At 58.7% G+C, this 57,498-nt stretch carries 54 protein-coding genes and 1 pseudogene (2 of these 55 running past the window's edge); 37 read left to right on the top strand and 18 right to left on the bottom strand.

The features are described from left to right. The 5 genes from GDA65_15725 to GDA65_15705 all read left to right on the top strand — a co-directional run. Nucleotides 1-826, top strand: the 3' portion of a protein-coding gene (locus tag GDA65_15725) for a hypothetical protein (GenBank protein MBA5864144.1). Its footprint begins 449 nt before the window's first position; 826 of the gene's 1,275 nt are visible here — the last part of the coding sequence; its start codon lies off the left edge, out of view; the stop codon is at nt 824-826. Then, nucleotides 720-1,748: a hypothetical protein gene (locus tag GDA65_15720; protein MBA5864143.1), complete on the top strand. Its 1,029-nt coding sequence runs from the start codon at nt 720-722 to the stop codon at nt 1,746-1,748. Before GDA65_15725 ends, GDA65_15720 begins: the two co-directional genes overlap by 107 nt. 81 nt (nt 1,749-1,829) lie before the next feature. Then, the gene (locus tag GDA65_15715) at nt 1,830-2,186 is read left to right on the top strand and encodes a metal-binding protein SmbP (GenBank protein ID MBA5864142.1); all 357 of its coding nucleotides are present in this window, start codon (nt 1,830-1,832) and stop codon (nt 2,184-2,186) included. Nucleotides 2,187-2,268: 82 nt separating this feature from the next. Then, the gene (locus tag GDA65_15710) at nt 2,269-3,060 is read left to right on the top strand and encodes an acyltransferase (GenBank protein MBA5864141.1); all 792 of its coding nucleotides are present in this window, start codon (nt 2,269-2,271) and stop codon (nt 3,058-3,060) included. 63 nt (nt 3,061-3,123) lie between these two features. Next, nucleotides 3,124-3,684: a YqgE/AlgH family protein gene (locus tag GDA65_15705; GenBank protein MBA5864140.1), complete on the top strand. Its 561-nt coding sequence runs from the start codon at nt 3,124-3,126 to the stop codon at nt 3,682-3,684. 130 nt (nt 3,685-3,814) lie between these two features. On the opposite strand, the gene GDA65_15700 is transcribed toward GDA65_15705, so the two are convergent. Both GDA65_15700 and uvrA read right to left on the bottom strand, forming a co-directional pair. Continuing rightward, nucleotides 3,815-4,306, bottom strand: coding sequence for a hypothetical protein (locus GDA65_15700; GenBank protein MBA5864139.1), 492 nt, complete (start codon nt 4,304-4,306; stop codon nt 3,815-3,817). Between the two features lie 122 nt (nt 4,307-4,428). Beyond that, nucleotides 4,429-7,224 (bottom strand): excinuclease ABC subunit A, encoded by a 2,796-nt coding sequence (gene uvrA / locus GDA65_15695; GenBank protein MBA5864138.1) that lies wholly within the window; start codon nt 7,222-7,224, stop codon nt 4,429-4,431. A gap of 142 nt (nt 7,225-7,366) precedes the next feature. On the opposite strand from uvrA, the gene GDA65_15690 reads away from it, so the two are divergent. Continuing rightward, nucleotides 7,367-8,140, top strand: a complete 774-nt coding sequence (locus tag GDA65_15690) for an arylamine N-acetyltransferase (protein ID MBA5864137.1) — start codon at nt 7,367-7,369, stop codon at nt 8,138-8,140. Between the two features lie 477 nt (nt 8,141-8,617). On the opposite strand, the gene GDA65_15685 is transcribed toward GDA65_15690, so the two are convergent. The 6 genes from GDA65_15685 to GDA65_15660 form a co-directional block, all read right to left on the bottom strand. Further along, the gene (locus tag GDA65_15685; protein ID MBA5864136.1) at nt 8,618-9,031 is read right to left on the bottom strand and encodes a DUF86 domain-containing protein; all 414 of its coding nucleotides are present in this window, start codon (nt 9,029-9,031) and stop codon (nt 8,618-8,620) included. Continuing rightward, nucleotides 9,024-9,419 (bottom strand): nucleotidyltransferase domain-containing protein, encoded by a 396-nt coding sequence (locus GDA65_15680; GenBank protein MBA5864135.1) that lies wholly within the window; start codon nt 9,417-9,419, stop codon nt 9,024-9,026. The genes GDA65_15685 and GDA65_15680 overlap by 8 nt, the downstream gene beginning before the upstream one ends. A gap of 350 nt (nt 9,420-9,769) precedes the next feature. Beyond that, complete coding sequence (locus GDA65_15675) at nt 9,770-10,042, bottom strand: type II toxin-antitoxin system prevent-host-death family antitoxin (GenBank protein MBA5864134.1); 273 nt, start codon at nt 10,040-10,042, stop codon at nt 9,770-9,772. Nucleotides 10,043-10,097: 55 nt separating this feature from the next. Further along, complete coding sequence (locus GDA65_15670) at nt 10,098-10,436, bottom strand: DUF3147 domain-containing protein (GenBank protein MBA5864133.1); 339 nt, start codon at nt 10,434-10,436, stop codon at nt 10,098-10,100. 12 nt (nt 10,437-10,448) lie between these two features. After that, the gene (locus GDA65_15665) at nt 10,449-11,780 is read right to left on the bottom strand and encodes a ribonuclease Z (protein MBA5864132.1); all 1,332 of its coding nucleotides are present in this window, start codon (nt 11,778-11,780) and stop codon (nt 10,449-10,451) included. A gap of 395 nt (nt 11,781-12,175) precedes the next feature. Beyond that, the gene (locus GDA65_15660) at nt 12,176-13,762 is read right to left on the bottom strand and encodes a hypothetical protein (GenBank protein MBA5864131.1); all 1,587 of its coding nucleotides are present in this window, start codon (nt 13,760-13,762) and stop codon (nt 12,176-12,178) included. 12 nt (nt 13,763-13,774) lie between these two features. Between GDA65_15660 and GDA65_15655 the strand changes: the two genes are divergently transcribed. The 6 genes from GDA65_15655 (at nt 13,775) to GDA65_15630 (ending at nt 22,108) form a co-directional block, all read left to right on the top strand. Then, the gene (locus GDA65_15655; GenBank protein ID MBA5864130.1) at nt 13,775-14,233 is read left to right on the top strand and encodes a hypothetical protein; all 459 of its coding nucleotides are present in this window, start codon (nt 13,775-13,777) and stop codon (nt 14,231-14,233) included. A gap of 547 nt (nt 14,234-14,780) precedes the next feature. Continuing rightward, the gene (locus GDA65_15650) at nt 14,781-15,854 is read left to right on the top strand and encodes a glycosyltransferase (GenBank protein MBA5864129.1); all 1,074 of its coding nucleotides are present in this window, start codon (nt 14,781-14,783) and stop codon (nt 15,852-15,854) included. A 33-nt stretch (nt 15,855-15,887) separates the two neighbouring features. Then, nucleotides 15,888-17,168 (top strand): MFS transporter, encoded by a 1,281-nt coding sequence (locus GDA65_15645; protein ID MBA5864128.1) that lies wholly within the window; start codon nt 15,888-15,890, stop codon nt 17,166-17,168. A gap of 121 nt (nt 17,169-17,289) precedes the next feature. Continuing rightward, entirely contained in the window at nt 17,290-18,402 is a 1,113-nt protein-coding gene (locus GDA65_15640) for a BON domain-containing protein (protein ID MBA5864127.1), read from the top strand. A gap of 55 nt (nt 18,403-18,457) precedes the next feature. Then, a complete protein-coding gene (locus tag GDA65_15635; GenBank protein MBA5864126.1) occupies nt 18,458-19,798 on the top strand; it encodes an MFS transporter in 1,341 nt (446 codons plus the stop codon). Between the two features lie 198 nt (nt 19,799-19,996). Then, the gene (locus tag GDA65_15630) at nt 19,997-22,108 is read left to right on the top strand and encodes an amylo-alpha-1,6-glucosidase (protein ID MBA5864125.1); all 2,112 of its coding nucleotides are present in this window, start codon (nt 19,997-19,999) and stop codon (nt 22,106-22,108) included. A 37-nt stretch (nt 22,109-22,145) separates the two neighbouring features. Here the strand turns inward: GDA65_15630 and GDA65_15625 are convergent, their stop codons facing one another. Both GDA65_15625 and GDA65_15620 read right to left on the bottom strand, forming a co-directional pair. Beyond that, nucleotides 22,146-23,729, bottom strand: a complete 1,584-nt coding sequence (locus tag GDA65_15625; GenBank protein ID MBA5864124.1) for a M28 family peptidase — start codon at nt 23,727-23,729, stop codon at nt 22,146-22,148. Further along, complete coding sequence (locus GDA65_15620) at nt 23,729-24,166, bottom strand: DUF5069 domain-containing protein (GenBank protein ID MBA5864123.1); 438 nt, start codon at nt 24,164-24,166, stop codon at nt 23,729-23,731. Before GDA65_15620 ends, GDA65_15625 begins: the two co-directional genes overlap by 1 nt. Nucleotides 24,167-24,368: 202 nt before the next feature. Between GDA65_15620 and GDA65_15615 the strand changes: the two genes are divergently transcribed. From GDA65_15615 to GDA65_15595, 5 genes are all read left to right on the top strand, one after another. Beyond that, nucleotides 24,369-24,614 (top strand): hypothetical protein, encoded by a 246-nt coding sequence (locus tag GDA65_15615; protein MBA5864122.1) that lies wholly within the window; start codon nt 24,369-24,371, stop codon nt 24,612-24,614. A gap of 25 nt (nt 24,615-24,639) precedes the next feature. Beyond that, entirely contained in the window at nt 24,640-25,470 is an 831-nt protein-coding gene (locus GDA65_15610) for a hypothetical protein (GenBank protein MBA5864121.1), read from the top strand. Between the two features lie 292 nt (nt 25,471-25,762). Next, nucleotides 25,763-26,059, top strand: coding sequence for an RNA-binding protein (locus tag GDA65_15605; protein MBA5864120.1), 297 nt, complete (start codon nt 25,763-25,765; stop codon nt 26,057-26,059). A 148-nt stretch (nt 26,060-26,207) separates the two neighbouring features. Beyond that, complete coding sequence (locus GDA65_15600) at nt 26,208-27,557, top strand: DEAD/DEAH box helicase (GenBank protein ID MBA5864119.1); 1,350 nt, start codon at nt 26,208-26,210, stop codon at nt 27,555-27,557. Further along, complete coding sequence (locus GDA65_15595) at nt 27,493-28,146, top strand: hypothetical protein (GenBank protein MBA5864118.1); 654 nt, start codon at nt 27,493-27,495, stop codon at nt 28,144-28,146. The genes GDA65_15600 and GDA65_15595 overlap by 65 nt, the downstream gene beginning before the upstream one ends. Nucleotides 28,147-28,157: 11 nt before the next feature. On the opposite strand, the gene dnaE is transcribed toward GDA65_15595, so the two are convergent. From dnaE to lexA, 3 genes are read right to left on the bottom strand one after another with little or no spacing between them, the layout of a single operon-like run. Continuing rightward, on the bottom strand, nt 28,158-31,196 hold the full coding sequence (dnaE, locus tag GDA65_15590; protein ID MBA5864117.1) for a DNA polymerase III subunit alpha: 3,039 nt from the start codon (nt 31,194-31,196) through the stop codon (nt 28,158-28,160). Nucleotides 31,197-31,209: 13 nt separating this feature from the next. After that, nucleotides 31,210-32,391 (bottom strand): hypothetical protein, encoded by a 1,182-nt coding sequence (locus GDA65_15585; GenBank protein MBA5864116.1) that lies wholly within the window; start codon nt 32,389-32,391, stop codon nt 31,210-31,212. A 23-nt stretch (nt 32,392-32,414) separates the two neighbouring features. Continuing rightward, nucleotides 32,415-32,960, bottom strand: a complete 546-nt coding sequence (gene lexA, locus GDA65_15580) for a repressor LexA (protein ID MBA5864115.1) — start codon at nt 32,958-32,960, stop codon at nt 32,415-32,417. Between the two features lie 78 nt (nt 32,961-33,038). Here lexA and uvrB point away from each other — a divergent pair, with 78 nt between their 5' ends. Continuing rightward, entirely contained in the window at nt 33,039-35,036 is a 1,998-nt protein-coding gene (gene uvrB / locus GDA65_15575) for an excinuclease ABC subunit UvrB (GenBank protein MBA5864114.1), read from the top strand. A gap of 39 nt (nt 35,037-35,075) precedes the next feature. On the opposite strand, the gene GDA65_15570 is transcribed toward uvrB, so the two are convergent. After that, nucleotides 35,076-35,336 (bottom strand): DUF4321 domain-containing protein, encoded by a 261-nt coding sequence (locus tag GDA65_15570; protein MBA5864113.1) that lies wholly within the window; start codon nt 35,334-35,336, stop codon nt 35,076-35,078. Between the two features lie 399 nt (nt 35,337-35,735). Here GDA65_15570 and GDA65_15565 point away from each other — a divergent pair, with 399 nt between their 5' ends. The 11 genes from GDA65_15565 to GDA65_15515 all read left to right on the top strand — a co-directional run bounded on the left by GDA65_15565 (nt 35,736) and on the right by GDA65_15515 (nt 44,588). Then, complete coding sequence (locus GDA65_15565) at nt 35,736-37,088, top strand: signal recognition particle protein (protein ID MBA5864112.1); 1,353 nt, start codon at nt 35,736-35,738, stop codon at nt 37,086-37,088. Nucleotides 37,089-37,192: 104 nt separating this feature from the next. Beyond that, a complete protein-coding gene (rpsP, locus tag GDA65_15560; protein ID MBA5864111.1) occupies nt 37,193-37,501 on the top strand; it encodes a 30S ribosomal protein S16 in 309 nt (102 codons plus the stop codon). Nucleotides 37,502-37,510: 9 nt separating this feature from the next. Beyond that, nucleotides 37,511-38,038, top strand: a complete 528-nt coding sequence (gene rimM / locus GDA65_15555; protein MBA5864110.1) for a 16S rRNA processing protein RimM — start codon at nt 37,511-37,513, stop codon at nt 38,036-38,038. Between the two features lies 1 nt (nt 38,039). Next, complete coding sequence (trmD, locus tag GDA65_15550; GenBank protein MBA5864109.1) at nt 38,040-38,813, top strand: tRNA (guanosine(37)-N1)-methyltransferase TrmD; 774 nt, start codon at nt 38,040-38,042, stop codon at nt 38,811-38,813. Nucleotides 38,814-38,829: 16 nt separating this feature from the next. After that, on the top strand, nt 38,830-39,234 hold the full coding sequence (gene rplS, locus GDA65_15545) for a 50S ribosomal protein L19 (protein MBA5864108.1): 405 nt from the start codon (nt 38,830-38,832) through the stop codon (nt 39,232-39,234). A 38-nt stretch (nt 39,235-39,272) separates the two neighbouring features. After that, nucleotides 39,273-39,962: a ribonuclease HII gene (locus tag GDA65_15540; GenBank protein MBA5864107.1), complete on the top strand. Its 690-nt coding sequence runs from the start codon at nt 39,273-39,275 to the stop codon at nt 39,960-39,962. Further along, entirely contained in the window at nt 39,962-40,348 is a 387-nt protein-coding gene (locus GDA65_15535) for a YraN family protein (protein MBA5864106.1), read from the top strand. The genes GDA65_15540 and GDA65_15535 overlap by 1 nt, the downstream gene beginning before the upstream one ends. Before the next feature lie 109 nt (nt 40,349-40,457). Beyond that, a complete protein-coding gene (gene ftsE, locus GDA65_15530) occupies nt 40,458-41,126 on the top strand; it encodes a cell division ATP-binding protein FtsE (protein ID MBA5864105.1) in 669 nt (222 codons plus the stop codon). Beyond that, nucleotides 41,123-42,022 (top strand): FtsX-like permease family protein, encoded by a 900-nt coding sequence (locus GDA65_15525; protein ID MBA5864104.1) that lies wholly within the window; start codon nt 41,123-41,125, stop codon nt 42,020-42,022. Before ftsE ends, GDA65_15525 begins: the two co-directional genes overlap by 4 nt. Further along, on the top strand, nt 42,019-43,215 hold the full coding sequence (locus GDA65_15520) for a peptidoglycan DD-metalloendopeptidase family protein (protein MBA5864103.1): 1,197 nt from the start codon (nt 42,019-42,021) through the stop codon (nt 43,213-43,215). Before GDA65_15525 ends, GDA65_15520 begins: the two co-directional genes overlap by 4 nt. 26 nt (nt 43,216-43,241) lie before the next feature. After that, complete coding sequence (locus tag GDA65_15515) at nt 43,242-44,588, top strand: PDZ domain-containing protein (protein ID MBA5864102.1); 1,347 nt, start codon at nt 43,242-43,244, stop codon at nt 44,586-44,588. Here GDA65_15515 and GDA65_15510 read toward each other — a convergent pair. Beyond that, complete coding sequence (locus GDA65_15510; GenBank protein MBA5864101.1) at nt 44,563-45,054, bottom strand: histidinol-phosphatase; 492 nt, start codon at nt 45,052-45,054, stop codon at nt 44,563-44,565. The genes GDA65_15515 and GDA65_15510 overlap by 26 nt on opposite strands. A 126-nt stretch (nt 45,055-45,180) precedes the next feature. Here GDA65_15510 and thiS point away from each other — a divergent pair. The 8 genes and pseudogenes from thiS (at nt 45,181) to GDA65_15470 (ending at nt 54,416) form a co-directional block, all read left to right on the top strand. After that, nucleotides 45,181-46,170: pseudogene (gene thiS, locus GDA65_15505) on the top strand (sulfur carrier protein ThiS). 103 nt (nt 46,171-46,273) lie between these two features. After that, the gene (thiE, locus tag GDA65_15500) at nt 46,274-46,897 is read left to right on the top strand and encodes a thiamine phosphate synthase (GenBank protein MBA5864100.1); all 624 of its coding nucleotides are present in this window, start codon (nt 46,274-46,276) and stop codon (nt 46,895-46,897) included. A gap of 159 nt (nt 46,898-47,056) precedes the next feature. Beyond that, entirely contained in the window at nt 47,057-48,826 is a 1,770-nt protein-coding gene (gene arc, locus GDA65_15495) for a proteasome ATPase (GenBank protein ID MBA5864099.1), read from the top strand. 13 nt (nt 48,827-48,839) lie between these two features. Then, nucleotides 48,840-50,339, top strand: a complete 1,500-nt coding sequence (locus GDA65_15490; protein MBA5864098.1) for a proteasome accessory factor PafA2 — start codon at nt 48,840-48,842, stop codon at nt 50,337-50,339. Between the two features lie 13 nt (nt 50,340-50,352). Continuing rightward, on the top strand, nt 50,353-51,177 hold the full coding sequence (gene prcB / locus GDA65_15485; protein MBA5864097.1) for a proteasome subunit beta: 825 nt from the start codon (nt 50,353-50,355) through the stop codon (nt 51,175-51,177). 3 nt (nt 51,178-51,180) lie between these two features. Next, the gene (gene prcA / locus GDA65_15480; GenBank protein ID MBA5864096.1) at nt 51,181-51,864 is read left to right on the top strand and encodes a proteasome subunit alpha; all 684 of its coding nucleotides are present in this window, start codon (nt 51,181-51,183) and stop codon (nt 51,862-51,864) included. Between the two features lie 156 nt (nt 51,865-52,020). Then, on the top strand, nt 52,021-53,397 hold the full coding sequence (gene pafA / locus GDA65_15475) for a Pup--protein ligase (protein ID MBA5864095.1): 1,377 nt from the start codon (nt 52,021-52,023) through the stop codon (nt 53,395-53,397). A gap of 32 nt (nt 53,398-53,429) precedes the next feature. Beyond that, on the top strand, nt 53,430-54,416 hold the full coding sequence (locus GDA65_15470; GenBank protein MBA5864094.1) for a peptidoglycan DD-metalloendopeptidase family protein: 987 nt from the start codon (nt 53,430-53,432) through the stop codon (nt 54,414-54,416). 51 nt (nt 54,417-54,467) lie between these two features. On the opposite strand, the gene GDA65_15465 is transcribed toward GDA65_15470, so the two are convergent. The 3 genes in view from GDA65_15465 to GDA65_15455 are tightly spaced (at most 3 nt apart) and all read right to left on the bottom strand, a layout consistent with a single transcriptional unit that may run on beyond the window. After that, entirely contained in the window at nt 54,468-56,921 is a 2,454-nt protein-coding gene (locus tag GDA65_15465; GenBank protein MBA5864093.1) for a response regulator, read from the bottom strand. Between the two features lie 3 nt (nt 56,922-56,924). Then, nucleotides 56,925-57,365 (bottom strand): response regulator, encoded by a 441-nt coding sequence (locus GDA65_15460; GenBank protein ID MBA5864092.1) that lies wholly within the window; start codon nt 57,363-57,365, stop codon nt 56,925-56,927. After that, nucleotides 57,331-57,498, bottom strand: partial view of a PAS domain S-box protein gene (locus GDA65_15455; GenBank protein ID MBA5864091.1) — the 3' portion only. The gene runs 2,616 nt beyond the window's last position; 168 of the gene's 2,784 nt are visible here — the last part of the coding sequence; the start codon falls outside the window, past its right edge — the gene reads right to left on this strand; it ends in the stop codon at nt 57,331-57,333. Before GDA65_15455 ends, GDA65_15460 begins: the two co-directional genes overlap by 35 nt.

The raw sequence follows: 57,498 nt of genomic DNA, 5'->3' as shown, positions 1-57,498 counted from the left end.
GATTCTCGGGCCCTTTGATGATTCGGCCGCGCCACACCCGACACAATTCGATCCGTCATTCCGCACCGCGCAGTTTTGTTCGCGTTGCCACAATGTCGTCTCAGGGCCCGCGCAGTTCTACAATGTGGGGCCCTGCGGCACCTACGCCGAGTATGAAGGCAAGTATTTCATGCAGGAGCGGGGTTTTATCTGCCAAAGCTGTCATATGCCGGAGGTGGACCGCCCGGTGGCCGAGAATGGGCCGATCAGGCGGGGGCGCCGGCATCTTTGGCGCGGCGGTCATGATCCCGACATGGTGAAGCGGGCGGCGGCGATTCAGGTGAAAGTCGATCCCCCCAGGCCCAAGCCCGGCGAGCAGGTGACGGTGGCCCTAACCCTCATGAACGCTGGAGCGGGACATAAGCTTCCCACTGGCGATCCCGACCGGCACTTTACCGTCGAGTTTACGGTGAAAGACGGCAATCAGCGCATTCTCGCTGAAAAAAGTCATACGATGGGCCGCTGGATTATGTGGCAACCGGCCATTGTGGAGTTGTACGATAACCGCCTGCTTCCTCTGGCGAGCCGGGACTATCAATTTGCGTACCGGATGCCGGAGGCGTCGAAGGGGTTGACGTTGAAGGCTCGTGTTCGGTACCACATTCTGACCGACGGTCAGCATGACATGTTGAAGACAAAATACGGCCTCATGGCGGACGATCCATACGCCTTCACGGTCTATGAGCGCGAGGTGCCGCTCAACGAAGACCTGGCGGCCGCATTCGTCGATCCGTTGCCTGAACCGCCGCCGATGGCGTGTGCACATCCACCAGTCCCACGAGGGTAAGTATTCACCGACCGAGATCGAGGAACCCATGCAACATCCATTACTCATAGACTGTGAGACGCTTCAGAAACGTTTAGGACAACCAGGCCTAGTGATCATCGATGTGCGGGGACGGTCCACCTACGAGTTCGGCGGCCATATTCCCGGCGCCGTCCATTCCACCTGGCACGAATATAGTGATCCGGAGGCCATCGCCAAAGGCCTGCTGGATCCGGACCTAAAACGGATCGAGAAACGGGTGCAGTCGCTCGGGGTCAACCGGGACAGCGAGGTCGTTATCTATTCCAATCCGTTCGACAACTGGGGCGATGAAGGCCGCATGTTCTGGATGTTGGAATACCTGGGCCATGCAAATATCAAGGTGCTGGATGGCGGATGGGTCAAGTGGATCCACGAGCGCCGCCCGTTCGAACATGGCGCAGTCCGGCCCACGCCCGGCAATTTCACGGTTTCGCCTGTGGCCTCGGCGATCATCATGAAGGATGAGTTGAAAGGGATTGTGCGAAACCCCCATTCGACGACGACGCTTGTGGATGCGCGGAGTCTGGAAGAATACCTCGGGAAGGAAGTGTCCGGCATTCCGAGACCCGGCCATATACCCGGTGCGGTGCATGTCGCATGGAGCGGATTTCTCAATGCGGATGCCACGGTGAAGGATCTGGCGGCCATTCACGAGCAGCTGGCACTCAAGGGGCTGAATCCGAAACATGAAACGGTGTGTTACTGCACGGGCGGGGTGCGTTCGGGGTGGCTGTATTTTGTGCTGCGCCTCGCGGGGTATGAGCGGCTGCGTAATTATCCGGGTTCCTGGTGGGAGTGGAGCCGGGATTTCGCCTGCCCGGTGGAGAAGGATCTGCTCGCGTTGCAGAAATTGCTTGGCCTGTCGGAGTCGCAGGTGCCGACCGGCATGCGTCCGTCTTGACAGGATAGGGGGCCGTCTTTATGCTGAATTACAGCGGATCTGGATTCATGCAGTGCACATACTTACAAGAGGAGGCGTTTCATGCAGACTGCTATGTGGCGGGGAGTCGTAATGGCTGGAGTCATGGTGGCGCTCGTTGGAGCGCCGATGGTGTCCAGCGTGGTCTTCGCGGCGGGAAATAAACATCAAGCGGAAGCCGTGGAACATGCCAAGGAAGCGGTGGCGCATGGAAAGCAGGGCCATGCGGATGCCTTGGTGAAGCATGCCGAAGCGGCGCTCAAGCATGCCGAGGGTGCAATGGCGGAGACCAAGAATCCTCATGTGGGCGAAGCTATCAAGGGCCTGAAGGACGGGATCGAGCACGGCAAGGCCGGTCATGCGGATGTGGCGACCAAAGCGGTCGAGAATGCCCTTCCCCATCTGTCCGAAGGTATGTAACCAGTTCTTGCGCATCGACGACGCGTACGATAAAACGGGCAGGGGTATCCCTGCCCGTTTTTCTTTGGAGAAAGGCAGCATGATGCGGGTCGGATATGTTCAATATGATCCGGTGTTCGGCGCGGTCGCGCACAACCTCGATGTCGTGACGGCTCATCTTGAGCAGGCGGAGACCGATCTCATGGTGTTGCCAGAACTGTTTGCCACCGGCTATCAATTCACGTCGCAGGAGGACGTGTCGGGATTGGCGGAACCGGTGCCGGATGGGCCGACGACTCAACGACTGCTGGCGATTGCCGCCCGCCGCAAGATGACCATCGTCGCTGGGTTGGCGGAACGGGCGGGCACAAGGTATTTTAATTCGGCGGTGGTGGTCGGGGAAAAAGGATTCATCGGCTGTTACCGGAAGACGCATCTTTTTTTCGAGGAAACCCTGTTCTTCAGCCCGGGGGATAGCGGCTTTCAGGTGTGGGATATCGGTGTCGCCAAACTCGGCGTGATGATCTGCTTCGACTGGTACTATCCCGAGGCGGCTCGCACCCTGGCTCTGCTGGGGGCGGAGATCATTGCCCATCCGTCCAATCTGGTTCTGCCGAACTGTCCGGACTCCATGGTAACACGGTGTCTGGAGAACCGCGTGTTCAGCGTCACGGCAAATCGGGTCGGCAGCGAGGCCCGCGGCGGAAAAGATCGGCTGACGTTTATAGGTCTGAGTGAAATCGTCAGCCCCAGGGGAAAAATTTTGCACCGGGCACCGCATGACCGCGAAGACGTGACGATTGTCGAAATCGATCCTGCGGAGGCGAGACAGAAGGCGCTCAATACCTACAACGATCTCCTGCGAGATCGCCGCCCATCCATGTATGGCGGCTGAGAAAGATCGCTTGCGTTTCATGACTCAACTTGCGCCACTCACGGCCTCACGGTAGGATGAACCATGATAACTCCCCTCAGTAAAGGCGTCTTGCTTGTGGCGGCGCCGGCGTTGAATGATCCCAATTTCAGGCAGGCGGTCGTTCTGCTGTGTGAGCATGGGCCTGAAGGTGCACTCGGGGTGATCGTCAATCGTCCGACGGCCATGTCCATCTCCGAAGCGCTGCCGCAGGTTCCCATCCTGGAAGGCCAGCCGCACGTGCTGTACTCAGGCGGCCCCGTGCAAACCAACCAGGTGATGATGCTCTATCGCATCAGCGACACGCCAGAGAATTCGCACCAGGTGTTGGAGGGCGTTTGCCTGGGCGGGGATTTAGAAATCATGGAACGGATTCTCATGGAGCAACCGGGAAAAGAATCATTCCGGGCCTACCTGGGGTATTCAGGCTGGGGACCGGGGCAGCTGGAGTCGGAGATGCAAACCGGTTCGTGGATTACGCTGCCGGCTGATCCCTCGATTGTGTTTGAGAAAGAATCGACACGCATTTGGTCGGATATCGTGCTGTCGCTCGATGAGACCTCCCGCCACTACGCGGATATGCCCTTCGATCCCTCCTCGAATTAGATACGACGCTAAAGAAGTCTGCCGTTCGCTTCCAGACAGACTCTAAACACTAGTCAACAGCGCTCTGGGAGCATAACTTACGGGCCTGCTGTATGCTTTTCCGATGCAATCCTCGGCGGCATCTATGCAATTATTTACGGAACCGCGCAATGGCTTTCGTTTCAGGCTCATGAGACTGAAGGTGAAGTCGTCGCCAGCGTTCAAATTCCGCAAGATGCAGATCAGGTGGCTCAGTCCAATCGCTCTGCCTGAAATAGATCCAGACATACTCTCGCAGAAGGCCTGATTGCTGAACGGTTGTGAGATCGTCAAGATACCGGTCCTGCCGTCCATCTTTGTCTCTAATTTCTTGCCAAATCTTTGCACATCCTCCTCGTGCGGCAACCTCTTCGAGGAAGGTGTGTTGATAAGATATTGCGTCAGGGTGTTGTTCGAAGAACTTTTTCTCCATCCAGAATGCACGTGTGCTGGCATACCAGAGCCATGCAGGAAGCGTGTGCTTCGAAGTGGAAGGGTCAATGATGATCTGGACATTCGAAGCGGGCAGGGGGGGCGTGGAGGGAGTGCAACCCAAAATCGCTGCGAGCATACAGATATAGATGAGTTGAAGCCGGTGGTTCATCGGTTGCTGCTGTTCCCAATGATCAACCTTGGCAGGGTGAAGGCAGTTGCCTGAAAGCAGCGTATCTTATAGCCTCATTCACACCTGACGCCTAGTTTGTTCGTCACGGATGATCACGCGTTCTACGACGTTTTTCCCTCCAGCACCTTCGCCAGGAAACGGCCAGTATGCGACTGGGCCACCTTGGCAACTTGTTCCGGTCGTCCTTCGGCCACAATCTGGCCGCCGGCCTCACCGCCTTCCGGGCCGAGATCAATAATCCAGTCGGCCGTTTTGATGACATCGAGATTGTGTTCCACGACGATGAGCGTGTTGCCGGCATCCACCAGTTTATGGAGCACGGTCAGCAGCTTCTTAATGTCGTCGAGATGCAGGCCCGTCGTCGGCTCATCCAGGATATAGAGTTGGTTGTGCGCCGACGGATCTTTGAGTTCCGCGGCGATCTTCAGCCGCTGCGCTTCTCCTCCCGACAACGTGTTTGCCGCCTGTCCAAGGCGCAGGTAGCCCAATCCGATCGACGAGAGCAGGTACAGTTTTTCTGTCAGCTTCGGGGATCCTGAAAAAAAAGCCTGGGCTTCGGCAACCGTCAGGTTCAAGACGTCGTGGATAGTTTTACCGCGATACTTGATGGCAAGAATTTCTGGTTTGAACCGCCGGCCGTTGCACTGTTCGCAGGTGGCATAAATGTCTTCGAAGAAATACATCTCCAGCTTTTCATAGCCGTTTCCTTCGCAGCGCTCGCAGCGCCCGCCGGCGGCGTTGAAGGAAAAATGACCCGGCGTGAGGCCTTGTCGCAGAGCCTGCCGTTCGGAGGCGAAGAGCTGGCGAATCTCGTCGAACGCCTTGAGATAGGTAATCGGGTTCGAACGAGGGGTTCGGCCGATCGGCTGCTGGTCGATGAGGCGTACGCCCTTGAGATGTTCGAGCCCCTTGATGGCTTGAAACCGTCCCATCGGGAGCGATTCAATTCGAAAGGCGCGCGCGGCGGCGCGATAGACCGTGTCATCAATGAGGGTGCTTTTCCCTGAGCCGGAGACACCGGTGATGCAGACCAGCATGTGAAGCGGGATTCGCACCAACAGATGTTTGAGATTGTGTTCGGCGGCCCCGGCGATGCTCAGCACCTTACCATTGCCGGACCGGCGGGCTTTCGGAAGAGGGATACGTTCCTCGCCTCGCAGGTAACGGGCGGTCAGGGATGTCTGATCCCGGATGAATTGCGCGCGCGGCGCCGCGCAGACGACCTGGCCGCCCTGTTCTCCCGAGGCAGGACCCATTTCAACGATATGGTCGGCGGCCTGGATCATGAGCGGATCGTGCTCGACGACAACGACGGTATTGCCTTCGTCGGCCAGGTCGCGGAGGATGCCGGCCAGCGTATCGGTGTCTCGCGCATGGAGCCCGATCGTCGGTTCGTCGAGTACATACAACGTTCCCACCAGACGGGAACCGAGTTGATTGGCCAAGGCGATTCGCTGCGCCTCCCCACCGGACAGGGTCTTGGTCTGCCGGGAGAGCGTCAGGTAGCTCAATCCCACACGCAGCAGAAAATTCAGTTTGGCCTGTAATTGCCGCAGAATGTCCTTGGCGATTTCCGCATCAAATGCCGGGAGGGCCAGTCGATGAAACCATTCCGTGGCGGCCTGAATGGTGAGCTCGTTCAATTGAATGAAATCGTACCCAGCCAATTTGACGAAACGGGCGGCCGGTTTCAGTCGACTGCCCTGGCAAGTCGGGCAAGTGGCAGGGCTGCGGTAGCGGCTGAGCAGGACCCGCACGTGTAACTTGTAGCGCTTGGTTTCCAGGTATTCGAAGTATTGCCGAACTCCTTCTACGTGCTCGCTCCCTTCCCAAATGAGCTGCTGCACCTCGGTCGGCAGGTCCTGAAATGGAGCGGTCAAATCGACATCCAGCTTCTTCATGGCGAGCAAGAGCTGTTTCTGCCACCAGTCCGACCCCGGTTTGCTCCACGGCTCAACTACGCCGCCGGCCAGCGACTTGCTGCGATCGGGGATGACTAGGTCTCTGTCGTAGCGCAGGATGTTCCCGAATCCTTTACACTCGGGGCAGGCGCCGAGGGGATGGTTGAACGAGAACAGCAGCGGGCGTAACGGTTCGAACGTTCGCCCGCAGCCCTGGCAGCGAAAGTGGGTGCTGTAGGTCCTAAGCCCCTGTCCGATCACCATGATCTGGCAGATGCCGTCGGCTTCCTGAAAGGCCACTTCAATGGCTTCGATGAGACGATGGCGATTGTCGGCTCTGAGAACCAGACGATCCAGGACGACTTGAATGCCGGATTCGCGTGTTTCCGGAAGCGTGACCTGGTCGTGAAGATCTAGCAGCTCGTCGCCGCAGCGTAGTCTGGTGAAGCCTCGTTTCGTCAGCGAGTCGAGCAGCGACCGGTCGTGCCCAGGACCCAGATCTTTCACGGGGAATAAGATCATCGCCCGGGCGTCGGGAAATTGCGCGAGCAGTTCTTCCGCCAATGAGCCGGGATGGTATCCTCGAGCTTCCTGGTTACAGTCCGGGCAGACCGGTTTGCCGATTTTGGCGAAGAGCAACCGCAAGAGATCGGCGACCTCGGTGGCCGTCCCGACGGTCGAGCGGGCCGTGCGAATCGGATTTTTTTGTTCGATGGCGATCGCAGGACGAATGTTGAGCAGGCGGTCGACGTCGGGACGATTCACCTTATCGAGAAACATGCGCGCGTAGGTCGAAAGGGATTCGACGTAACGCCATTGTCCCTCCGCGAACAACGTGTCGAAGGCCAGGGAGGATTTGCCCGATCCCGACAGCCCCGTGATGGCCGTGACCCTGTTGTGCGGGATGCGTAGCGAAATGTTTTTAAGATTGTTCTGCCGCGCTCCTTCGATGATCAGTTCGTCGGCTGGTCGCGTCGGGGGCGTACGGGGTGCCACGGCGGAGTGCTCCTCGTGAAGGATGACCGGCCATCGTAGCAACTGTGTGGGGTGACCGCAATGAGCGCATTCGTCGTGGGTGACGCCGCCTGTGATCCTCAAGCTCGTTTCCGTATAATGGCCGCCTCACCGGGGAGGGAGCATGCTTGATCGTTCTGCCTATCTTGCGCGCATCGGGTATCAAGGGCCGTTGACGTCTTCAGTGGAGACCTTACGGGGCTTGCATCGAGCCCATGTGATGACCGTGCCGTTCGAAAATCTGGATATCCATCTTGGGCGGCCGATCTCGCTGGATCCGTCGGACCTCTTTCGCAAGGTTGTGCTTCAACGTCGGGGCGGATATTGTTTCGAGTTGAACGGACTATTTGCGCTGCTTTTGGAAGATGTGGGGTTTGCGGTGACCAGGCTGGCCGCCCGGGTGTTGTATGGTGCGGAAGGGGAGAGGCCGAGAAGTCATCAGCTGTTGATGGTCAAGACGGGCGCGAACGCATGGATCGTGGATGTTGGGTTCGGAGGTCATGGATTACTTGAACCTTTGAGGCTGGCGATTGGAGAAGAAGGGCGGCAGGGGCAAGAGTGCTTCAGGCTCGTTGTCGGCGAACGAGGTGAGTATCTGCTGCAAGGCGAGCGTGATCGTCTCTGGATGGACATCTATTCCTTCGGACTCGAATCCTGCCTGCCGGTGGACTATCTGTTCGCGAGCTACTACCACTCGCACTCACCGGACTCCCTCTTTACTCAGCAGCGTATCTGCACGATGCCGACTCCCGAGGGGAGGGCGTCACTCATCGACAATGTGCTGAAGGTGCGCGGGCATGAAGGTACGCAGGAACTTCATGTGAAAAGTGAAGAGCAGTGCAAAACGCTACTCCAGGAGCACTTTGGATTAACCATTAACGATCACTTGATGTTTTGAGCCATGGCCTCTTGGCACCTTACCGGCCGTATGCCGACCCTTGAGTTGGGCCGCCGTCATCGCAGATCGTTTCGTACACCCTCTCCGACTTCGCCTGGTAGGTCGAGCATCGCCGACCGTTTTCATCCGAGGAATGTCCGATCGGAGTCCGCATCGGCTGTAAAAGAAAAGAGCATCCACTGACCGAGCCGAGGAGTACAAGCAGTGTGAGTATTCGGATCATCGGGTCGTATCTACATATGCTCGGCTGATATGGTCTTCTGTCATGATGTCGGTCATCCTGCCTGTGGCGACACAATCCCAAGCACGGCCAGTCTATGCTGTCTTGATTGCGTGGATCGATTATTCAAGAATCCGCCGCATCGAGGCAAGTCCGTGCCTGCTGGGCAGTCCGTCAGCGATTTTCGGAAGCGGGAGGTCTAAAGGTGAGTTGGTTGGAATGTAGTTTTTGGTAGAGCTGGTGCAGCCCCGCCCAGCCTATCCACAGGCCTTCACGATCGCAGCCGAGAATTGTCGGAAGTCGCCGAGGTGTTTCGTAATGATTGTCTGGATAATATCGAGATTGAGGCGGGTGTAATCATATACGGCCACGTTGCGGAAGCCGACCATTCGCCGCATGCGTTTCGCGAGCTTTGATGAAAGTATGTCGGCAGCCTGCAGGACAGGAATGGCATCTCGGCTTTCCTGTGGCAAGCCGAACCTGCGTTGGCTGATGACATACATGGCGAGATCGATCGCGGTTTCGCATGCGCGTTGAAGATTGAGAACGATGGCATCTTGCTTCGTTTGATTCTCATAGAGATGTTCACGTTTGCCGGCATACTCTTCGCTGATGCGGGCGAGGCATCGTTCGATACTTGCCGCCTTGTTCAGCACTACGTCGTCAGCCATAGATCAGCCCGCGCTCTTTGATGTCTTTCAGTAGATCCCGTCGTTCTTCGTTGAGCCTCGCATAGTCGGAGTACGCATACATTTCGAATTCGGCTCGGGCCTGGTCGTCACAACTTTCGAGGCATCGACCGGTACTAATAATTTGCGCGCGCATGACCGTCGTCGTACTCCTCAGGTCCAATAGGTCCACATCGCGGCCAAGACGTACGGCAAGCTCCTGTGCCAATTGAAAGAACAACTCACCGGAGATCGGATTGCGCGTCAGCACAGCGAGATCGATGTCACTGTCCGGCCGCGCGGTGCCCTGGGCCTGTGAGCCGAATTGGTAGGTAGCCAGCAGATCGGGGATCTGCTCGGACAGAAATTGTGGGAGAGCTTGAAGGTTCATTGTGCGTGCCCTGCGATTGGCAGTCGAAGTATACGGGAGCTGGGATGAAATGTCGAAAGAGTCGTTTCGTGTAGGGAAGGATTATGCGCAGGAACTTGCCTACCGATAGACGTCCTTGCGGTGTTCAATCGACAGAATATCCAACCACTCGGCGCCGGTCTTTCGGTAGAGGATTCGATAGGGCTAGACTCGGTAAGACAGAATCTTGTCTTTTTGAAATTTCCCCTTCAGCGGGTTGCCGTCCAGAGGATGCTCGGCCAGGTGACGGATGGCGTCTTTGATTTTGTCGCGGGTTCCGGCGTCGAAGGATGTCAGGTCCTTGATGGCTTGTGGGGTCAGTCGCGCTTGTCTCACTGCTTTTCGCCGAACACGTCCTTGAACGACCGGAGTTTCCCTGCCTTCGCTTCCTTCAGTCCTTGCTCAAGAGACTTCACCGCTTTTGGATGTGAGAGCAGTTCCAACGTCTCAACCCAGCTTTCAAATTCTTCCGCGCCCATGACGACCGCCTTAGGCGCCCCATTTTTTGTGACGATGACTCGCTCTGACAAGCGATCGGCCTTGTCCACCAAAGAGGAGAAGCGGGAGCGGGCTTGTTTGAGCGACATGGTTTTTGTCATTGGCATACCTGATCGGTAGGGAGTGTACAGAATTGTGACTTCTCCTGCAAGCTTGTTGGCTCTATCGCGCCAGGAATTTCACCAGCGCGACGCAAACCATGTAGAGGGCAAGTGAGCCGGCCATTGAGAGCCAAAACCCGATCCGTTCGACGCCGTAGATCATGCACCCGACATACACCAGCCAGGGGGGTACGAACCAGAGCAGGTTTTTGGCATAGGTGACGAGGTGTTCACTGCCGCCGTTGAGATAGATGAGGATAAACGTCGCGCCGGTCATTGCGGGGAAGGTGCTCGCGAAGGCGGCGAGAAACGACCGCCCCTGCGAACCGAGGTATGTGGAGATGCTGACGATGGTGCCGCCCAACAGGAAGTAGAGTGCGTACTTCGCCCACTCACCCATCCGCCGCCTCCTTCACTCTCCGCGGAAGGCTTTTCGCGCCTCCGCTTCGATCTCGTGCCCCAGCCCCGTATACCGCGGCGAAAAGTGAAACACGACTAATTCGCGCACGGCAGCCTTTCTTGCCATCACGCCGGCCTGCCTGGCCGTGAGGTGATACCGGTCCCGCGCCTTGTCCGCATCCCGGTCCAGATAGGGGGCCTCACAGTAAAAGATGTCGGCGCCTCGCGCAAGATCCACAATCTTGTTTTCGTTCTCCGGATCGTAGCGAGCATCCACAACATAGGCGATTTTCTGGCCGCGCGTGAGAGTGATGAAGCGGTCGCGGATCTCACCCAGGACAAACTCGCGTTCTTCCCGATGATGTTCATGGTAGAGCGTGGCGACAAACCGAAAGTCGTCGGGCTGGCCTTGCCACAGATACTGTTTCACTTCTTTCAGCCAGTAACCCACCGGAAGCCCCGCTGCGTGCAATCGTTCTTTGTTGAAGTTGACATGGAACTGCTCCTGCAAGGCATAGGCGAATGAAGGGATGCGGTGGTTGAGTGCCGACGCGTGCACGGTGAACATGGGATCTTGGAGCACCGTGAGGGACCCATCGGTGAGGCCGTCGGCCAATGTTACATTCGGTCCGTCCTGACGTTGAAAACCATTCGTGGCTTGAAAGGTCGCTGTTCTGATCCCATCAGCATGAAACTCTTGCACGGAGATCGTGAGCGGGTAACCGTCCACGAGGTTCCAGGTATAGCCCTGAAGTTTTCCTTGAACATTTGAGGTCAGGCCCGGTGGCCCGTGGAGTCGCAACGTTTTGCCGCGGCCGAGGGCGACGCGCAGCAGAGCGTCAAACCCGATGAAGTGGTCCATGTGGGTGTGGGAGATAAAGATATCGCTCGCGCGCAACAGGCGCGTCGGCCCAAGGGCATCGTTGTGACCGAGGTCGAACAAGAGGGCGCGTTTCGACCACCGCACTTCGACAAACAGACCGGGGTCGCCGAACGCATCATTGACGAGAAAGCTGGAGAAGGAGGGATTCATGCTGCACCGTTTCGAGGCTACCCCAGCACCACTCGCATGACACCATACAGCAGGATGACTTCGACGGCATGGGCTACGATGGTGACAGACAAGTTTCTGGAGGCGACCCACAAGCTGCCCCAGACCAGGCCATCCCAGACGGCAATCCAGTGGAGCTGTTGAAAGGTTGCCACCAGGAACGGATCGAAGGCAAACAGCAGAGCGCTCAATGGCACGGCGATGGCAGCGGGAAGTCCCAGCGCCAGCAACCGGCCTACCAGAAAGCCGCGAAAGTTTAGCTCGACGATGGTGGCAATGAACAGAATGAACCATGGCACCATGAGCAGCAGCGGAATTTTGGCATGGGGAGTCTCGGCGAGAAACCGATAGTCTCCTCCAAGCAGAGGAACCAGATAGAGAATCACCAGGAGATTGACCGTGCCGAGTGCCAGCCCGGTCGTTGTGCCCCAGCGAAGCCCCTGCGAAATGAGGGTGCTTGTCAGGCCGAGCTTTCGGCCTGGTGCGTCATTGATGCGGCTCCATGTTACCAGGGCGGCATAGGCGCAGAGCTGGGGAAGGAATTGATAGAGGCGCAGCTGCCGAAGGTCGAGCGGAGAGGCGTAATACAGGAGTGTGGCGGCGAGAGGGAGCAGCGCAAGCGCTGCCCCCCGTTCGTGGCTCTGAGTCGCATGAGCAGCCGACGCATCCTCAGGCCTGATCATGGGCCGTTATTCGAGCCGCAAGCTATACCGTTCGAGCGTGGTGGCCTTATTCCTGGCCAGGTTCGACAACGATTTGTTGTAGTCCACCGTGGCGCGGAGTTCATTGCCTTGCGCCGTGGCCAGGTCGCGCTGGAAGTCGAGCACAAAGCGTGTGGTGCTGAGGCCGACCTTCAACCGCTCTTGTTCGGCCTGCAACTGCTTTTCGGCCATGATACGGGCCGACCGAGTGGTTTCGATTCGTTTGAAATCGGTGTGCACGCGGCGGACGGCTTCGCGGACACCGACGATCACTTGTTGGCGAACGCTTTGCAGCGACGCCTGCGCGTTCCGGGACTCCAATTGTCGTTTATTGTAGGTGCTATAGGCCGAGCGGTTGCCGATTGGATAACTCAGGACCAATCCGGCGCCATAATTGTAAAAGTCTCCGCCGAAATTCCGTCTCGTGGCGTCCCCGTAGTCGGCTCCCAGGCCGGAGAGTCCCATGGTCCCTTGCACCGACAGGGTCGGGAGCAATTGATTCTTGGCGAACTTCACATTGAGGTCGCTACTCTCCACGTTCTTGCCGGCTTGTAAGACTTCCGGGCGGCGTTCCATGGCGATATCAATGGCTTCCTGAAGGCTGATGGCTTCCAGCGAGGTGGTCGGGGGATCAGTCGGCATCAGGCGCAAGTCCTGCCGAAGTTCTTCCTCAGCAGGATTCAAGAGCCGGCGCAGTTGGTCTTCCTGATCCCGAATGGATTTTTCAGCCACGAGGATCTGTTCGACGCGAGAGGCGACCGCCGCTTCCGCCTGCAGGACGTCGACGATCGACATGACGCCGGCCTTGGCCTTGGCGCGGTTACTGGCCAGGAGTTCTTCCGCTGCCTTGAGTGCCGCCTGGGCGACTTTCAGATTTTCATTCGCAAAGACCATTTCCCAGAATGTCTGCTCGACGGTGGCGATCACGGTCAAGACACGATCGAGAAACACATGTTGTTCGACGGTGGCGTTGTTTTGCGCGATCGAAATGAACGTCCGGTTGACATCCGTGCCGAAGTTTCTCAACAACGGTTGCGTGACCGTCAGCGCGAGTCCCCCTGTCCAGGCCGGGTTGAAGAGAAAGGTGTTGGGGCCGCTGACGTAGCTGCGTTGCGGGCTGTAGTTCAGGTCATAGTTGGCGCCGGTCGGGAGATTCTGGGTGATGTCGGCGGTCACGGTGGAGGTGTTCTGGTCGAATTTGGTGATGTCCTGCAGGTTTGCGCCGGTGAATCCAAGGATCGGTCGATTCAGCGGCGCGACCTGCCTGTTGTATTGGCCGTTCAAGCTGATCGTCGGGTCGAATTTCGCTTGCTCAATAATAATGTCCGCGAGGCGGCTCTCTTTGGTTTGCCGACCGATATGAATGTCGAGGTTGTTCTGCAAGGCTCTCAGAACCGCATCGGCCAGCGACATGGCTTCGCGTCGTTCGGTTGGAACGGGTTTGGTCACTTCCAGGCCGAAGGAAGAGGACGCCGTCCAGAGAAAGAGCACGGTCGCGCTTCCGATGGACAGGCATCCCCGGAGGATTGAAGGTGTCATAACAAACTCCTTGCTGCGAGGTCCGGGTTGAGCCATACTGAATTCATCATGATGGAGGCGTGGTATCACAAACGGAGATCGGTGTCCATGTTGACGCGCATGGGCCGGGCGATAAGGCTCTCGACTTGTATGGGGCTGATTGCGGTGACGGTCGGGCTGCTGTGGGTGTCGTCTTTGTTGGCGCAGTCCGTCTCAGGTGTGCGGGGATTCAATGGAGGCGTGGCGCCGCTGTTTGGCCTCGTAGGTCCCGGTAATCTGTACATCGATAACCAGGGAACACAGGGGCTTATCTATAACTTTGGAAATAACTTCGAGTCGTACAGGTTCCGGAATCCCACCACCGGTCAGGCGTGGAGTGGCGCCGTGATGACGCTTGGTCCCCAATTGTCGGTCGGTCTCATTCAGGGCGCGAATCAGTCAGGTTCCCCCGTGGTCTTTCCTCCCGTGCCGCGTGACGCCGGACCCCTGCCTCCGGTTCAATCGGGGCTGCTCGACGATATTCCCTAAGCAGCCAATCGACTTGCGGAGCGCGTTCCGTACGTTTCAACCGGGAGAGGCGCTCCGAACGCTCCGTCCGCTCAAGTTCTTTCTTCCGATCTAGTTTCTGAGCTTCCGGCGGCAAGTCTTTTCGCGCCTGGAAAGACCTGGCTCTGTGGCGGTTTGGTGTATCGCGGCAAGGCTGTCACAGCGAAGAGCCCGGGGAAATGTTGATTGTCCACAGAATCCACAGCCTGCAAGTCGAATATGTCTCCTGTAATTTTTAGGGCAATCAATCATAACTAGTTTATTTTATTGAAAGTTTTTAATTTTTCTGATTTCGGATTGGCTGGAATAATTTCGGCGGTATGGCGATTGCTTTGCCCACGGTCGCTACCTGTGATTGTCTGTTTCGCAACGAGACGACAAAAACATTGCGCTCATGTCAAAGATGTCAATTGAATCGCATATGGAGAACGGAAAGAATGCCGACAGACGGTGGTAGGCGCGGTGTGGTACGGGCCGCTGAGTTCACGCTCCTGTCATCGACCGTTCAAGATCAAAGGAGATTGTTTGTATGAGGATTGCCCAGGTCTCGCCGCTTTGGGAAAGTGTCCCTCCGAAGTTGTATGGAGGCACAGAACGCATCGTTTCCTACCTGACGGAAGAACTTGTCCGCCAAGGCCACGAAGTGACGCTGTTTGCCAGCGGTGATTCAGTGACAAAGGCAAAGTTGGAATCCCCGTGCCAGCAGGCATTGCGTTTGAATACGGGAATTTTCAACCGCGAAGCCCCGCTCATTCAGATGATGGAGCAGGTGTTCGCTGCCGCCGACCAATTCGACCTCATCCACTCCCATCTCGATTTTTTAGCATTTTCGCTGTCCCGCCGCTGTCGCGTGCCGGTCGTCACGACGCTGCACGGCCGGTTGGATTTGCCCGAGCTCGTCCCGGTTTTCCGTGACTTTGCGGAGTTGCCGCTCGTCTCCATCTCGGACTCGCAGCGCCGGCCGTTGCCCTGGTGTAACTGGGCCAACACTATCTATCACGGGTTGCCGAAGGATCTGTACAAGTTCAATGCAGAACCGGGCAAGTACCTTGCGTTTCTCGGCCGTGTCTCCCCGGAAAAGTGTCCGGATCAAGCGATCGAATTGGCAAAACGTGTCGGCTTGCCTCTGAAAATGGCGGCGAAGGTCGACCCGGCCGATCGTGCCTACTTTGAACGGGTGGTGGAACCGCTCCTCGACCATCCCTTGATCGAGTTTGTCGGGGAAATCACCGACGCGGAGAAGAGCGACTTCATCGGAAACGCAATCGGGCTGATCTGCCCGTATGACTGGCCCGAACCGTTCGGCCTCGTATTGATTGAAAGTCTTGCTTGTGGTACACCCGTCCTCGCCTACCGCCGGGGATCTATTCCGGAAATCATTGGTCATGGTATGACGGGCTTCATCAGTGAAAACCTCGATGAAATGGTGAGCCAGGTCGCGAAGCTTGGCACGATCGACCGCCATCGATGCCGTCAGGTATTCGACGAGCGATTTACCGCCCAGCGTATGGCCAACGACTACCTAAAAATGTATCAACAACTCATTGCGGATGCCGCTGCGCTCCCGGGGAAGACCGGACAGCAGCACGCTTCGAATCTCTAGTCAGCGCGATCTCAACCTCGCGGAAGGACCAGTATGGCAGACGAGTCGCAGTCCAGTCCTGAATCCAATGTCACCGGATGGCGGTTATTGGGGACTAGAGATTTCGGATGTCTCTGGGCCGGCCAGGTTATTTCCCAAATCGGTGACGGCCTGAATAAGGTTGCGCTGCTGTGGTTCGTGTATGAAATGACCGGGTCGGCGCTCAAGATGACCGCCATTGGGTTGTTGCAGACGATTCCCCCTCTGGTCTTCGGCCCCCTCATCGGCGTCTATCTCGACCATCTCCCCAAGAAAACGGTCATGATCGTCGTGGATCTATTACGAACGTTGATGGTGCTGTTGATACCGCTCTTCTACTCGCTGGATATGCTGACGCTGGAACGCCTGTATGTATTGGTCTTTCTTATCTCCATCGTGTCCACTGTGTTCGGCCCGGCGCTGGGCTCTGCTGTGCCTCTGATCGTCCAGCGGTCGCAGCTCACGACGGCGAATGCGTTTCTCCAGAGCACCACCAACATCGGTGTATTGCTCGGGCCGGCCATGAGTGGCCTGGGTATTGCCCTCATCGGCGCGCAAAATGTCCTGTATGTGGATGCCGCGACCTTCCTCGCGTCCGCCCTCTTCCTGTTCCCGATCCGTGTGAGAGAGAATAAATCGGTGAAAGGGCTGGATGTGTTGGGGACTCCCGTCATGCAGGATATGATGGTGGGATTCCGTTTCGTATTCTTGCAGCACCGGGTGGTGTTTGCATTGATGATTACGGCCGTTCTCTACAATCTTGCGATCAGCGCGTTTGTCTTTCTCCTTCCTGTGGTGGCCAAGGAATTGTTGCAGGTCGGACCCATGGAACTCGGATGGTTATGGTCTGCCCTGGGAATCGGGATGCTCGCGGCGTCGATTTGGCTGGCGCGGATGCCGCAGGGTACGTTCCAGGAGCGTATCGGGAAGATCGGCCGCTCGTTGACGGTCGGCGGCCTCGCGGTCTGCGCGTTGGGATTGATTCAAACACCAGTGTTGTTCAGCACGTTCTTATTGATCGTCATCATCGGCGGCAGCACGTCGCTGTTCTATCCGGTCGTCTGGGCCATGCTCCAGGAGGTGACTCCGGAACATCTGCTCGGACGTGTGTTCACCACGTTTAGTGTCGGTGGGATGGCCTCGGCCATGGTCGGCATGGCGGGATTCGGATGGGCCGCTGACGCCCTGGGTCCTGCCGTCAGTCTCATCGGTATCGGACTGCTCCTCTTGCTCACTGCGATGGTCACGATGCAGGTTAGCCGCCGTGGCCTCGTGGTGAGCCCAGCTGTCGCATAACCTCCTTTCCATTACGTGCTTTCCGACCGTTGCGTCGGCTCGCCGGGATGCTGTCCCGCGAGCTGACGCCGCACGATGACTCCGGTGATGGGCGGAGTTGCTTTCTGTCCCTCCGTCGCGTATGTCTTTTCTCTCGGGCGCTGTTCGAGGTCGAAATCCGGGCCGCGCTTCGCCAGCCCGGTTTACTTCTATATATGAGGGGCATATGCCTTTGCGGACTATTCGGACCGTGTGCGCGGCAGGGATCTTCTCGTTCGTGGTGGCGTCGGGAATTGGAAGCGTCAGCTCGATGGCCTCGGAACAGCAGCCGTCGGATGCCAAACAGGACGTCCCACCGGTTTCGGGATCGAAGGATTCCGAGGGAAAGGTAAAAGAACCGGACACGAAACCCAAAGAGCCGGATTCCAAACCGAAGGAGCCGGACTCCAAGCCGGCTGAACAAAAATTAAAGGAAAGCGACGCGAAGGCCAAGGAGATCGAGCCGAAAGGGAAGGACGCGGAAAGCAAACCCAAAGGCCCGGAACCTAAAGCGAAAGAATCGACGACCAAGCCCAAAGAGCCGGAACATAAGGCGAAGGAAGGGGAGTCCAAACCCAAGGAACTGGACCAAAAATCCAAGGAGCCCGAGTCGAAATCAAAAGAGGCTGATCTCGCCGCGGAGCATCCCTGTCCCTCAATTCCGCAAATGACGGAAGCCAAGCCGGCGGTGGACACGCCAGTTCCTGCCGGCGAGACGGGCGCGGGAGAGCGTCAGAAATCGCCTGAACCGGAAGCCAAGAAACCGGTGCGCTCGTCGATGGTGACGGCCAAGCTGGCGCTCATGGCGGATCCACATCTGTTTCCTTACGACATCGAAGTCGATACCAAGGACAAAGACCTCGTGTTGCTTGGCAAAGTCGGGCACGAGGCGGATAAGCGCGTAGCCACCGATATCATACGGTGTCTCGAAGGTGTTCATGCCGTAGAAAACCGGCTGAAAGTCGAAGCGGACGCGGCTCATGGGCTGTTCGCGGAGCGCGACAAGATCATTACCCAATTGGTGAAGGAGCGGTTCGAGAAAAGCAAAACCTTGCAATCAGTGAAGTTCGATGTGAAAACAGAGGACGGCGTCGTCACCCTGAACGGGGCGACGCGGTTTCAGATTATCGTCCTGGAAGCGGCTCAAGCGGCACGGCAGGTGCCGGGCGTGCGCGCGGTGAATACCGAGGCGGTGCGATTAGTGGCCGGAGACTGAACATGTTTCATGAGGCCGATGCCACAGGAGGTTCGACACGCAGCCTGCTGATGCTATAGAACCGGGGCACACAAGCGGCGCCGGGCCGGGACGCCCGAATGTGAAATGGTCGCCGCATCTGTTGACGCGCGATTTCACGCTGGTCTGGTGGGGCCAGATGGTCTCGCAGATCGGCGATGGAGTGTCGAAACTCGCGTTGCTCTGGTTTGTCTACTCCATCACCGGTTCTCCCCTGAAGACTACCATGATCGGGCTGTTGCAGACGCTGCCGCCCATTCTGTTCGGTCCCTTCATTGGCGTGATCGTCGATCGTGTTCCTAAAAAACTCTTGCTGATCAGCAGCGATCTGATTCGTGCGGTGGTGCTGGGCGTGTTGCCCTGTTTGCTGCCGGTGGACTCGTTCAGCATGGAGCGGCTGTATCTCATGGTCTTTGTCCATGCGGTGGCGTCCGCGGTGTTCGGTCCGGCCTTGACCGCCGCGATCCCTTCGTTGGTTTCCCGCCACGAATTCACGGCGGCCAACGCCTTACTCCAAACCACGACCAGCATCGGCATCATTGTCGGCCCGGCGCTGAGCGGGGTCGGCATTGCGACGATGAGTTCGCAAGAGGTGCTGTGTGTGAATGCCGTCAGCTATGTGATTTCGGCGCTCTGTTTTTTATTGATCCGGTTTCCGCGCACGGAAGCGGCGCCGGCGGGCGAGGCCTCCCTGGCCGGAACGTTCCGGGATGTGGCGGAGGGTTTTCAGTATGTGCTGCATCAACAGCGGATCATCCTCATGTTGATCGGCGCGGCATCCATGTATACGTTCGCCACCAGTGCGTTCAGCACGCTCTTTCCGGTGTTCGGGAAGAAGTTGCTTGATCTGGGACCGATCGAAGTCGGGTATTTGTGGTCGGCCTTCGGTGTCGGTTTGCTGTTGGTCTCGCTGGGGCTCGTGTCCCTGTCATCCTGGTCGCTGCCCAAACGGATTCAGTTGATGGCGGTGTCCAGTTTCATCAGCGGCCTGACGCTGCTGGGTTTGCTTGTCACATCCAACCGGTTGGTCGCTGCCGTGCTGATGGTGATCATCGGCATGGGCGCCGGCACCTTGACGCCGGTGGCCTGGGGGGTTCTGCAGGAGATCGCGCCGACGACGTTGTTGGGGCGAGTGTTGGCTATTTACAACCTTGGTGCGATGACCTCGGCCATCGCCGGCATGACAATCTTCGGCTGGGTGACCCAAGACTTCGGCGAGCATCCCAGCGTATTCGGTATCGGGATCGGTCTCTTTTTGTCAGCGCTGGTGTCCATGCGGGTCGCCCGTTGGGTACACGTTCATTGGGCAGAGACGAGCCTACCTGCCGAAGAGGCGGACCGGCCCGTCGTCATGGTGACGCAGCCGACAAGTCATTGAGTCCGCCTCCGGACTAAGCGCGCCGCGAGGTTCGAGAAACGGTTCCATAAGAGACGAAGCGAGCGGAGTGCAGGACGCTCATGGCGCGCCATGGCGAGGGTCGCGCGCATCGCATCGATAGCTCGGGGATCACGGGAGGAAAACGTGGAAGAAATCATTAGCGTCAATGATCAGTTTTATATCCTGGCCAGCTCATCGATGGCCGATGACCGGACGCGTGTACTCAAGCATGGAGAGACCTTCGGGGTGTTTGACCGGTATGGTGACATTCAGCCGGTGGGACGGGGAACGCAGGGAGTCTTCCATCAAGGGACTCGGTTTCTCTCCCGGCAGGAAGTATTTCTGAACAACGATCGACCGATGCTGCTGAGCTCCACGGTGAAAGAAGACAATGCTCTGCTGGCCGTGGACCTCACGAATCCGGATCTGTACCGGGACGGACGCATCGCAATCCCGCGCGGAAGCGTGCATGTCTTTCGCTCGCGTTTTCTCTGGAACGGTGTCAGTTATGAGCGGTTTCGTCTGTCGAACTACAGCCTGGCTCCGGTAAAAATGACCTTATCGATCAGGTTCGAAGCCGACTTCGCGGACATCTTTGAGGTCCGCGGAAAAAAACGCGAACGTAAAGGACGGATGTTGCCGAACATCTTGCAGAAAGATCTCCTGGTGCTGCGGTACGAAGGTTTGGACGAAGTGACGCGCGAGGCGCGGATTCAGTTCGTTCCAGAGCCGTTGGAGATCAGCGCATCCCAAGCCACATTCGGCATCGAACTGGAGCCGAAAGGAGAGATTGCCGTGGCCGTGATGGTGGCCTGCGCTGAGCAGGATAGTCAGCGGACACCCTTATCGTATGACGCGGCGATGGCGGAAGCGGGCCTGGCATTTGAGGCGGAGCAAACGGAGGACTGCACCATTCAGACTTCCAACGCCCAGTTCAATGAGTGGTGGAATCGTTCCGTGCTGGATGTCCGCATGATGGTGACCGATACGAGCGAAGGTCCGTATCCGTATGCCGGCGTGCCCTGGTTCAGCACTCCCTTCGGGCGGGATGGGGTGATCACCGCGTTGGAGTGTTTGTGGATCAGGCCGGAATTGGCGCGTGGTGTCTTGGCGTATTTGGCTTCGACCCAGGCCAAGGACGTGAACCCCGCTCAGGATGCCGAGCCGGGAAAGATCCTCCACGAAACCCGCAAGGGAGAGATGGCGGCGCTGCACGAAATTCCCTTTGGGCTCTATTATGGCAGCGTGGATTCCACCCCGTTGTTCGTAATGCTGGCCGGCGCCTATTACGAGCGCACGGCAGACCTGGCGTTTATCCAAACCATTTGGCCGAATCTGGAAGCGGCGTTGACCTGGATGGATACCTACGGGGATCTCGATCGCGATGGATTCGTGGAGTATGTGCGGAAATCGCCCACGGGGTTGGATAATCAGGGATGGAAAGATTCCCATGATTCCATCTCGCATGCGGACGGATCGCTGGCCGAGGGCCCGATCGCGTTGTGCGAAGTGCAAGGGTATGTGTACGACGCCAAGGTGCAGGCATCAAAACTCGCGGAGGCGCTGGGATACAGTGATCGCGCCAGCCAGCTTCGACGGCAGGCACGGTCACTCAAGGAACGGTTCGAGGAGGCGTTCTGGTGTGAAGAATCGGCGACCTATGCCCTTGCGCTGGATGGTCAGAAGCGACCCTGTGAGGTGAAGACGTCGAATGCCGGTCACTGTCTCTACACGGGTATTGCCAGCGAGGAGCATGCCCGGCAGGTCGCGGAAACGCTGATGTCCGATGAGTTATTCAGCGGGTGGGGGGTGCGCACCCTGGCCGATTCCGAACGTCGGTATAACCCCATGTCCTACCACAACGGATCGATCTGGCCACATGACAATGCGATGATCGCCGTCGGCCTCGCGCGTTACGGTTTCAAGTCCGGAGTCGAAAAAATCATGACCGGGATGTTCGAAGTGAGTTTGGTCCTCGACTTTCACCGGTTGCCGGAACTGTTCTGCGGCTTTGTGCGCCGGCCAGGCCAGGGCCTCACACGATATCCCGTGGCGTGTAACCCGCAGGCCTGGGCTGCCGGTTCGGCCTTCATGGTCCTCCAGGCCTGTCTTGGTTTGTCGATTATGGCATCGGAACAGAAGGTGATCTTTAATCATCCCATCCTTCCGGAGTTTATCGACAAGATGCAGATCAAGAATTTGACGGTTGGAACCGCATCGGTGGACCTGCTGCTTCGGCGGCACGACCTGGATGTCGGGATCACGGTCATTCGACGTGTCGGTCAAGTCGAAGTGGTCTCGGTGAAGTAGAGTGGGGATATGTGGGACCGGTACGCAAACCTGATAACTACGGTGCGTCGGCCAGCTGCCACAGCACAGCCAGAACGTACCGCGCGGTGGCTGCGAGAATGTCCGGATTGACCGTGTCGGCGGTGTCCGTGGGTTGATGGAAATGGGGATGAACTCCGCCGCTCACGACCGTGACCGTGGGAATTCCCGCCTCCTTGAACGGCACATGGTCCCCGCCGGGGAAAAAGCCGAAGACATCAAGACGGTCTGCCAATCCTGCTGCCTGCCCGGCCTGCTGCGCGGCAGGTTGTTCCATCCCGGTGACCCCGACCGTCAAGCGTCCGTTTCCGACCGCGGCGTGGTCGACATTGATCATGGCCAGGGTTGAGCGTAAGGGGACGGCCGGCTGGCTGATATACAACCTCGATCCCAGCAATCCCTGTTCTTCCCCGCTGAACGAGAGCAGGACAATCGACCGTTTCGGTTTCACCGGCATCGCATGGAGGACGCGGGCGACCTCCAGCAGCACCGCTGTTCCGGACGCGTTGTCGTCGGCTCCGGCGAAGAGGAGTCCGCCTTGCTTCCCGAAATGATCGCGGTGCGCTCCGATGACGATCGCGTCTTCTGCCTTCGCCGCGTCATTCCCCGGCAGGGTGAAGACCACGTTGTGAAGCATGCCGTCATGCTCTGCGCTGTGCCAGCGCATCGTCACGACCGTATCCGTCACGGTCGATTGGGGGGAATGGCCTTCATTGAGCGTCTGTTGCAATGCGCGCAGTTGATTCTCGTCGGCTGATGGATTGGCGCGGAGAATGTCTCTCGCGCGGTCAGTGCTGATCCAGGCGCCGGGAATCGTGCGGCGAGGATCTGTTAATCCGTAAAAGGCGCCGGGTCGGCCCGTGACCCCGCGACGCGCTTCATAGGCATTCAGGATTGGCCCGGTGGCGGTGAGATATCCCAGCGCGCCATGGGCATGGGCGGCGTGGGCTTTGTCCGCATGGGAGACCTGTTTGGAATACCGTTCCGGTTTGCCGCGGAGAAAGAGCACCACCTTCCCGCGAACGTCGAGCCCCGCATACTCGTCGAAACCGCCATCTGGGTCGGAGATACCGTATCCGACAAAGACGACCGGCGCGTGCACATCGGCCGAGGGAGAATCGAGGATGGGGAGGTAGTCGGGGCCGATCCGGTCCGGTGGCGAGTCGGGGGTGGATGCCACGCGTAGGAGCGCATGCTCGCCGAGAATCGTGGCGCGAAAGGGTGTCGACTGTAGGTGAATTTGTTCATCAGCGTTTGCGGATTCAGTGTGTGGCTCCGGTAACGATGATCGATGTGTGTGCAGGTCCACAAAACGTTGCCGTACGAATTCGGCGGAGGCGAGGTCGTCGAGGGTGCCGGTCTGACGGCCATTAAAGGCTGGTCCGCTCAGCGTTTGGACATCTTCCAGCATGCGTTGGCTGGAGATGAGGTTCAATGATTGATCGAGCGATGCGGAGAGTTCCGGCTGGTTCTCCGCGAAGATCGGACACGGCGTCAGCGCAATCCAAAGGCTGATGATCAGGCGCCGGACTAAATCGAGGCTCCGGCTTTTGCGGGAGAATGAGGCTCTCTTGCTGGGATGGGCTGCGTCAGCGAATGACATCAGATCGAGGTGGCGTTTGCCTTCCGGGCCGACCAACGTTGATACCAGCGCCAGAGCGGTCGTTGCAGAAATTGTGGGAGCGGATAGCCCAGGCCGCGGGCATAGCCGTCATCTCGATCCAGAACCGCAAATGCCCACCGATACTTCGCCTGAAATGCGGCACAGCGCGTCTGAATTTCCCCGTCGCTGAGCGGACTGCGCTGTCGCAAGGCCTCGCCAATCGCCTCATCCGAGGTCATCTCGCGAACAAGGGCCTCGATGTGGGCTGGCGTGAGCCGGAGGTGTCTCATGAAGGACTGGTCTAACGCAGAGGGGTAGGCATAGGTGCCGAGTGTGCCGGCCTGAAACGCCCGCACCTTGTCGATCAGGCGAGGCAGCCATATCAATCCGGCCGCGGTGTCGCTCCATCGGCGGGGCGGATGCTGTCGAAGATCCATGGGTGATCCAGGCTACGGCTCGACGAAGTAGGCTTCTGAATGAGGCACTATAGCATAAGCATACGGGAAGAGCCCCGTTGCAGAGAGCGAAGGGCTCAAGGTACTATCGGTTCGGGGGCCGGCTACAGAGTATTATTCCTGGAACTGATTAGGGCCTCGGATCGCGAGCGCGGTTCGACCGACAACGTAAAGGGAATTCGCTATGGCAGAGCAGGGCAAAGGTCTGTACGACTATCAGTATGCACGGTTCCGGGACAATCAGGGGACGCATCAGGGCTATGAATTTCAGCACGGACCGGTGGGCAGTGTCCCTCCGCCCGTGGTTACGTTCATGGATAAAATAAAATGGTGGACGTTGCGCGGATGGCGACGGAAGAAAATCCTGGCTGAACGTGACCGGTATCAGCAGGACATCATCCAGATCAAGACGGCGCATCCGGAATCGTGAGGTCCGCTCGAGGAGGAGTACTTCTGTGCAATATGGACATGAGCGCGTCAGGCAGATACAGGTAGCTCGTGACAGTCAGGGGTCCGGTGTCACATTGTTCGTCAAGGCCATGAATTATGTCGGCGTTGTGGCCGTCGCGGGTGTATTGGCGGGTGGGACGGGGACGGCATGGGCAGTGCCGAAGGAAACATCCAAGGAAAAGGCGGAGCATTTGCGGCAACAGGCCAATCCCCAGCTGTTCAACGATTGGACGTTCGACAAGGACGAAGTGGGATCTGTTCCGAAGGGGTTCGCTGCCGTCGCGTCAGGAGAGCAACGGCGAGGTTCGTGGAAGGTGGAGGCGCAATCAGCCGTGCCTTCCGCTCCCAATGTGTTGCTCGGGACATCCGGGTGCGGAGGGTGTCACGAAATTCTTGTCGCGGAGGGGTTTCAGTATGAATACCCGGACCTGGTCGTTCGCATTCAGCAGGGAGCTGGTCAATCGGCCGGGCAGGTCGGTGTGGTATTCGGGGTAAGAGATGCCCTCAATTATTATGCGACGGTGGTGGATGTGTCTCAGAAAACCATTCAAGTTGTGCGTGTCATCGAGGGGAAGGAATCAGTCCTCGGTCGGGCGGCGATCAAGCCGAAGCCGGTTGACTGGCACACCCTCCGAGTGCAGCGTAACACGATCATCAGCAAGGATTTCGTCGAAACGTTCTTCGACGGGAGCCTGGCATTATCCGTGGAAGATCAGGCGCTTGGAGTGGGACAGATCGGGTTGTTACTGCGGGGCGATGCGTCGGCACGCTTCGATAATTTTAATGCGGCGCCCCTATATTCCAGTCGCCCCTTGTCTGCTCCGGCGGCCTATTAAAGGTGCGCGGAAGAACAGTAGAGAGGTGCTCGGCAGGTCGTTTTGCGAGACGATTTCGCGCTTGCCTTTCCCATTTCGGTAGGATACAGTGAAGGTGCTTCATTGCGAAGAGCCTTGGCGATGAAGTAGACAAAGTATTACAGGGCTCGATTCGATGTTGTTTTGGGTTCTTCCCGGGAATTTCGGAAGCCAGAGCTAAGATTGCCGCTGTGTTTGCATCTTCGGCCCATTCCTTCCTCGTTTCTTTCTCGAGTCCCAGACAACACCATTCTATTCTCAAAGGAGGAACCCAATGGGTTCGAAGATCTACGTTGGCGGCTTGCCATATTCAACCACCGAGCAACAGCTGAGTGACCTGTTCGCGGTGCATGGCGCGGTGACTTCTGCGCGCATCATCACGGACAAGTTCACCGGGCAATCACGGGGCTTTGGCTTCGTGGAAATGTCGGGAGATTCCGAGGCGCAGGCGGCTATTAACGCATTGAACGGGACACAATTCGGGGGCCGCACGTTGACGGTCAACGAAGCCCGCCCGCAGGAGCCTCGCTCCGGCGGCGGTGGACGTGGCATGGGCGGGGGCCGGCACTAAGCTGCGCCCGTTTCTCTATATCTATTCAGGGGCTGCCGCCAGGGTAGCCCCTGCGTTTTTCTTACCGTGTTGTCCTCTCTCTGGTTTGCAGGGCCATCAGGTTGCCTGCCCCTGTTTTCCCAAGATAGAGATTTAGGAGTGTCGTTGCATGGTGTCGTTTGCCGAATTGTCTCTTACATCGTTTCTCGCTGACCGTTTACAGCAGGCCGGGTTTACCGCGCCGACTCCCATTCAGAGCGCCGCGATTCCGTTGGCGCTCCAGGGGCGTGATCTCCTGGCCCAGGCTAAGACGGGGAGCGGGAAAACGCTGGCGTTTCTCATTCCGTTGATTGAACGGGCCGTCAAGGAAGGGTGGAAGCCCGCCGGCCACGCGTCCGCGCAGACCGGATCGTCACGGTCTCCGCGCGCTCTTGTACTGGCGCCGACCCGGGAGTTGGCTCTTCAGATTGAAATGGAACTGCGCAAGTATGCGCCACCGGCGGTGACGTCGCTGGCCGTGTACGGCGGTGTTCCCATCGAGCGGCATTATCGCGCCCTCCGCCAGCCCCCGATGATCGTGATCGGGACCCCGGGGCGGCTGCTGGATGTGGCCGGCACGCGTCATTTGGACCTCCGCGGCATTGAATATGTCGTGATGGATGAAGCCGACCAAATGCTCGATCGCGGATTCTTGCGTGACATTCAACGTATTCTACAACTGCTTCCCTCGCAGCGGCAGACGATGCTGTTTTCGGCCACGTTCTCGCCGGAAATTCTCACGCTGGCGGAATCGATGCTGAACAATCCTGCTCGCACGGCCGTGGATCCGGGCGTGAATACGCCGACCACCATCACGCATGCCTATTACGTGGTGCCCAGTGAAGCCTCGCGGGTGCAACTGATTCACACGCTGCTGCAATCATCGGAAGCCGGTGAGCAGTCGATGGTGTTTTGCGACCAGAAGTATAAAGTGAAGCGGCTGGCTGCCCGTTTAGGCGGGGAACCGGCCTCCGTCGGAGCCATTACCGGCAACCACTCCCAAGCTCAGCGTGAGCGAACGCTGACGGCGTTCCGTTCCGGGCGGTTACGCTCATTGGTGGCGACCGATGTGGCGGCGCGCGGATTGGACGTCCCGACGGTCTCGCAGGTGATCCATTACGAGTTGCCCGGCAACCCGACCTCGTACGTCCACCGGACCGGCCGGACGGGCCGGGCTGAACGATCCGGGGCAACCCTCTTGATTCTCTCTCCGCAAGAAGAGCATGAGTATCTCGCCATGGTGCGCCGGTTGCGAATCCAAACGAAGCGCCTGACATTGCCGACCTTGGCAACGTTGCCGCCTCCTGCGCGTGAGCCTGAGTCGAACGGGCAATCCCGGCATGATGGGCGCGGGCGCGATGCCCGGCCGCGTCGTACCGGCGAGCGCCCCAATTCTATGACCCAGGACTCCAGAGGTGGACAGGGGCGCCGGGGATGGCGTGCCGGTCGTCCTGCCGCTCCGCGCCGCGGCAATAGTTGATGCACTGTGTGGCCGGACAGAGCAGCTGTCCGGCATGATTGAGGAGGATGCCGCGATGAAATCTGGACGGAATCTGTTGCTGCGCATGATAGTCGCGGCCGGTTGCCTGACATTCGGCGAGGGCGCTTTCGCGCAAAGCGATCTTGCCATTGCCGACGGGATGAAGGTGTCGTTGGAATATACGTTGACGCTTCCCGACAAAAGCGTGGCCGATTCGAACGTCGGTCAGGAACCGATTACGTTTGTGCAAGGGGCGCATGAAATCGTTCCCGGCCTTGAAAAGGCCCTCGACGGCATGAAGGCCGGACAGAAGCGGCGTATCGAGGTGACGGCGCAGGATGCTTATGGCCCCTATAACAACAAGCTGCGGCAAAGTATCGATAAGGATAAGCTTCCCAAAGATGTAAAGGTCGGGGACATATTGCAGGCTGCGGATAACCGGCTGGTCAAGGTCTTGGAAGTCAATGAGAAGAAGGTCCTTATCGATCTCAATCATCCGCTGGCTGGGAAAACGCTCACCTTCGATGTGAATATCCTCAAGGTGGAAAAGGGCGACGCCACGGACGCTCCGGAAAAGAAAACCCCCTAAGTGATCTCTATTCATCCTATCGGCAGGCCCGCCGGCAAATCGGCCGGTTGTGGTCCACGCCGGTAGGATGCCTTCCGAATCGCCGTGACGGTCAGCGTCACGGCGGCAAAGTGTGCGTCGACTCGGCCCTCAACGACATAGGCGCGATTCGTTTTCAGCAGATGGCAGGTCTTCCGGTAGATGTCCGGAAAGATGGTGGCGTCATATAGCCCGCTCAAGTCTTCGAAGCTGACGAACTCCATCGGGTCGCCCTGTTTCGTATGGACGACCTTTCCCGTAATCAGCACGCCCATCATGGTGACCACGCGGCCGATATGGTGCGTCATGTCACAGGCGGGAACGACCGTTGCGGGAACGTGGTTGGCGGGAACCAGGTCGAGCGGGTGACAACGCAGAGGAAAGCCGAGGATCTCGATCTCCTCTGTGATCAGCCGCAGTAGCGGATATTCCGGCGGGATGGGGAGATATCTGGGCGGCGAGTGCTCCCGCCAGGCCAGCAGACGCCAGAGCAGGGCCGGTCTGGTGAGCTCACCCGCGAGGCGATCGAAACAGCCTGCTTTGATGAGCAGCCGGACCTGTGAGGCATCTGGGCTGACGCGTTCCAGAAAATCCTGTAGCGAGCGAAACGGCCCCTGCGCGGCTCGTTTCGCCATCAACTCAGCGACAACATCCTGCCGGAGTCCTTTGATCTGCATCAACCCGACGCGGAGATTCTTTTCCCGCCCCTGATAGACCCAATCGCTTTCATTGAGATCCGGCGGCTGGATGGTCAGGCCCATCCGCCGCGCTTCGGACACATAGGCAAACGTCGAATAGAACCCGCCTTGATTGCTGATGACCGCGGCGATGAATTCGGCCGGGTAATGGGCGCGGAGGTAAGCCGATTTGAAGGACACCTGCGCGTAACTGGCCGAATGAGGTTTGCAGAAACTATACCCGGCGAAACTCATGATCATGGCCCAGATCTGTTCGATGGCGCGCAGATCCGCTCCCCGCGCTAGCGCTCCGGCGCAAAACTGCCGCTGGTAATCGCGAAGCTGCCGTTGCTTGTGTTTCTTGCTGAGGATCTTCCGTAACTGGTCTCCGTCTTCGGTTGAAAATCCGCCGAGCGCCACCGCGACTTTCATGACATCCTCCTGATAGACCATGATGCCGAAAGTCTCCGACAGCGCTTCGTGCAGTGTTGGATGAAGTGCGCAGTAGGGCTGCCCGTGGGCCCGACGGATGAAGTCGTCCGCAAACCGGTGCGCAGCCGGTCGGATGATGGAGGAGACGATCGTCAGATACTCGAAATCGTCCGCCTGTGCCTGCTGTGCGGCCGGCATGGTGGTCCAGAGTTTTTTGAGCAGGAGCCGCGTGGCGGGTGATTCCACATAAAAACATCCCATCGTGTCGCCATGCCGAATCAGCGCGCTGGTCTGCGCATCGGCGAGCGGATCCCAGGCTGCATCGTCGATCTGTCGGCCGGTATGCCGGGCGATGGCGGCCAGCGCATCACGAATGACTGCCAGTGAGCGATTGCCGAGCAGATCGATTTTCACGAGCCCGGCGTCCTCCGCTTGATCTTTTTCCCACTGAATAACCGGAACTCCCTTGGCCGAGCGTTCGACCGGCACGTACCGGCGGATCTCGTCCGGCACGAGGACGATGCCGCCGCAGTGCAGGCTTAGATTGCGAAAATGTCCTTCGAGTTGAAGCGCCCAGTGGATGATATCCGGCCAAGGGGAGGAGAGCCGCGCCTGTCGGAAGAGGCGCGCCGTCCATGCGCGTGATGCCATGTCAACGGCCGCCGCAAAGTGGTCTGTCTGTCTCAGGATCAAGGGCAATACCCGGCCGATTTCTGCCGTCGGTAAGCCATACACTTTTGCCGTTTCGCGAATTGCCGCGCGGATCGCCAGCGTATTCTGATTGGCGACCATCGCGGCCGATCGCTCGCCATATTGAGCGAACACCCGGTCGAGAACGATGTCTCGTTCATCCCAGGGAAAGTCGATGTCGATGTCGGGTGGATCGTGCCGTCCGGGATTGAGAAAACGTTCAAAGACGAGGCGGTGACGGATCGGATCGACGTGCGTGATATTCAAACAGTAGGACACGATTGATGCGGCAGCGGAGCCCCGGCCACAGGTGCGGGGGGCTTGCCGTACGATTTCCTCGACGATCAAAAAATAATCCGCATAACCCTTGTCGCGAATCACGGCGAGTTCATGTTCGATGCGTGTCACAACTGCAGGAGAGAGTGTTCCGTATCGTCGGGACGCGCCTTCGTACGTTTGTTCGCGAAGGCGTTCGAAGGCTTGAGTGGCGGTGAGGTGTCGAAACGACGGAAAAATGATGTGTTTAAAGTCCCAGTCGGTGGCGCATTGATCAGCGATAGGCCGGCTGTTGGTGAGAGCGTCCGGTGCATGGGGAAACTGTCGTTCGAGCTCCGTCGCCGGCATCATCCAGTGGCTGGGTTGGCAGCAGGCGTCATCAGGCAATCGGGACAGGGTGGTGTTGAGCGCAATCGCGCGCAAGAGACGATGGAGTTGATACCCGGACGGCGTTACGAACTGAGCGCGTGTCGTGGCTACAGGCGGTAATCCGGACCGGCGGCTGAATGCCAGGGCTTCGGCCATGTCCGGCCCAGGCGTCAACTCGACGAAGAGATCCTCTGCTGCCTGTTGATGCCATTCGGCAAGAGCCGCCTGATCATCGGAAAGGATAATCAGGCCAGCCCGGTGTTGAGCCACCATCGCGGTGAAGTCGAAGACGGCGTCATGGCGCGCCGAAAGAAGGCGACAGAGATTGCCGTAACCGGCGGGGGTTTTTGCGAGAAGGACTGCGCGATGCGTTTGGTAAGTCAGTTCGGCGCCGAGGATGGGTTTGATGCCGGATGCGCGAGCCACCTCGAGGAACCGGATGGCGCCGTACAGGCCGTTGGTATCGGTGAGCGCGAGGGTATCAGCGCCTTGCGCGCGCGCCGTCTGACAGAGGGTTTCGAGCGATGGAACACCTTGCATCGGCGAATAGGAGGAATGGACGTGTAAGTGAACGAAGGAGGAGGGCATAGTCGTATCTGCCTCAGTGTGTTCTGCCGTAACGAATGATGCCGGTTCCAAAGCGTGCTCTCAGCCGATCAAGGGCGAGCGTCACCTGCCGCGCGCGGATTCGGTGGGGGGGTACGGCGTCGATGGCATCGAACAGCTCACATTGTTCGGCAGGGACGGTCAGTGCAGTGGCGCTCAACGTCAGCGTGCGCATGCGAATGCGCCGCCGGGCGCCTTGCCGGAACAAGGCCCGGAGCGGCGGCGTCAAATCGATTTCCCAATAACTGGGCGGAGCGATCGGGTGATGAACTGCTGCGCGGATGTGATCGCTCGCGTGAATCGTCAGCGCGAGTTGTCCGCAGACCCGTTGTTGGGTACGCAACAGGTGGCAGAGCTGTTCGAGCAGATCAGCCAGGCAATGCCATATGGCCACGTCATCGATATCGTCCGGTTCCAGTGAATGAGAGACTTCCACGCTGGGTTGGATCGGTGGCGGCATGACCGGTGTGGAGTCGATGCCTTGGGCCCAGCGCAGCAACGGCGCGGCCCACTTGCCGATGGCAAGATTCAGGGCGGGCAAGGGCGTGTCAGCCACGTCGCCGAATGTGCGGAGATTCAGATCGTTCAGGCATTGACGAAAGGGTCGCATCCGGGGCTGGTGGAGTAGCGGCAAGGTCTCAATCGACAGGGGCGCCATGAAGGCTCGTTCCGAGCCGTGACGGACTTCATAGATCTGGGCCGGTTGCACGAGGCCGGCGGCAGTTTGTGCGACAAGTTTGTTGCTGCCGATTCCCGACACGCCGTCGAATCGGATTTCCATGGCAATATCCCGTTGCAGGCGCGCGGCCGTGTCGCGGGCCGGCCCAAAGAGTCGCGTCGTGCCGGTGAGGTCGAGCAGGAAGGCGCCGGATGTTATCGGTTCCCAGACCGGGGCATAGCGGGTGATGATGCGGGACAGCATGGTATGCGCCTGAGCGGAGCGGATGGCATCGGGCGTCAGAATGTGCAGGGCGGGGCAACGCTGCAGCGCGTGTTGAACCGTCATGCCTGGATAGAGGCCGTCGAGGGCCGCCTCGGAAGATACGTCCTGCAGCACGCTGCGTGGTTGTACGACTGGGGCGACACCGATGGGTCTGTTGCGGAGGCGGGGTTCGATCAGCCGCGCAAGCGCCAGTTCGAACGAGGGCACTGCAAGGCACACAATCTGGCGATCCATCAAGTCACCGGGCCGGCACGATCTCAAGAGTTGCAGTAGCGGATGACTCCGATGACGAGGCCTTCGATGCGCAGAGAATCCGTGGAGGTGATCGTAATTGGCTTCATCGTGTCATTGGCCGGACGCAGCTCGATCGTGGAACCTTTTCGATAATAGGTTTTGATCGTAGCTTCATTGTTGACGAGGGCAATCACCGTTTGGCCGTTCCGGGCCGTGTGTTGTTTCCGGACGATGACAAGATCGCCGGGAAGAATGCCTTCGTCTCGCATCGACTCGCCCTTGACCCGTAAGGCAAACGTTTCGCCGCGCCCCTTCATGCCGGAAGGGACTTCAACGAGTTCGGTTTGGGGAATCGGCTCGATGGGATCGCCCGCCGCCACCAGGCCGGCGAGGGGAATGTGCGCCGCGGCCGTGAGGTGATCGATGGCGAGTCGAACGGTGAAGGGAATCTTGTGGGTGCCGATTTCATAGCGCGCGATGGTCTGGCGGGTGGTTTTGAGCCGGTCGGCCAGCTGTTCCTGGGTGAGTCCCAGAGCCTGGCGGGCTATTTTGAGATCTGCCGAGCGCATGTAACGAATCGTTACATAGCTGGAAGGGCCTGTCAAGTGGAGGCGATCCGGTCGACGGGCATGGTAAGATGACGCGATATGCCCCCGTTTAAGCTCGACGCTCCATTCAAACCCTGCGGCGACCAAGGCCAAGCGATTGAAAAGCTGACCTCCGGAATTCTAGCCGGCAAGCAGCATCAAGCCCTGCTTGGAGTCACTGGTTCAGGCAAGACCTTCACGATGGCGAATGTCGTCGAGCGGGTACAGAAGCCGACGCTCGTGCTCGTGCACAATAAGACCCTGGCCGGTCAGCTCTATCAGGAATTTAAACAGTTTTTTCCACAGAACGCCGTCGAGTACTTCATCAGTTATTACGATTATTACCAACCGGAAGCCTACATCCCGCAGAGCGACACCTATATTGCCAAGGATGCTTCGATCAACGATGCCATCGATCAGATGCGCCACGCAGCGACGACGTCGCTGTTGCAGCGCAATGATGTCGTGATTGTGTCGTCGGTCTCCTGTATCTACGGCCTCGGGTCGCCGGAGGTGTACCATGACATGTTGGTGTATCTCGAAGAGGGGATGGAGACGCGGCGCGAGAAGATTCTGGCAAAGTTGGTCGACATTCAATATGCGCGCAATGACGTAGATTTCCACCGCGGGACCTTTCGCGCCCGCGGCGATGTCATTGAGATTTTCCCGGCCTCGTCGGAGGCCAAGTCGGTGCGCATCGAACTGTTTGGCGATACGGTCGATGCCATCCATGAGATCGATCCGCTGACCGGTAAATCGCTGGGCAGGTTGCCCAAGATCGCCATCTATCCGAACACGCACTATCTCATTGCGCCGGATCGTTACGAACGGGCGATCACAGGCATTGAGGAAGAATTAGACGCGCGCGTGGTGGCGTTCAGGAAGAACGGTCAATTGCTCGAGGCCCAACGGATCGAGCAACGGACGAAGTTCGATCTCGAAATGATCCGCGCCATGGGCTATTGCCACGGGATCGAAAACTATTCGCGCCATTTGAGCGGACGCGCGCCGGGCGATCCTCCACCGACGTTGCTGGATTATTTCCCCAAAGACTTTTTGTTGATCATCGATGAATCGCACGCGACGGTGCCCCAGATCGGCGGCATGTATGAAGGCGACTTTTCCAGGAAACGAACGCTTGTGGACTATGGATTCCGGCTGCCTTCCGCCGTCGATAATCGCCCCCTGAAGTTCGCCGAGTTCGAGCGGATGTTGAAGCAGGTGATCTATGTGTCGGCGACGCCCGGCCCGTATGAGTTGGAACATGCCAAGGGTGAGGTCATCGAGCAGATCATTCGGCCGACTGGCTTAATGGATCCCCTCATCGACGTGCGGTCGGCGAAGGGGCAGGTAGACAATCTTCTCGCGGAAGTACGGGCGGAGTCGGCCAAGGGCAATCGCGTCCTGGTGACCACCTTGACCAAACGAATGGCCGAAGACCTCACGGAGTATTATCACGACCTCGGTGTAAAGGTCCGGTATCTGCATTCGGATATCAAGACGCTGGAGCGCGCGGAGATTATTCGCGACCTTCGTCGAGGCGTCTTTGATGTGCTGGTCGGCATCAACCTGTTGCGGGAGGGCCTTGACCTTCCAGAGGTCGGGTTGGTGGCTATTCTGGATGCGGATAAAGAAGGCTTTCTCCGGTCGCATCGATCCCTCATCCAAACGGCAGGGCGTGCGGCGAGAAATCTGGATGGGCGGGTCATTTTTTACGGGGACACGGTAACCGATTCGATGCGGAGCGCGATGGATGAGACGGCGCGCCGGCGCCATATCCAGGAGGCCTACAATAGGGCCAATGGCATTACCCCGGAAAGCATCAAGAAATTGATCCCGGTGCTCGATTATGCGTCAGGAGGAACGAAGGGTGATCAGCTGGAATTAGCGGCGGAGTCGCCGGAAGTCTATGCCACGACGGGGGATGCGGAGCAGCTGATTCGCCGGCTGGAAGTGGAGATGAAGGCGGCGGCAAAGCAGTTGGAATTCGAGCGGGCCGCGGAATTGCGCAATCGGATCAGAGCGTTGAAGCTGAAGGCGCTGGAATTAGCCCAGTAGCGGAGTGGCGAGAGGCCGGGGCGACGGAGCGAATCGCGGTCACATTTGTTTATAAAGATAGGCCCCCAGAAACATCCCCAACACGCTGAGCAGGCTGACCTTGATGCTGAAGCCGAAGGTTAACTTGAGGAGTACTAGATCAAGTGTCAGTGGCGGGTTGATGCCTGGAGAGAAATTGCTAGCGAAGATATTTTGAATCGCGCCGTTCGGGGCCATCACGCGAAGAATTTCTCCGAAAATCCCGCCCAGCATTCCGCCGATCAGGATAAAGATCAGCAGCATGCCGATCGATTTTCTCATCCAATGCGTCTCCTGGTTCACCCTATCGGCGGTCTGTGCCGACTTGAGGCACCATATCGGAAGCATAAAATGATGTCAACAAAATGCATGCCAGATGATGCGATGGCGCGCATGCGCAACGACTGTCCTGAACGGCTTCCATGGAATTCCTGTCGGTATTCGAGGATGAAGAGCGGAACCTTTGCTCGCCTCGCAGCTCCGAACGAGTCCTGACGCACCCCCTCTTCTCGCACGTGATGCAGGGAAAGTCTCCCTGGGACAGCGCATCCCGGAGGGCTCGAATATCTTGACTTCACGCGCCCCCCTTCTATAGACTGCCCGATGCTATTTTTTTGATGTTTTTCCAGGCGATCGGAGCTCTGGCTCGAACCCGGCTTCGATGGCCTTTTTCTTTGGTGACTGGTGCTTGACGCGCTGAGCGAAAAGTTTGAACGGATTCTCAAGAAGCTTCGTGGGCAGGGTGTGCTCACGGAGGACAATATTGCGGAAGCGCTGAAGGAAGTCCGCCTCGCATTGCTTGAGGCGGACGTGAACTTCAAAGTCGTCAAGGATTTCCTGGATCGCGTTCGTGAAAAGGCGATCGGTCAGGAAGTGCTGAAAAGTCTGACGCCTGGTCATCAGGTCGTCAAAGTCGTGTGGGACGAACTCCGCGGCATGATGGGCGGGGAGCGGTCCGGTATCAGTCTCGCCTCCAGGCCGCCGACGATTCTCATGATGGTCGGACTGCAGGGAGCCGGGAAAACCACGACCTCCGGCAAACTGGCCCGCTTGTTCAAGAGCCAGGGGAAGCGCGTGTTACTTGTCGCGGCCGACCCGCGTCGCCCTGCCGCAGGCGATCAGTTGGCCAGCCTCGGACAGGACCTTGGTATCGATGTTCACCGGTTCGATCAAGTGGATGCTTCTCGTGCCGACGTGGTGCGCATCTGTCAGCGCGGAGTGGAGCGCGCCCAGGAACAGGGCTACGACTTGGTTGTCCTCGATACCGGCGGCCGGTTGCATGTCGACGACGAATTGATGGCCGAACTTGTGGCGGTCAAGCAGGCCGTCACTCCCCACGAGGTATTGCTCGTGGCCGACGCGATGACCGGTCAGGATGCGGTCAACATGGCGGGGCAGTTTGATCGGCAGGTCGGCCTTACCGGGGTGATCCTGACGAAAGTTGAAGGCGACGCGCGAGGCGGCGCCGTCTTGTCGATCCGTGCCGTGACCGGCAAGCCCATCAAGTTTCTCGGCATGGGTGAAAAGCTCGATGCCCTGGAGCCGTTCCATCCGGATCGAATGGCCTCGCGGATCCTTGGAATGGGTGACGTCCTTTCGTTGATCGAAAAGGCACAAGAAACATTCTCGCGGGAAGAGGCCGAAGCCGCTCAAAAAAAACTGACGAGCAGCACCTTTACGTTGGAAGATTTCCGGTCACAACTCGGGCAGATGAATCGGCTGGGCTCGTTCGAGCAGATTCTAGGCATGCTGCCGGGCGGACAAAAGTTGAAGGACCTCGCGAACAGCGGACTGCCCGAAAAAGAAATGAAGCGGGTTGCGGCCATGATCGACTCCATGACCACGCGTGAGCGGCGCGACCATACGCTGATCAACGGCAGTAGGAAAAAAAGAATCGCGCGCGGCAGCGGGACGAGCGTGCAAGAGGTCAACCGTTTGATCAAGCAGTTTTTGCAGGCTCGAAAAATTGCAAAAGTCATGTCGGGCGGCGCCGGCGGGCGGCGCCAGTTGGCCCAAATGCTTCGGGGAATGTGAGCGGGCAAACGCACGAGTGCGCAAGGAGTCACTGATAGAGAAGCGAGTCTTAACCGAGCAGATCCAGCCGATGGCTGAGCGCTCATTATTGTGAGGAGGTTCTAGTGGCGGTTCATTTACGATTGGCACGGACAGGGCGACACAAGCGGCCGATGTATCGGGTGATCGCGGCGGATTCACGGAAGCCGCGAGACGGCCGGTTTTTGGAAATTCTCGGCATTTTTGATCCGCTGAAGGATCCGGCAGTCCCGGTGCTGAAGTCGGAACGAGTGCTGTCGTGGTTGCGGCATGGCGCTCAGCCCACGACAACCGTGCGGACGCTCTTGAAGCGGCATGGGGTCTGGAAAGAGTTCGAGACCGAGAAGAGTGCGAAGGCTGAGAAGCCGGGAAAAGACGAGAAGAACAAAAAGTAACCGGATCTCATGACGCCGCTCGATCAGGCAGAGCTTGTGACCATTGGAAGGATCGAGCGATCCTTCGGCGTGCGAGGCGAAGCGCGCGTGCGGTCGCTGAGCGACGTGCCCGGTCGATTTGAGGCGCTTCGTGAGGTGACGATTGTCGCGTCGAGCGGCAAGAGTCTCGTGACTCGGGTTACTCATGTGCGGTCCGGTGGGCCGACATTGATCATGGGGTTTGACGCGTTCACGACGCCGGAGCAGGTCGCCGAGTTTCGCGGTGGACTCTTGCAGGTTCCGCGTGGAGACTCGCCGGCGCTGCCAACCGATCAGTACTATCAATGCGACTTGATCGGGATGGTTGTCCAGGACGAAGGCGGAACGGTATTAGGCCGGCTGGAAGAAGTCTTGGCCATGTCGGATAGCCAGGCGTTCGTGGTGCGACAGGACGGGAAAGAGTTGCTGATCCCTGCGGCAAAACAACTCGTGCTGTCGGTCGATGTTGCGAAACGGGTGATGACGGTTCGGCTGCCAGAAGGGTTCGGAGACCTGTAAGATGCGGTGCGCTGTTCTGACATTGTTCCCCGATATGGTGGCCCCGGTGCTTGGCCAGAGTATTCTCAAGCGCGCCCAGGAAAAGGGGTTGCTGGACGTTGCTGTCCAGAATTTGCGTGAGTATACCTTCGACCGGCATAAAACGGCGGACGATGTGCCGTATGGCGGGGGCGCGGGCATGGTCATGAAAGCTGAACCGGTCCTGCAAGCCGTCGATGCGTTGCGCGCCCGGTATCAGGCCTCTCATCCCGGGACGACCTTGCGGGTGATCATGCCGTCTCCCCAGGGGCGGCCCTTTACGCAAGCACTCGCGCAGTCTCTGGCGCAGGAGGACCGCGTCGTGGTGTTTGTGTGCGGGCATTATGAGGGCATGGATGAGCGTGTGAACGTGGCCCTTTGTCCGGAACAGATCTCTGTCGGCGACTATGTGTTGACCGGAGGGGAATTGGCGGCGCTGGTGATGATCGACGCCGCGGCCCGCTTGGTCCCCGGCGTGCTCGGTGATGCGGCGTCGGCGGCCGAGGAATCGTTTACTGACGGGATGTTGGAGTATCCGCATTACACCAGACCTGCGGAGGTGCGCGGGATGGCGGTTCCTGAGGTGTTGGTATCGGGACACCACGAGGCAATTCGCCTGTGGCGTCGTAAGGAAGCGTTGCGGAACACCTATCTCAAGCGGCCGGATCTCTTGCGGGATCGCGAGCTTGGATTGGAAGATCGACGGTTGTTGAGCGAAGTGATGCAAGAGAGTCTTGTCCAGGTACCTGTTCGTTGAGAGGAGGAGAGAGATTATGAATCGGCTAGAGCGGATCCAACGATCCTTAACCAAAAAAACGGCGCCCAAGTTCGAGATCGGGGATACCGTTCGTGTGCATGTGAAGGTCGTTGAGGGTGAGAAGGAACGTATCCAGGTCTATGAAGGGACGGTCATCGCCAGAAAAGGGACGCTGAACAGCGAGACCTTCACCGTGCGAAAGTTGTCGTATAACGTCGGTGTCGAACGGACCTTTCCGATCCATTCCCCCAACGTGGCGAAAGTCGATGTCGTCCGCCAGGGGCGTGTCCGTCGCGCCAAGTTGTATTATTTGCGGACGAAAAAGGGCAAGTTCGCCAAGGTGGAAGACCGCGAGTTCAAAGCCGAAAGTAAGGCGCAGACTGCAGCGAAGATCGAAGCGGCGGCGGCCGCGAAGGCCTAGCACGGTCTTTCCCATCAGCTCAGGACAGAGGCGCACGTTTGGTTGGTAGCCTGAACCCGACGACAGGGGGACCCACCGATGAATTTGAGGTGGAGGCCTGGTCGCGCGGGTACCGGCATATTGCCGGTCTGGATGAGGCTGGACGTGGGCCTCTCGCCGGTCCTGTCGTCGCGGCGGCCGTGTTGTTGCCGCGGCGATTCCGTTTACCGGGACTCAACGATTCCAAACAGATCGTCGAATCGGACCGTGAGCGGCTCTTCGCTGAAATTGTTCGCCGCGCGACCGGGGTCGGCATTGGCGCCGCGACGGAGGCGGAGATCGATCGCCTGAACATTCTTCAGGCGTCTCTGTTGGCGATGCGGCGTGCGCTGCTGGCGCTTCCGGTCCCGCCGGACTTCCTGCTCCTGGATGCGGTCACTCTTTCCGGACTCTCAATTCCCCAGCGTGCCATCATCAAAGGCGATGGACTGTCTTGTTCCATTGCAGCGGCATCGATTGTTGCCAAGGTCACGCGAGACCGTCTGATGGTCGAATACCATCGCTGGTATCCTCAATACAATTTCGCCGCACATAAAGGCTATGGCACGCCGGAGCATCTGCGTGTGCTTCGGGAGCATGGGCCCTGTGCAATTCATCGGCGCAGTTTCGCGCCCGTTCAACATTGCGTTGCGGAAGGCGAGACGGGAGGTCTTTCGCTGTGCGATCACCGTGAGAGCCGGCTCGACTGATGCGGGATCGACGTCAACTGTTGGGAGATGAGGGCGAAGGGCAGGCCGAAGCCTACCTTCGCGGTCAGGGGTTGAGAATTGTGGGCCGGAATGTGCGCTCCCCGTTGGGCGAGCTCGACCTGATCGCGGATGACGGCGGGATTCTGGTGTTTGTCGAAGTCAAGCGGCGACGCACGGGAGCCTATGGTGGGGCACTGGAAGCGGTGGGCGCGCGCAAACGCGCCAAGTTAATTCAACTGGCTTCGCAATATTTGGCACAACATCGCTTGCACGACCGCATGTGCCGGTTCGACGTCGTGTTGATTCAGGACGATGCCGGGGCTGGTGCAGTCGTGCAACATATTGCGAATGCATTCGACGTCGCAGGTGATGATCTGCGATGGTAGGATGATGCCCGTGAGTGTCTGAGTTGTGTGTCGGGTTTGTGCCGCGCCATGTCATGCGGGAAGGCCCCGACCTGTTGCTGTGCGCTGACCGCTCCCGTTGTCGCCATTCATGATTCAACTTTTTCACGTCTCAAAATATTACGATCGCCGCCCGGCCCTTTCCGATGTGACACTGGAAATCGAGAAAGGCGAATTTGTTCTGTTGATGGGCCCCAGCGGGGCGGGGAAATCGACTCTGCTCAAGCTCTTGATCGGGGCGGAGCGTCCGGAGGAAGGCCAGATTCTCGTGCAGGGTCGCAGCCTGTCGAAGCTGCGACCCTCGGAGATTCCCGTGCTGCGTCGCAAGGTGGGGGTCGTGTTGCAGGACTTCCGTCTCCTGCCGAAGAAAACGGTGTTCGAAAATGTCTCGTTGCCCTTGCTGGTACAGGGCGCATCGACAACGGAAATCCGGCGCAAAGTCGCGGAAGCACTGCGCTCCGTCGGCCTGGATCATAAAAAAGATCTCTTTCCGCCCGGCCTGTCCACGGGAGAACAGCAACGCATTTGTATTGCCCGCGCGATCGTCAACGGGCCGATTATGCTGCTGGCCGATGAACCGACCGGGAATTTGGACCCTGATTTGACGAGCGAAATTATCGAGCTGTTTAAGTCGATCAATGCGCGGGGAACGACCATCATCGTCGCGACGCATGATCCCAATGTGCTGGCCCAGGTCAATCGACGGGTGATCACCCTGGAGCACGGCAAAGTGGTGTCCAGGGAACAGGTGGCCCCGTGAGGCGTCTCCTGTACCTCTTGCGAGAGGCCGTCGCCAATGTCCTGACGAATAGAACCACCACCCTGGTCGCGGTGGCGACGACTGCCTTTACCTTTGCCTGCGTCGGCGTCTTTTTGTTGCTCTACGTGAATTTGAAAACCATGGCGACCTCGCTCGAACAGGATATTCAGGTCATGGTGTATCTGCAGGACGACGTGACTGAGCAGGCACGCAACGATATTGAGCAGCAACTGAAAGCTGATCGAGCGATCGGATCATTGACGTTTGTGTCCAAGGAACGGGCGTTGGCTGATTTTCAGGCCCAATTTCCCTCCGAGTCTCGGCTGCTGCAGGGACTCGGGCAAAACCCGCTCCCGGCCTCATTCGTCGTGACGTTGACCGCGGAGTCTCGCTCCTCCGACGCCATGCGGCGCTGGGCCAATCGCACACAACTGATTCCCGGCGTCGGTCAGGTTCAGTATAACCAGGAATGGGTGGAGGCCTTAGCGGGTATTGTGCGATACATTGAGGTGGCTGCCATTATTGTCGGTATGATTTTGTCGGCCGCCTCGGTGACGATCATCGCCAACACGATTCGCCTGGCCCTCTATTCCCGTCGTGAGGAAATCGAAATTCTGGGGTTGATCGGGGCAAGCGCCACGTTCATCCGGGTGCCCTATTTGCTGGAAGGCGCCGCATTGGGCCTTTGTGGAAGCGCCCTGTCACTGGTGATCCTCAAAGGCGGGTTCGAATTGTTCCGCCATCAAATTCATTCCGCCACGCGGTTCCTGGGTGTTGATGCGCTGCTGACATTTTTCCCTTTCGACATGTGCGTCGTGCTCATGCTGGTGGGGCTCTTTCTCGGCTGCGCCGGTAGTTTCCTCTCGCTGTTACGTTTTGGCGAGGGACGGGCATGACACGGATGCAGTGGGGATGGATCGTGTTGAGCGTCCAGGCGGTTTTGGTCATGAGCCCGATGCCGGCAGATGCCGAGCGTAAGGATTCCTATGCCGATAAGATCGAGCGGGAAAAGAAAACGCTGGAAAAATTGCGCGGGACCATCGTCGAGAAGCGAAAAAAGGCGGATGAAGCCGAGAAAAAACGCGAGTCGGTGCTGCAGGGACTGCAGTCGTTGGACGAGCGTCTGGTGCGCTACCGGCAGGAACATCAGGAGACCGTCAGAAAGCTGAAAAAAAAGGATGCGGAAATCGAGCAGATGGGCGTGCAGCTGAGCCGTCTGTCCGAACGCATCGACGAACGGCAGGAGGCCATTGCCGCCCGGCTGCGGGTCCAGTACGTCGAGGGACGGTTTTGGCAACTCAAGACCCTCCTCGCCGCCAGCTCGGCCGGCGACTTTCAGCGCCGGTTCCGGTATCTCTCCGCCGTGACGCAGCGGGAATATGAGATCATGGAAGGCTATCGGAAGGATGCCGAGCGGATCGCCGAGGTGGAACGGAGCCGGGAGGAAGCGCGGCAGGGGATTTTTGCCTATAAGCTCAGCACAGAGGAAAAACTGGCCCAAATTCGCGGGCTCAAGAAGCAGAAGCGCGTCTATCTCGCGAAAATTACGCGGGAAAAGGAGTCGCATGACCGGGCGGTGGAGGAGCTGGAGCGTTCCGCGAATCGAGTCGACAGTTTATTAAAAGAACTTGAAACGAGGCGGCGGGCCGCCCTGGCGAACCGCCCTCCAATCGCCGGGGGAGGGCTCCGGGCATTACGGGGAACGCTGTTGTGGCCGACAGACGGGCAGGTGGTGTCGTATTTCGGCCGGCAGAAGCACCCGACCTTCAACACCTACATTCAGCGAAAAGGGATTGAGATTCGCGCGGAGGAAGGGAGTAATATACGATCGGTGCTTGCCGGTCAGGTTGTGTATGCGGACTGGTTGAAAGGCTACGGACTCGTTATAATCATGGATCATGCCAACGGGGTGTTTTCGCTCTACGCCCATGCATCGAAAATTTTGACGTCTGTGGGCGCCCGGATTGAAGCCGGGGAGGCGATCGGGGAAACGGGCGACACCGGCATGACAGGAGAGAATACGCTCTATTTTGAGCTGCGCGAGGGGGCAGAACCGGTGGATCCCCTGGTGTGGCTGTCAAAGCGGTAGGCCTCGGGAAGGAAGGAACCCACGTTATGGAACAGCGGCGGAGCCGGCGGTGGTTATATCTTTTGCTGATGGTGACAGTAGCTCTCGGAGTCGGAATCGTGCTGGAAAAGGGGTTGGAGCGGACCGGCCACGCCTCTGAAACCTACGAAGAGCTGCGCACCTTTTCCGAGGTGTTGACGCAGGTTCAAAAACACTATGTCGACGACACCAAGGTGAAAGACCTCGTGCAAGGAGCGATTCGCGGAATGTTGTCGACGCTGGATCCACATTCCGCCTACATGACGCCTGAAATGTACAAGGAGATGCAAGTCGAGACCAAAGGCGAGTTCGGGGGCGTGGGTATTCAAATCGGGGTGAAGGAAAACCGGCTGGCCGTGATCTCTCCGATCGAAGGGACGCCCGCGCACAGGGCCGGGATCAAGGCCGGGGATTTCATCACCAAGGTGAACGACGAACCCACCAAAGATTTGACCCTGATGGATGCGGTGCAGAAAATGCGCGGGCCGAAGGGCACCAAAGTGAACCTGACCATTCAGCGGGACGGCAGCGCAGATCCCCTGGCCTTTTCGCTGGTTCGGGATACCATCAAGATTGAAAGCGTCAAGTTCAAGGTGCTCGATAACACGATCGGATACGTACGATTGACGCAGTTCCAGGAAGCCACGGGAAAGGATCTGGGGCGCGCATTGAAGCAGTTCAAAGAGCAGAAGGTTCAGGGCACGATCCTCGACCTGCGTAATAACCCCGGGGGGTTGTTGACGGCGGCCGTCGATGTATCCGAGCAGTTTGTGGGGAACGGGAAGCTGATCGTGTATACAAAGGGACGCGAGGGGAAGAAGGACGAGTGGTTCTCGAAAACCAAAGAGACGCTGGAAGATTCTCCAATGATCATCTTGGTCAATGAAGGCTCGGCCAGCGCATCCGAAATTGTCGCCGGGGCCTTGCAGGATTGGGGGCGGGCAGTCATCGTCGGAACCACCTCGTTCGGCAAAGGGTCCGTGCAGACGATTCTCCCGCTTGGCGATGGGTCAGGGCTCCGGCTCACGACGGCCAAGTACTACACTCCGAAGGGACGTTCAATTCAGTCCACCGGGATCACGCCGGATATCGTCGTAAAATTGCAGACGCAGACGGTGGCGAAAGCGGGTGAGAAAGACGCGAAAGAGACGGAGCCGAAGACGGCCAAAGCTCCGGCCGCCGGCAAGGACCCGGCATCATCCAAACCGGCGGATGAATCTGCGCATAAGAATGGCGCGGTGTCGTTGGGCGATGCGGGCGGGGACATCTCCGTAGAGGACGACGTGCAGTTGCAGAAGGCCGTTGAACTCCTGAAGACCTGGAAGATCTTCAAGGAGCTTCGGCCGGCGGCGTAGCCGCGGCGGATTCACGCTGCCGGCGGATGGCGTCGAGAAGTGCGTCTTCCGATCCTGAAAATCCTGGTTGCGTCCGCAAGAGGTGGGACGCAACCAGGGATTCCAGATCCGGCAACGTGCGAATCTGCAGCCGGAAATAGAGGTAACTCACCAACGCCTCAGACAGCCCTGGCAACGAGGCCCATTCAGCCACTTCATTCGGCAGCGGCGTGTTGAGTTCCTCGTAGGCGCGGATCGTTCCCGTGGCGAGAAACTCCTCGATTTTTCCTGCCAGGTCTTTCCCGATTCCAGGAATCTCTTGTAACTGACGACGTGCGGCCAGATCGGAGAGGTCTCCGGGAATCGTGAGGATGGCCTCGGCCGCCTTTCGGTAGGCGCGTACCCGGTAAGGGTTGGCGCGTTGAGCCGCCAGCAGGTTGGCCATGGCCCGAAAGATGTCTGCGAGTTGATGGAGACGGTCATCCATGTGTGAGTCACGGCGCGAAGGATGCGCCATTGTGCGGGGAATGAATGGAAAAGGGCAAGCCTATCCGGCTTGTTGACAACCGGATTTCCTGTTTCATAGGATGAGCCGAAGCGTTGAGGGGGCACAGTGACTATCCACGTCAATGGTGAATCACGGGGGATCGGCGATGGGCAAACGGTCGCCGGCCTGCTGCGTGAATTGGACATCCGAACGGATCGCGTGGCGGTAGAATTGAATTTGGAGATTCTGGACCGTACGGACTTTGAGATCCGGGGACTCCGTGAGGGAGATCGGGTGGAAATATTAAGTTTTATCGGCGGCGGAGCGAAGTAAGGCATGACTATGACGAAAGATCGGTTGGTGATCGCCGGCAGGGAATTTCAATCGCGCCTGTGGGTCGGGACCGGGAAATACAAAGATTTTGCGGAGACCAAAAAAGCGATCGACGCCTCGGGCGCCGACGTGGTGACCGTCGCCGTGCGCCGCGTGAATATTACGGATCGTTCCAAGGAAAACCTCCTCGACTATCTCGATCCGAAGAAATATATCATTCTGCCGAACACGGCCGGCTGTTACACCGTGGAAGACGCGGTGCGTTACGCCAGATTGGCGCGCGCGGCCGGCGTGTCCGATCTGGTCAAACTGGAAGTGCTTGGCGACGAGAAAACCCTGTTTCCCGATACGGCCGGATTGATCGAGGCGGCGAAGATTCTCATCAAGGAGGGGTTTATCGTCCTCCCGTACACGAACGACGATCCGATCGTCGCCAAGAAGCTGGTGGACATCGGTTGCCCCGCCGTCATGCCGCTGGCTGCTCCGATCGGGTCCGGTCTAGGTATCCGGAATCCATACAACCTCAAGATCATCATGGAAACGGTCAAGGTGCCGATCATCGTTGATGCCGGGGTTGGTACGGCTTCCGATGCGGCTCTCGCGATGGAATATGGCGCTGATGCGGTCTTGATGAATACCGCGATTGCCGGCGCCCAGGATCCTCTGGCGATGGCGGAAGCGATGAAATACGCGGTGTGGGCCGGCCGGTTGGCTTACAAGGCCGGACGCATTCCGCGTAAGTTATACGCTACGGCCAGCAGTCCCATTGAAGGCATGCTCTGAAACCTGTTGAGTCATGACGCGGGAGTGGCGAGTCGTTCGGCGCAAGGTGCACGCCGTGCCTCGAATCTTCACTCGCTGCGTACCACGTACGTCCTTTCCCTGAATGGCCCCCGTCGATTTCCGTCTGTACCTCGTCACTGATCGTCATCAAACCGCCGGGCGTCCGCTCTTGTCCGTACTCGGGCGGGCCGTCCGTTCCGGCGTGCGAGCCATTCAACTCCGCGAGCGCGATCTGCCGATCCGCGAGCTGCGTTCACTGGCGATGGAGCTTCAGGTTGAGTTGCCGGATGTCCGGCTGTTCATCAACGATCGCGTCGATGTGGCGCTGGCCGTGCGCGCCCAGGGCGTGCATTTGCGCGAGAGCAGTCTGCCCGCGGGGGTGGTGCGGGGCCTGCTGGCGCCTCACCAATTGCTGGGGCTCTCAGTGCATTCGCTCGACGGGGTCATGGCGGCTGAACAACAAGGGGCCGACTTCGTGGTGTTGGGGCCCGTCTATGACACGCCGTCGAAGCGCGTGTACGGGCCGCCGATCGGATTGGGTGTGCTCGAGCAGGCTGCGCGGAAGGCGCGTATTCCGATCTTTGCCATCGGCGGGATCACGGCGGCTCGCGCGCGCGAGGTGCGACGCGCCGGGGCGTTCGGCGCGGCAGTGCTGTCGTCCATTTTAAGCGCAGTCAATGTCGAACGCGCGACCGAGGAATTGCTTTCCGCCATCGAGATCGAGTGATGATGTTGCGCCGGGACGCGCGATGGTCAGCGCGCGAGCAGTCGTCGCGCCCGCGCCGCTCCTGCTGCAGTTGACCACCCTATATACGGATGATAGAATCCGAAACAGTGTAGATGACCGTCATAGACAAGGATTTTCATCAATCCGACGAGTGGGGCGATGGCCGAATCAAAAGGGAGTTCAGGCCGACTCCGGTCCTTCCGTGATTCCGTCAAGCGCCTGACCCGGTCACTTTCTGACGGAGATGGAGTCGTGACGCACAAGAACGACGAACATGCCCGCGAAGTTGAAAAACTTCGTACCCAAATCCAGTCCATGGAGGAGGAGATCCGGCGGCTCTACCAGTCACGCTACCAGCTCGAGCAGACGACGAAGCAGAATGAAAAGCTCGTCGCCACCCTTCAGGAAGCCAAATCACAAATCGAAACATTGCGGGCCGAAGTCGAGAAGCTGACGGCTCCTCCTTCGACGTACGGCATTTTTTCCAGCCTGGATACCGATGGCACGGGGAATGTGTATGTCTCCGGGCGCAAGATGAAGGTCAGCCTGCACCCTTCCATTAAAGCCAAGGAATTGCGCAAAGGCCAGGAGGTGATCCTCAATGAGGCCCTGAATGTCATCGCCGTACGCGGGTTCGACGTTCAGGGTGAAGTGGTCCGTTTGAAGGATGTGCTGGAAGGGAACCGCGCCTTGGTGACTTTGCATTTCGATGAAGAGAAGGTTGCGGAACTCGGCGAACCGTTGGTCCGCGAGCGTCTGAGCGTAGGCGATCACCTCTTGTATGATCCGCGATCGGGTTGCGTCATCGAAAAACTGCCGAAGTCCGAAGCCGAGGAGCTGGTGCTGGAAGAGGTGCCCGATGTGGACTACGAGCACATCGGCGGACTGCAGCGGGAAATCGAACAGGTGCGCGATGCGGTGGAGCTCCCGTTCCTGTACCCGCATATTTTCTCCAACTATAGGTTGAGCGCGCCGAAGGGGGTGCTGCTGTACGGCCCGCCCGGCTGCGGGAAAACGCTCATTGCAAAAGCCGTGGCCAGTTCCATTGCCAAGAAGCTCGGGCATTTAAAAGACCGGCAGCTGCGCAGTTATTTCCTCCATGTGAAGGGCCCTGAGCTGTTGAATAAGTACGTCGGCGAGTCGGAGCGGCAGGTGCGCGAAGTGTTCAAGAAGGCCAAAGAACGGGCCGACGACGGCCACCCCGTGATTGTGTTTTTCGACGAAATGGACGCCTTGTTCCGCACGCGCGGCACCGGCATCTCGTCGGACATCGAGTCGACCATTGTGCCGCAGTTCTTGTCCGAGATCGACGGCGTCGAGCGATTGACCAATGTGATCGTCATCGGCGCCAGTAACCGCCAGGATCTCATCGATCCCGCCGTTCTGCGCGCGGGCAGGCTGGATGTGAAGGTGAAGGTCGGTCGTCCCGATGCGACGGCGGCCCGGGATATTTTCTCCAAATACGTGACGGCAGATCTTCCCTTCGCCGAGGAAGATCTCGCGCGGCACGGCGGGGATGCCCGCGCGCTCGTCGATTTCCTGATGAATCTGACGGTCGATGCCATGTATGCCACGACCGACGAAAACAAATTTATTGAGGTCACCTATGCGAATGGCGAAAAAGAAGTGCTGTACTTTAAGGACTTCGCCAGCGGCGCCCTCATCGAGGGCATCGTGTCGCGAGCCAAGAAATTTGCCGTCAAACGCGCCATTGCTCAAGAGGGGAGCGGTCTGCGGGCCGATGACCTGATCCGGGCGATTCGCGAAGAATTCAAAGAGCACGAAGACCTGCCGAACACGACCAATCCGGACGATTGGGCGAAGGTCGCCGGGAAAAAAGGTGAAAAGATTGTCCATCTTCGGACAATCAGCGGCGGGTTGTCAGAGGCGCGTCAAATCGAAACCGTCAACACGGGCCACTACCTGTAACGCGCGATATTCCATGAACGAGACTCATTCGCACAGCCTGTCCCGTGTCATCGGCACGGAGACTGAATTCGGTATTGCCAGCCGGGATCCGAACGCGGCCGATCCCGTGGCGAACTCCATTCATGTCATCGGGTACTACCCGCATCTTCCTGCGCCTCATGCGGTGTGGGACTATGAGAACGAAAATCCCCTGCTGGATGCTCGTGGGTTCGAGGTCGATGGGGAACGCGAGCGGCCGGGGCCCGAATACAATCGGCAACTCAATAAGGTGTTGGCCAACGGCGGCCGGCTCTATGTCGACGGCGCCCATCCGGAATATTCCACGCCTGAGTGCACCAATGCCCGGGAAATCGTGGCGTTCGAGCGGGTCGGCGAGCGCATCATTGCCCAGGCCCTGGCCGGGATCACGGAGGCGCGCGGCCGCGATCAATTCGTGCTCTATAAGAATAATTCGGACGGCAAGGGCAACAGCTACGGCTATCACGAGGACTATCTTGTCTCGCGCGCGGTGTCGTTCGATCGGATCACGCAGGTGCTCACGCCGTTTCTCGTGACGCGGCCGATTTACGCCGGGTCGGGCAAGGTCGGAGCCGAGAATCAGACCACCCCCGTCGATTACCAGATTTCGCAGCGAGCCGATTTCTTCGAAACGCTCGTGGACCTCAACACCATGGTGCGGCGACCCATCATCAACACGCGGGATGAACCGCATTCCGATGCGGCAAAATACCGGCGCCTCCATGTGATCGTCGGGGACGCCAATATGGCGGAGGTCTCAACCTATCTCAAGGTCGGTACGCTGTCGATCGTGCTGGATCTACTTGAGGCCGGGGCCGACCTTCCCCGGATAAGTCTGGCCGACCCGGTCAGCGCCATCAAGCAAGTGTCACGGGATGTGCTGGTGAAGGAGAGCCTCAAGCTGACCGACGGCAGCGCGGTGACCGCGATTGCGGTGCAGCGGGCCTTCCTCAAGGCGGCGCAGGGGTACTATGCCTGCCATGAACTCAATCAGGTTACGAAAGACATCCTGGTGCGTTGGGAGGATGTGCTCGACCGTCTGGAGCGGGACCCGCGTTCGCTGGTGCGGGAGTTAGACTGGGTGGCCAAGCGCTACCTGATAGAGTCCTATATGGACCGCAAGTCCTGCGGGTGGGATGATCCGCGCGTGCGATTGATGGATCTGCAATATCATGATGTCCGTCCGGACCGGGGATTGTATTACACCCTCGAACGCAGCCATATGATCGAGCGGGTCGTGTTGGACCATGAGATTTCCCGGGCGGAGATGAACCCTCCGGGCGGGACAAGGGCGTACTTCCGCGGCCAGTGCGTGAAGAAATACCCGAATGCCGTCTACGGGGTGAGCTGGACCTCTGTGCTCTTTGATGTCGGGCAGAACAAGATCAAGCGGATTCCGTTGATGGACCCCCTGCGCGGCACCGAAGCGCTGACGGGGGAGCTCCTGGCCCAGGCGGAAACCGCGGCTGCGCTGCTCGAAAAACTGTCAACCTGACTGCGACCGCCACATGAACCCTATGTCCTTTCTGCCTCATCACGACGGTTCCAGCTTCTTCGATTTTCTCAGCCAGCACCATCCCGGGTTAAGGCCGGGCGTACAGGGCCTCGCGATGCCGCGCGCGGCGCTTCCGGAAGATCTCGGCCGGCCGGGCGCTCTCCCGGTGCCGCACGGAACGACGGTGCTGGCGTTGAAATATCGGGATGGGGCGATTATTGCCGGCGATCGGCGGGCGACGGAGGGATTTCAGATCGCCGATCGCCGGATCGAAAAAGTGTTCCGCATCGACGAGTATTCCGCCATGGCCATTGCCGGCGCGGCAGGGCCCTGCATCGAAATGGCGAAGTTATTTCAAACCGAGCTTGAACATTATGAAAAGCTGGAAGGCGTCCAGCTGTCATGCGAGGGCAAGGCCAACAAGCTGGGGCAAATGGTGAAGGCCAATCTGCCGATGGTCTTTCAAGGATTGGTCGTGATGCCCCTCTATGTCGGGTACGATCTGAAGCGAAAGGAAGGCCGTATCTTCAAATATGACATTACGGGCGGCCGGTACGAAGAGTCCGATCATCATTCCATCGGCTCCGGCGGCAAAGACGCGCGCAATACCATGCGGGAACATTACCGGCTCGGGCTCGACGAAGAAGCCGCGCTCCGCGTCGGATTGCTGGCGTTGTACAATGCCGCGGATGAAGACGTGGGAACGGGAGGGCCGGATCTGGTCCGCGGGATTTATCCGACGGCAAAGATCGTGAGCGATGCCGGTATCACGGATGTGCCGGAAGCCCGCGTCCGCGGCCTGTACGAAACCATGATCGCAGAACGAAGGAGATCTTAGTCGATGCCGTTGCCCTACTACGTCTCGCCTGAACAGATGATGCAGGATAAGGCGGAGTATGCCAAAAAAGGCATCGCCAAGGGACGCTCGATCATTGCCCTGGAATATGTGGACGGTATTCTGCTGGCGGCGGACAATCCCAGCTCTTCCCTGCATAAGGTTTCCGAGGTGTATGACCGTATCGCGTTTGCCGGGGCCGGCAAATATAGCGAATTCGAGCATCTCCGCAAGGCAGGCATTCGCCATGCCGATCTGACCGGGTATATGTACAGCCGGGAAGATGTGAGCGCGCGGACCCTCTCGAACGCCTATTCCCAGAGCCTGGGGACGGCCTTCAGCACGGATGTGAAGCCGTTGGAGGTGGAAATCCTTGTGGTCCAGGTCGGGGGAAACGGCCAGGCGAACGAAATCTTTCGCATCTCCTTTGACGGCAGCATTACGGATGAAAAAAGTTTCGCGGTGATCGGCGGGCGCTCGGAAGCCGTCCAGCAATACTTGCGCGAACATGCGACGCCGCAGCCGCCGACGCTCAAAGACGGACTCCGGCGCTGTCTCTCCGCCCTTGAGCAGGTCGCCACGCAAAAAATTCCTTCTGAAAACCTCGAAGTTGCCGTGTTGGATAGGCAGCGCCAGGGGCGGAAATTCCGCCGGTTGACGAGCGCTGACATCTCCCACCTGTTCGCGTAACCTTCTCTCGCACACATGGGCGCGTCTCCGGCGTCACCGATGATCGGCCAGGGCATCATCCGGCTGCGCAAGGCAACGAATCCCGACCGGAGTCTGTTGAAGCCACCCGCGTCAGGGTGTATCCTGACAGGAGTCGCTGCGAGAGAAGGCGTCCCCATGCAACAACGAATTTTCGGCCTGGAAAATGAGTATGGCCTGATTTTTTCTCCCAACGGGAAGATCTATCTTCCGATGGAGAAAGTGCTGGGCTATATCTTTGAAGGGCTGATTCCGAACAGCTGGCCGTCGAACGCGTTCCTGGTCAACGGCGCGCGATTTTATCAGGATACCGGCTGCCATCCCGAATACTCGACGCCGGAGTGCGACAACATTCTCGACCTCGTCATTCACGACAAGGCCGGCGAGCGCTTGCTGGAAGCCTGCCTGCCGGCGGCCGAGGAGCGCTTGCGGGAAGAGGGGCTTTCGGGCGAGATCTACATTTTTAAGAACAATACCGATTCACTCGGGAACACGTACGGGTGTCATGAAAATTACCTCATGCGCCGGGACGTGGATTTCTGGAAGGTGACCGAGCAACTCATCCCGTTTTTTGTCACCAGGCAAATTTATTCCGGCGCGGGCAAGGTCTTGAAGGTGTCCGGCAAGCCGCAGTACTTTATTTCCCAACGCGCGCAGCACATCCACGAAAAAACGTCCTCCTCCACGACCTCGTCGCGCAGCATCATCAATACGCGGGATGAACCCCATGCCGATGCGGAGAAGTACCGGCGGCTCCATATCATCGTGGGGGATTCCAATATGTCGGAATATGCCACCTATTTGAAGGTCGGCGCCGCCACGCTGGTCTTGTCCATGATCGAATCGGGATTCGGGGTGACCGGCATGGAGCTCGAAGATCCCGTCAAAGCCATCCGTGAAATCTCCCGCGATCCCACGCTGAACAAGAAGGTGAAGCTGGATGACGGCCGGCAGATGACCGCCATCGAAATCCAGCGCGTCTACGTCAAGCGCGCCATGGAATTTCTGGCCGCGCAGGATCATGACCCGGTCCTGGATGATGTGCTGGACAAGTGGATTTCCGTGCTGGATCGCCTGGAAGAAGATCCGATGCAGCTCGTGCATGAGGTCGATTGGGTGATGAAAAAGCATCTCATCCAATCGTACACGGACAAAAAAGACTGCGGGTGGGATGATCCCAGAGTGTTTCTGTTGGATTTGCAATTTCATGACGTGAAACGTACGCGCGGGCTGTATTATTTGATGGAGAACCGCGGCATGGCCGCCAGAATGGTGGAGGAAGAGGCGGTGCAACGGGCCATGTCGGTGCCGCCCCAGACCACCAGGGCGAAAGTCCGTGGTGATTTTATCCGGTTCGCGCGGGCGAAGAATCGTTCCTATACGGTCGATTGGACCTATCTCAAACTGAACGGGTATTGGGAAGAGACGATTCTCTGTATGGACCCCTTCAGCGCCGCCAACCGGCGGGTTGAGGAATTATTATCGCAGGTCTCCGGTGCGCGCTTGTACCGATGAGACGGGACGATGGAGTGAATCGAGCCAAGCCCATGTCGTTTCTGGATCGTTTTCTCATCATCTCGGTCGTGCTGCTGGCCAGCGTGTTCCCTGTCGAGCTGTTCCCAAACACGGGCCCCGTCCCTCGCGGCGGGGACGGGCAGTTAAGCGGGAAGCAGGGGCAGGTCGTGGTGGTCACTGTCCCCGGCCTCAAGGAGGCCGCCAGCGTCAAAGGCCGGTTCATGGGCCGTACCGTGACGCTGTTTCCGAATCCCGCCGCCGGCGGGACGGGCTATGTCGGCTTGCTCGGTATCGATCTGCAGGATGAACCCGGCCCGCATGAGCTGTCCATCGACGCGCAATTGGGCGAACAGACCAGGCATTTTTCCTATCAAGTCCTCGTGGTGAAGGAGAAGTTTGCCGTCGAATATCTGAAATTGCCGAAGGAGAAAGTCGATCTTGATGAGAAAGCGACCGCTCGCTGGAAGGCGGAGCAAGAGCAGGTTCGCAAGGCCTTAGCGGAGGAATCCGCGATGCGCCTCTGGCAGGCCGGGTTCGTCGAGCCGGTTCACGGGAAACGCACCGGCATTTTCGGCAGTGTCCGCATCATGAACGGGCAACCCAGAAATCCGCACAACGGAGAGGATATCGGCGCGCCGATGGGGACCGACGTTCTGGCCAGCAATGACGGGGTCGTGCGGCTCGTCGTCGATCATATTTTTTCGGGGCGGGGTGTTTTTGTCGATCACGGCCTCGGTCTCTACTCGATGTATTTTCATCTGTCGGAGGCGCTGGTCAACGAAGGTGATTTGGTCAAGGCCGGCCAGGTGATCGGGAAGGTCGGCGCCACTGGAAGAGCGACCGGCCCGCATCTCCACTGGGGCATGAAGGTCAACGGCGCACGCGTGAACCCCTATGCGCTCCTCGAATTGCCCTTTCCACAGAATCCCGCCGCTGTCCGCCCGGTATTGGCTGCGCCGCCGATCCTGCCGCAGGGAGAATCATCCGCCCCGACGGCGGTCGGCGGTGATGGGCGATAGGCCGTCTCTCCGGCTCATGGTTCACCCCGTCGCGTGTCGCTTCACACACCGTTAGGATGGGAGCGGGGAATCTTTACAGCTCTCCTGCCGGGCTGGCGATTCCAGGGCCGCGGCCACGGCCTTCGTCAGCGAGTCGGGCGTGTACGGCTTCGGCAGGAAGGCCATCTGGGTATCGAACGTTTTCAGGAGCGGTTCATCCCGCCCTGAATAGCCCGACGTGAGGATGATTTTGATATCCGGCTGCAGGGCCCGGAGTTCGCGAGCCAGCTGGGCGCCCCCCATGCCGGGCATCACCATATCCGTTACCAGCAGCGCAATGTGACGACCCTGCCGGCGCACCATCTCCAACGCCTCCTCTCCTGACCGAGCCGCCAAAACATGATAGTGCTGGGCCACGAGCACGGTATGCGCCAGTCCTCTGACCATATCGTTGTCTTCCACCAGGAGGATGGTTTCCGCCTGTTCGGTCGCGGCCTCGGGCTGCGGCGCCGCGCGGGGTGGGACCGTGTCTTCCTCCAGGCGCGGCAGGTATACCGTGAAGCAGGTGCCCTTTCCCACCTCGCTCGTAATCCCCACGGTGCCTCCGCTTTGTCTGACAATGCCGTAGACGGTCGACAGCCCCAGTCCGGTGCCTTTGCCCAACTCCTTTGTCGTGAAGAATGGTTCGAAGAGATGGCCCAGGGTTTCGGCGCTCATTCCGCATCCGGTGTCACGAACGGCCAGGGTCACATAGGGACCGGGGAGCAAGGGGTCGGGCCAGAAGGGATCGGAGTGGGTGACCAGAACTTCTCCGGTTTCCAATTCCAGCCGGCCCCCGTGCGGCATGGCATCTCGCGCGTTGACGACGAGATTCATCACGACCTGCTCAATTTGTCCGGCATCCGCATGGATGCGTCCCAACATCGGATCCAGGTTGAGCACGAGATGGATATCTTCGCCGAGCACGCGCTTCATGAGCTCGACGATATCGCTCACCCGGTCATTGAGATTCAACGGCTCGCGTTCCACGATTTGATGGCGGGTGAAGGCTAACAGCTGTCTGGTCAGCCCGGTCGCCTTGTTGCCGGCGTCTCTGATCTGCGCCATGCCGCGCTGCGCGCGGGAGGTCAGCCCCGGTTCGTTCAGCAAGAGCTCCGCCCAACTGTTGATGATGGTCAGCAGGTTGTTGAAGTCATGTGCGACGCCGCCGGCCATCCGGCCTAAGGCCTCCATTTTTTGAGCCTGACGTAACTGCCGTTCGAGGTCTTTCCGGTTGAGGAATTGGCTGATCATGGCGCCCAGGTCGCAGAGTCGTCCCAGGCGGGAAGGGGCGGGGCGGAGGATCTCGGTGACGAAACACTCGATGATGCCGAGGATGTTTTTCCCGGTGGAGATCGGGAAGGCGATCGCTCCGTGCAGACCGGCCTGCTGCGCGGCCTCCCGCGCGGGGAATTCCGCCTCTTTCAGAATATCCGGAGAGCACACGGCGGCGGCGCTTGTCCAGGCGCGTCCGGCCAGGCCGGCCTCTTGTGCCAGAGACAGGGACCGGTAGGTCTGCATGAACGCGTCAATGGAGGGGTCGTCCCGATGCCAGAGCGCGTTGCAACGTAGGGTTTGGGTATGAGGATCAACGAGCCATAAGACGCCCAGCGTCCAACCTTGCAGTTCACAGATGGCGCGGAGGATTCTCGGCATCGCCTCACTGAGGGTTACCGATTCTTCAAGGGCCCGGCCCACGGCGAGTTGAACCGTGTGCATCGTTTCCGCTTGCCGGCGCTCGGTGATGTCGGTCTTGGCTCCGATCATCCGATAGGCCCGGTGTTCGCGATCGCGCAGCACATAGCCGTGGTCGACGACATAGGCATAGGTGCCGTCCGTTCTGCGAAAACGATATTCAGCCGTCCACAAATGGTTCTCCGACTGCAGGGCCTGGTTCAGGCCGGCAAGAATCGAGGCTCGATCCTCGGGGTGAATTTGCTCTGCCCACGGAATCTGGGCTCCCTGCGGGGTCCCCAGCCCTGGGCCATAGACTGTCTGGTAGGCCTCGTTGAACCACATCTCGCCGGAAGCCATGTCCCAGTCCCAGATGCCGTCTTGAGTGGCCAGGCAGGTGAGATGGAATCGTTCCTCGCTTTTCCGCAAGGCTTGCTCGACCCGGTGCCGCCCGATGGCATAACGGATGGCGCGTTTCAGTACATCACCGGTCAACCGGCTTTTGACAAGATAATCCTGCGCGCCGCGCAGCAGGGATTTTTCAGCAACCAATTCACTGTCGAGGCCGGTGAGGACGATAAGCGCCGCCTCGCCGGCCTGCGCCTGCACACGGTCCAGGGTCTCGAGTCCGTGGCTGTCCGGCAGGGCCAGGTCGATCAGCACGGCGTCTACAGGCCCGGCCAGCAGTTTGGAGAGGCCCGTATCAAGCCGGTCTGCCCAATCGAGGGAGATGTCGCGGGATTCCTCTCCGCAGAGCGCGGTTCGGATCAGTTCCGCATCGTCCTCATTGTCCTCAATCAGCAGCACGCGCATGTGTTACCTCCGCAGCGTGGGAATTTTGGAGACCAGCGTCCAATACAGTTCGAACTCTTTGACGACGGCGATAAAGCGGGTGAAGGTGACCGGTTTTCGAATATAGGAACAGGCGCCCAGTTCGAACGAACGAAGAATGTCTTCATCCCGTTCGCTGACGGTCAGGATGATGACGGGCAGCGCGCGGAGGCGAGGGTCCGATTTGATTTCTGTCAGCACCTCGAGTCCGGTCTTCTTCGGCATATTGATATCCAGCAGCACTATGCCGGGGAGTGGAGATTGGGTGAAAGGTTTGTCCCCGCGCAGGTAGGCCAAGGCCTCGTCCCCATCCCGAACCACGGTGATGCCGTTGGTGGTGTTGACGGTTTCAAACGCTTCGCGGATGAGCAGAATGTCGTCTTCGTTGTCTTCAGCGATCAGAATGTTGAATGGTCTGAGTGTCATAGGCTCCCTCTTTCGCACCCTGCCGGGTTCTGCCGAATGTGATGAAAAACTCCGATCCTCCGCCTTCACGGGGTGAGACCCAGGCTCGCCCGCCGTGCCGCTCCGCCACCTGGCGAACGATGGCCAGGCCGGC

The sequence above is a fragment of the Nitrospira sp. CR1.1 genome, from assembly GCA_014055465.1.
Lineage (GTDB): Bacteria > Nitrospirota > Nitrospiria > Nitrospirales > Nitrospiraceae > Nitrospira_A.
This window is presented reverse-complemented; position numbering and strand designations above follow the sequence as displayed.

Excerpts from the sequence above, each read along its gene's own strand:
- GDA65_15720 (MBA5864143.1), top strand. The coding sequence starts at position 720 with ATGAGCGCGAGGTGCCGCTCAACGAAGACCTGGCGGCCGCATTCGTCG.
- GDA65_15715 (MBA5864142.1), top strand. The coding sequence starts at position 1,830 with ATGCAGACTGCTATGTGGCGGGGAGTCGTAATGGCTGGAGTCATGGTG.
- GDA65_15710 (MBA5864141.1), top strand. The coding sequence starts at position 2,269 with ATGCGGGTCGGATATGTTCAATATGATCCGGTGTTCGGCGCGGTCGCG.
- GDA65_15705 (MBA5864140.1), top strand. The coding sequence starts at position 3,124 with ATGATAACTCCCCTCAGTAAAGGCGTCTTGCTTGTGGCGGCGCCGGCG.
- GDA65_15700 (MBA5864139.1), bottom strand. The coding sequence starts at position 4,306 with ATGAACCACCGGCTTCAACTCATCTATATCTGTATGCTCGCAGCGATT.
- GDA65_15690 (MBA5864137.1), top strand. The coding sequence starts at position 7,367 with ATGCTTGATCGTTCTGCCTATCTTGCGCGCATCGGGTATCAAGGGCCG.
- GDA65_15685 (MBA5864136.1), bottom strand. The coding sequence starts at position 9,031 with ATGGCTGACGACGTAGTGCTGAACAAGGCGGCAAGTATCGAACGATGC.
- GDA65_15680 (MBA5864135.1), bottom strand. The coding sequence starts at position 9,419 with ATGAACCTTCAAGCTCTCCCACAATTTCTGTCCGAGCAGATCCCCGAT.
- GDA65_15675 (MBA5864134.1), bottom strand. The coding sequence starts at position 10,042 with ATGCCAATGACAAAAACCATGTCGCTCAAACAAGCCCGCTCCCGCTTC.
- GDA65_15670 (MBA5864133.1), bottom strand. The coding sequence starts at position 10,436 with ATGGGTGAGTGGGCGAAGTACGCACTCTACTTCCTGTTGGGCGGCACC.
- GDA65_15665 (MBA5864132.1), bottom strand. The coding sequence starts at position 11,780 with ATGGTTCATTCTGTTCATTGCCACCATCGTCGAGCTAAACTTTCGCGG.
- GDA65_15660 (MBA5864131.1), bottom strand. The coding sequence starts at position 13,762 with ATGGCTCAACCCGGACCTCGCAGCAAGGAGTTTGTTATGACACCTTCA.
- GDA65_15655 (MBA5864130.1), top strand. The coding sequence starts at position 13,775 with ATGATGGAGGCGTGGTATCACAAACGGAGATCGGTGTCCATGTTGACG.
- GDA65_15650 (MBA5864129.1), top strand. The coding sequence starts at position 14,781 with ATGAGGATTGCCCAGGTCTCGCCGCTTTGGGAAAGTGTCCCTCCGAAG.
- GDA65_15645 (MBA5864128.1), top strand. The coding sequence starts at position 15,888 with ATGGCAGACGAGTCGCAGTCCAGTCCTGAATCCAATGTCACCGGATGG.
- GDA65_15640 (MBA5864127.1), top strand. The coding sequence starts at position 17,290 with ATGTCTTTTCTCTCGGGCGCTGTTCGAGGTCGAAATCCGGGCCGCGCT.
- GDA65_15630 (MBA5864125.1), top strand. The coding sequence starts at position 19,997 with ATGGCCGATGACCGGACGCGTGTACTCAAGCATGGAGAGACCTTCGGG.
- GDA65_15625 (MBA5864124.1), bottom strand. The coding sequence starts at position 23,729 with ATGTCATTCGCTGACGCAGCCCATCCCAGCAAGAGAGCCTCATTCTCC.
- GDA65_15620 (MBA5864123.1), bottom strand. The coding sequence starts at position 24,166 with ATGGATCTTCGACAGCATCCGCCCCGCCGATGGAGCGACACCGCGGCC.
- GDA65_15615 (MBA5864122.1), top strand. The coding sequence starts at position 24,369 with ATGGCAGAGCAGGGCAAAGGTCTGTACGACTATCAGTATGCACGGTTC.
- GDA65_15605 (MBA5864120.1), top strand. The coding sequence starts at position 25,763 with ATGGGTTCGAAGATCTACGTTGGCGGCTTGCCATATTCAACCACCGAG.
- GDA65_15600 (MBA5864119.1), top strand. The coding sequence starts at position 26,208 with ATGGTGTCGTTTGCCGAATTGTCTCTTACATCGTTTCTCGCTGACCGT.
- dnaE (MBA5864117.1), bottom strand. The coding sequence starts at position 31,196 with ATGCCCTCCTCCTTCGTTCACTTACACGTCCATTCCTCCTATTCGCCG.
- GDA65_15585 (MBA5864116.1), bottom strand. The coding sequence starts at position 32,391 with ATGGATCGCCAGATTGTGTGCCTTGCAGTGCCCTCGTTCGAACTGGCG.
- lexA (MBA5864115.1), bottom strand. The coding sequence starts at position 32,960 with ATGCGCTCGGCAGATCTCAAAATAGCCCGCCAGGCTCTGGGACTCACC.
- uvrB (MBA5864114.1), top strand. The coding sequence starts at position 33,039 with ATGCCCCCGTTTAAGCTCGACGCTCCATTCAAACCCTGCGGCGACCAA.
- GDA65_15570 (MBA5864113.1), bottom strand. The coding sequence starts at position 35,336 with ATGAGAAAATCGATCGGCATGCTGCTGATCTTTATCCTGATCGGCGGA.
- rimM (MBA5864110.1), top strand. The coding sequence starts at position 37,511 with ATGACGCCGCTCGATCAGGCAGAGCTTGTGACCATTGGAAGGATCGAG.
- trmD (MBA5864109.1), top strand. The coding sequence starts at position 38,040 with ATGCGGTGCGCTGTTCTGACATTGTTCCCCGATATGGTGGCCCCGGTG.
- rplS (MBA5864108.1), top strand. The coding sequence starts at position 38,830 with ATGAATCGGCTAGAGCGGATCCAACGATCCTTAACCAAAAAAACGGCG.
- GDA65_15535 (MBA5864106.1), top strand. The coding sequence starts at position 39,962 with ATGCGGGATCGACGTCAACTGTTGGGAGATGAGGGCGAAGGGCAGGCC.
- ftsE (MBA5864105.1), top strand. The coding sequence starts at position 40,458 with ATGATTCAACTTTTTCACGTCTCAAAATATTACGATCGCCGCCCGGCC.
- GDA65_15520 (MBA5864103.1), top strand. The coding sequence starts at position 42,019 with ATGACACGGATGCAGTGGGGATGGATCGTGTTGAGCGTCCAGGCGGTT.
- GDA65_15515 (MBA5864102.1), top strand. The coding sequence starts at position 43,242 with ATGGAACAGCGGCGGAGCCGGCGGTGGTTATATCTTTTGCTGATGGTG.
- GDA65_15510 (MBA5864101.1), bottom strand. The coding sequence starts at position 45,054 with ATGGATGACCGTCTCCATCAACTCGCAGACATCTTTCGGGCCATGGCC.
- thiE (MBA5864100.1), top strand. The coding sequence starts at position 46,274 with ATGGCCCCCGTCGATTTCCGTCTGTACCTCGTCACTGATCGTCATCAA.
- arc (MBA5864099.1), top strand. The coding sequence starts at position 47,057 with ATGGCCGAATCAAAAGGGAGTTCAGGCCGACTCCGGTCCTTCCGTGAT.
- GDA65_15490 (MBA5864098.1), top strand. The coding sequence starts at position 48,840 with ATGAACGAGACTCATTCGCACAGCCTGTCCCGTGTCATCGGCACGGAG.
- prcB (MBA5864097.1), top strand. The coding sequence starts at position 50,353 with ATGAACCCTATGTCCTTTCTGCCTCATCACGACGGTTCCAGCTTCTTC.
- prcA (MBA5864096.1), top strand. The coding sequence starts at position 51,181 with ATGCCGTTGCCCTACTACGTCTCGCCTGAACAGATGATGCAGGATAAG.
- pafA (MBA5864095.1), top strand. The coding sequence starts at position 52,021 with ATGCAACAACGAATTTTCGGCCTGGAAAATGAGTATGGCCTGATTTTT.
- GDA65_15470 (MBA5864094.1), top strand. The coding sequence starts at position 53,430 with ATGTCGTTTCTGGATCGTTTTCTCATCATCTCGGTCGTGCTGCTGGCC.
- GDA65_15465 (MBA5864093.1), bottom strand. The coding sequence starts at position 56,921 with ATGCGCGTGCTGCTGATTGAGGACAATGAGGACGATGCGGAACTGATC.
- GDA65_15460 (MBA5864092.1), bottom strand. The coding sequence starts at position 57,365 with ATGACACTCAGACCATTCAACATTCTGATCGCTGAAGACAACGAAGAC.